General features: G+C 65.1%; 43 protein-coding genes, 1 tRNA gene and 10 pseudogenes. 43 read left to right on the forward strand and 11 right to left on the reverse strand.

Annotated elements, in window-relative coordinates; all coding sequences use genetic code 11:
• Nucleotides 1-1,703 (reverse strand): glycoside hydrolase family 3 protein (locus tag NW75_RS16095; protein WP_443024490.1); only part of this gene is annotated, 1,703 nt, incomplete at its 3' end.
• Nucleotides 1,704-1,939: 236 nt separating this feature from the next.
• Between NW75_RS16095 and NW75_RS16100 the strand changes: the two genes are divergently transcribed.
• The 12 genes and pseudogenes from NW75_RS16100 to NW75_RS16150 all read left to right on the forward strand — a co-directional run bounded on the left by NW75_RS16100 (nt 1,940) and on the right by NW75_RS16150 (nt 15,686).
• Nucleotides 1,940-4,993 carry a TonB-dependent receptor gene (locus NW75_RS16100; RefSeq protein WP_171010542.1) on the forward strand — a complete coding sequence of 1,018 codons (3,054 nt, stop codon included), beginning with the start codon at nt 1,940-1,942 and terminating at the stop codon, nt 4,991-4,993.
• A 111-nt stretch (nt 4,994-5,104) separates the two neighbouring features.
• The gene (locus tag NW75_RS16105; protein WP_033966180.1) at nt 5,105-6,628 is read left to right on the forward strand and encodes a tryptophan halogenase family protein; all 1,524 of its coding nucleotides are present in this window, start codon (nt 5,105-5,107) and stop codon (nt 6,626-6,628) included.
• A pseudogene (locus tag NW75_RS16110) lies at nt 6,628-7,350 on the forward strand (SapC family protein). Before NW75_RS16105 ends, NW75_RS16110 begins: the two are co-directional and overlap by 1 nt.
• Nucleotides 7,343-8,368: pseudogene (locus tag NW75_RS16115) on the forward strand (cupin-like domain-containing protein); the annotation flags it as partial. The pseudogenes NW75_RS16110 and NW75_RS16115, both read left to right, overlap by 8 nt.
• A gap of 1 nt (nt 8,369) precedes the next feature.
• Nucleotides 8,370-9,848 (forward strand): tryptophan halogenase family protein, encoded by a 1,479-nt coding sequence (locus NW75_RS16120; protein WP_033966181.1) that lies wholly within the window; start codon nt 8,370-8,372, stop codon nt 9,846-9,848.
• A 5-nt stretch (nt 9,849-9,853) separates the two neighbouring features.
• Nucleotides 9,854-10,900 carry a LacI family DNA-binding transcriptional regulator gene (locus NW75_RS16125; RefSeq protein WP_033966182.1) on the forward strand — a complete coding sequence of 349 codons (1,047 nt, stop codon included), beginning with the start codon at nt 9,854-9,856 and terminating at the stop codon, nt 10,898-10,900.
• Between the two features lie 52 nt (nt 10,901-10,952).
• Complete coding sequence (locus tag NW75_RS16130; protein ID WP_052192460.1) at nt 10,953-12,167, forward strand: MFS transporter; 1,215 nt, start codon at nt 10,953-10,955, stop codon at nt 12,165-12,167.
• 411 nt (nt 12,168-12,578) lie between these two features.
• A pseudogene (locus NW75_RS27470) lies at nt 12,579-12,854 on the forward strand (aldo/keto reductase); the annotation flags it as partial.
• A 67-nt stretch (nt 12,855-12,921) separates the two neighbouring features.
• Nucleotides 12,922-13,542, forward strand: coding sequence for an aldo/keto reductase (locus tag NW75_RS27475; RefSeq protein WP_269430345.1), 621 nt, complete (start codon nt 12,922-12,924; stop codon nt 13,540-13,542).
• A complete protein-coding gene (locus tag NW75_RS16140) occupies nt 13,539-14,510 on the forward strand; it encodes a 2-hydroxyacid dehydrogenase (RefSeq protein ID WP_033966183.1) in 972 nt (323 codons plus the stop codon). Before NW75_RS27475 ends, NW75_RS16140 begins: the two co-directional genes overlap by 4 nt.
• Nucleotides 14,500-15,294 (forward strand): kinase, encoded by a 795-nt coding sequence (locus NW75_RS16145; protein WP_033966208.1) that lies wholly within the window; start codon nt 14,500-14,502, stop codon nt 15,292-15,294. The genes NW75_RS16140 and NW75_RS16145 overlap by 11 nt, the downstream gene beginning before the upstream one ends.
• A gap of 46 nt (nt 15,295-15,340) precedes the next feature.
• Nucleotides 15,341-15,686 (forward strand): annotated as a pseudogene (locus NW75_RS16150) (L-rhamnose mutarotase).
• Between the two features lie 7 nt (nt 15,687-15,693).
• Here NW75_RS16150 and NW75_RS16155 read toward each other — a convergent pair.
• Nucleotides 15,694-16,410, reverse strand: a complete 717-nt coding sequence (locus NW75_RS16155) for a GntR family transcriptional regulator (RefSeq protein WP_033966184.1) — start codon at nt 16,408-16,410, stop codon at nt 15,694-15,696.
• 218 nt (nt 16,411-16,628) lie between these two features.
• Here NW75_RS16155 and NW75_RS25315 point away from each other — a divergent pair, with 218 nt between their 5' ends.
• The 11 genes and pseudogenes from NW75_RS25315 to NW75_RS16195 all read left to right on the forward strand — a co-directional run bounded on the left by NW75_RS25315 (nt 16,629) and on the right by NW75_RS16195 (nt 27,696).
• Nucleotides 16,629-17,984, forward strand: a complete 1,356-nt coding sequence (locus NW75_RS25315; RefSeq protein WP_197057856.1) for a TonB-dependent receptor plug domain-containing protein — start codon at nt 16,629-16,631, stop codon at nt 17,982-17,984.
• Nucleotides 17,870-19,504, forward strand: coding sequence for a TonB-dependent receptor (locus NW75_RS25320; RefSeq protein WP_231565261.1), 1,635 nt, complete (start codon nt 17,870-17,872; stop codon nt 19,502-19,504). Before NW75_RS25315 ends, NW75_RS25320 begins: the two co-directional genes overlap by 115 nt.
• A gap of 76 nt (nt 19,505-19,580) precedes the next feature.
• Complete coding sequence (locus tag NW75_RS16165) at nt 19,581-20,690, forward strand: mandelate racemase/muconate lactonizing enzyme family protein (protein WP_033966185.1); 1,110 nt, start codon at nt 19,581-19,583, stop codon at nt 20,688-20,690.
• Entirely contained in the window at nt 20,687-21,454 is a 768-nt protein-coding gene (locus tag NW75_RS26750; protein WP_231565255.1) for an MFS transporter, read from the forward strand. The genes NW75_RS16165 and NW75_RS26750 overlap by 4 nt, the downstream gene beginning before the upstream one ends.
• Nucleotides 21,433-21,969, forward strand: coding sequence for an MFS transporter (locus NW75_RS26755; protein WP_231565256.1), 537 nt, complete (start codon nt 21,433-21,435; stop codon nt 21,967-21,969). Before NW75_RS26750 ends, NW75_RS26755 begins: the two co-directional genes overlap by 22 nt.
• Nucleotides 21,969-22,809, forward strand: a pseudogene (locus tag NW75_RS16175) (amidohydrolase family protein). Before NW75_RS26755 ends, NW75_RS16175 begins: the two are co-directional and overlap by 1 nt.
• Nucleotides 22,799-24,502 carry a right-handed parallel beta-helix repeat-containing protein gene (locus tag NW75_RS16180; protein WP_231565258.1) on the forward strand — a complete coding sequence of 568 codons (1,704 nt, stop codon included), beginning with the start codon at nt 22,799-22,801 and terminating at the stop codon, nt 24,500-24,502. The pseudogene NW75_RS16175 and the gene NW75_RS16180 overlap by 11 nt, the downstream one beginning before the upstream one ends.
• The gene (locus NW75_RS26760) at nt 24,475-24,888 is read left to right on the forward strand and encodes a hypothetical protein (RefSeq protein WP_231565259.1); all 414 of its coding nucleotides are present in this window, start codon (nt 24,475-24,477) and stop codon (nt 24,886-24,888) included. The genes NW75_RS16180 and NW75_RS26760 overlap by 28 nt, the downstream gene beginning before the upstream one ends.
• Before the next feature lie 145 nt (nt 24,889-25,033).
• Nucleotides 25,034-25,669: an SDR family oxidoreductase gene (locus tag NW75_RS16185; protein WP_331386173.1), complete on the forward strand. Its 636-nt coding sequence runs from the start codon at nt 25,034-25,036 to the stop codon at nt 25,667-25,669.
• Nucleotides 25,670-25,673: 4 nt separating this feature from the next.
• Complete coding sequence (gene lldD, locus NW75_RS16190) at nt 25,674-26,843, forward strand: FMN-dependent L-lactate dehydrogenase LldD (protein ID WP_033966186.1); 1,170 nt, start codon at nt 25,674-25,676, stop codon at nt 26,841-26,843.
• A gap of 1 nt (nt 26,844) precedes the next feature.
• Entirely contained in the window at nt 26,845-27,696 is an 852-nt protein-coding gene (locus NW75_RS16195) for a fumarylacetoacetate hydrolase family protein (RefSeq protein ID WP_033966187.1), read from the forward strand.
• Between the two features lie 186 nt (nt 27,697-27,882).
• On the opposite strand, the gene NW75_RS16200 is transcribed toward NW75_RS16195, so the two are convergent.
• Nucleotides 27,883-27,957: transfer RNA gene (locus tag NW75_RS16200), tRNA-Thr, on the reverse strand.
• Between the two features lie 80 nt (nt 27,958-28,037).
• Between NW75_RS16200 and NW75_RS27480 the strand changes: the two genes are divergently transcribed.
• Entirely contained in the window at nt 28,038-28,172 is a 135-nt protein-coding gene (locus NW75_RS27480) for a hypothetical protein (protein ID WP_260591516.1), read from the forward strand.
• On the opposite strand, the gene NW75_RS16205 is transcribed toward NW75_RS27480, so the two are convergent.
• Nucleotides 28,162-29,955: an aminopeptidase P family protein gene (locus NW75_RS16205; RefSeq protein WP_033966188.1), complete on the reverse strand. Its 1,794-nt coding sequence runs from the start codon at nt 29,953-29,955 to the stop codon at nt 28,162-28,164. The genes NW75_RS27480 and NW75_RS16205 overlap by 11 nt on opposite strands.
• 861 nt (nt 29,956-30,816) lie before the next feature.
• Between NW75_RS16205 and NW75_RS27485 the strand changes: the two are divergent.
• The 5 genes and pseudogenes from NW75_RS27485 to NW75_RS16225 form a co-directional block, all read left to right on the forward strand.
• Nucleotides 30,817-31,446, forward strand: a pseudogene (locus NW75_RS27485) (HAMP domain-containing protein); the annotation flags it as partial.
• A 115-nt stretch (nt 31,447-31,561) separates the two neighbouring features.
• Nucleotides 31,562-32,017, forward strand: coding sequence for a hypothetical protein (locus tag NW75_RS27490; protein ID WP_269430344.1), 456 nt, complete (start codon nt 31,562-31,564; stop codon nt 32,015-32,017).
• A 45-nt stretch (nt 32,018-32,062) separates the two neighbouring features.
• Nucleotides 32,063-34,137, forward strand: a pseudogene (locus tag NW75_RS16215) (S9 family peptidase).
• 167 nt (nt 34,138-34,304) lie between these two features.
• On the forward strand, nt 34,305-34,838 hold the full coding sequence (locus tag NW75_RS16220) for a DedA family protein (RefSeq protein ID WP_231565260.1): 534 nt from the start codon (nt 34,305-34,307) through the stop codon (nt 34,836-34,838).
• 104 nt (nt 34,839-34,942) lie between these two features.
• On the forward strand, nt 34,943-35,554 hold the full coding sequence (locus NW75_RS16225; RefSeq protein WP_033966189.1) for a YbhB/YbcL family Raf kinase inhibitor-like protein: 612 nt from the start codon (nt 34,943-34,945) through the stop codon (nt 35,552-35,554).
• A 3-nt stretch (nt 35,555-35,557) separates the two neighbouring features.
• Here the strand turns inward: NW75_RS16225 and NW75_RS16230 are convergent, their stop codons facing one another.
• From NW75_RS16230 to NW75_RS16240, 3 genes are all read right to left on the reverse strand, one after another.
• Nucleotides 35,558-36,394 (reverse strand): alpha/beta fold hydrolase, encoded by an 837-nt coding sequence (locus NW75_RS16230; protein WP_052192461.1) that lies wholly within the window; start codon nt 36,392-36,394, stop codon nt 35,558-35,560.
• A gap of 58 nt (nt 36,395-36,452) precedes the next feature.
• Nucleotides 36,453-39,152 carry a phosphoenolpyruvate carboxylase gene (gene ppc, locus NW75_RS16235; protein WP_033966211.1) on the reverse strand — a complete coding sequence of 900 codons (2,700 nt, stop codon included), beginning with the start codon at nt 39,150-39,152 and terminating at the stop codon, nt 36,453-36,455.
• Between the two features lie 68 nt (nt 39,153-39,220).
• Nucleotides 39,221-39,787, reverse strand: coding sequence for an HNH endonuclease (locus tag NW75_RS16240; protein ID WP_033966190.1), 567 nt, complete (start codon nt 39,785-39,787; stop codon nt 39,221-39,223).
• A gap of 135 nt (nt 39,788-39,922) precedes the next feature.
• Between NW75_RS16240 and gluQRS the strand changes: the two are divergent.
• The 5 genes and pseudogenes from gluQRS (at nt 39,923) to egtD (ending at nt 43,957) form a co-directional block, all read left to right on the forward strand.
• A pseudogene (gene gluQRS / locus NW75_RS16245) lies at nt 39,923-40,793 on the forward strand (tRNA glutamyl-Q(34) synthetase GluQRS).
• Between the two features lie 9 nt (nt 40,794-40,802).
• Entirely contained in the window at nt 40,803-41,045 is a 243-nt protein-coding gene (locus NW75_RS16250; RefSeq protein WP_033966191.1) for a twin transmembrane helix small protein, read from the forward strand.
• Nucleotides 41,046-41,083: 38 nt separating this feature from the next.
• Nucleotides 41,084-41,683 carry a cob(I)yrinic acid a,c-diamide adenosyltransferase gene (locus tag NW75_RS16255; RefSeq protein WP_033966192.1) on the forward strand — a complete coding sequence of 200 codons (600 nt, stop codon included), beginning with the start codon at nt 41,084-41,086 and terminating at the stop codon, nt 41,681-41,683.
• Nucleotides 41,684-41,718: 35 nt separating this feature from the next.
• Nucleotides 41,719-42,978, forward strand: coding sequence for an ergothioneine biosynthesis protein EgtB (egtB, locus tag NW75_RS16260; protein ID WP_052192462.1), 1,260 nt, complete (start codon nt 41,719-41,721; stop codon nt 42,976-42,978).
• A gap of 1 nt (nt 42,979) precedes the next feature.
• A complete protein-coding gene (egtD, locus tag NW75_RS16265; protein ID WP_033966193.1) occupies nt 42,980-43,957 on the forward strand; it encodes an L-histidine N(alpha)-methyltransferase in 978 nt (325 codons plus the stop codon).
• 20 nt (nt 43,958-43,977) lie between these two features.
• Here the strand turns inward: egtD and NW75_RS16270 are convergent, their stop codons facing one another.
• Nucleotides 43,978-44,640: a hypothetical protein gene (locus NW75_RS16270; RefSeq protein WP_126846690.1), complete on the reverse strand. Its 663-nt coding sequence runs from the start codon at nt 44,638-44,640 to the stop codon at nt 43,978-43,980.
• A gap of 168 nt (nt 44,641-44,808) precedes the next feature.
• Here NW75_RS16270 and NW75_RS16275 point away from each other — a divergent pair, with 168 nt between their 5' ends.
• Nucleotides 44,809-45,678 (forward strand): 3-hydroxyacyl-CoA dehydrogenase NAD-binding domain-containing protein, encoded by an 870-nt coding sequence (locus NW75_RS16275; protein ID WP_033966195.1) that lies wholly within the window; start codon nt 44,809-44,811, stop codon nt 45,676-45,678.
• Nucleotides 45,679-45,684: 6 nt separating this feature from the next.
• On the opposite strand, the gene NW75_RS16280 is transcribed toward NW75_RS16275, so the two are convergent.
• Nucleotides 45,685-46,314: a flavin reductase family protein gene (locus NW75_RS16280; protein ID WP_033966196.1), complete on the reverse strand. Its 630-nt coding sequence runs from the start codon at nt 46,312-46,314 to the stop codon at nt 45,685-45,687.
• Nucleotides 46,315-46,606: 292 nt separating this feature from the next.
• Here NW75_RS16280 and NW75_RS16285 point away from each other — a divergent pair, with 292 nt between their 5' ends.
• From NW75_RS16285 to NW75_RS16315, 8 genes and pseudogenes are all read left to right on the forward strand, one after another.
• Complete coding sequence (locus NW75_RS16285) at nt 46,607-47,164, forward strand: cytochrome b/b6 domain-containing protein (protein WP_443024489.1); 558 nt, start codon at nt 46,607-46,609, stop codon at nt 47,162-47,164.
• Nucleotides 47,161-47,922 (forward strand): molybdopterin-dependent oxidoreductase, encoded by a 762-nt coding sequence (locus NW75_RS16290; protein WP_033966197.1) that lies wholly within the window; start codon nt 47,161-47,163, stop codon nt 47,920-47,922. The genes NW75_RS16285 and NW75_RS16290 overlap by 4 nt, the downstream gene beginning before the upstream one ends.
• Before the next feature lie 18 nt (nt 47,923-47,940).
• A complete protein-coding gene (locus tag NW75_RS16295; protein ID WP_033966198.1) occupies nt 47,941-49,167 on the forward strand; it encodes an SAM-dependent methyltransferase in 1,227 nt (408 codons plus the stop codon).
• Nucleotides 49,168-49,227: 60 nt separating this feature from the next.
• A complete protein-coding gene (locus NW75_RS16300) occupies nt 49,228-50,445 on the forward strand; it encodes an argininosuccinate synthase (protein ID WP_033966199.1) in 1,218 nt (405 codons plus the stop codon).
• Between the two features lie 46 nt (nt 50,446-50,491).
• On the forward strand, nt 50,492-51,001 hold the full coding sequence (locus tag NW75_RS16305) for a hypothetical protein (RefSeq protein WP_033966200.1): 510 nt from the start codon (nt 50,492-50,494) through the stop codon (nt 50,999-51,001).
• The gene (locus tag NW75_RS24585) at nt 50,953-52,044 is read left to right on the forward strand and encodes a hypothetical protein (protein ID WP_156143054.1); all 1,092 of its coding nucleotides are present in this window, start codon (nt 50,953-50,955) and stop codon (nt 52,042-52,044) included. The genes NW75_RS16305 and NW75_RS24585 overlap by 49 nt, the downstream gene beginning before the upstream one ends.
• A gap of 20 nt (nt 52,045-52,064) precedes the next feature.
• On the forward strand, nt 52,065-52,241 hold the full coding sequence (locus tag NW75_RS24590) for a hypothetical protein (protein ID WP_156143055.1): 177 nt from the start codon (nt 52,065-52,067) through the stop codon (nt 52,239-52,241).
• 9 nt (nt 52,242-52,250) lie between these two features.
• Nucleotides 52,251-53,868, forward strand: a pseudogene (locus NW75_RS16315) (hypothetical protein).
• Here the strand turns inward: NW75_RS16315 and NW75_RS16320 are convergent.
• Nucleotides 53,865-54,998, reverse strand: a complete 1,134-nt coding sequence (locus NW75_RS16320; protein ID WP_033966202.1) for a GNAT family N-acetyltransferase — start codon at nt 54,996-54,998, stop codon at nt 53,865-53,867. The pseudogene NW75_RS16315 and the gene NW75_RS16320 sit on opposite strands and share 4 nt — an antisense overlap.
• A gap of 9 nt (nt 54,999-55,007) precedes the next feature.
• Nucleotides 55,008-55,661 (reverse strand): annotated as a pseudogene (locus tag NW75_RS25325) (glycosyltransferase); the annotation flags it as partial.

A 55,661-nucleotide genomic window follows, 5' to 3' on the forward strand; every position in this document is an offset into this window, starting at 1 on the left:
CGGACCGGTGCGGGGCGCGGGGCCTGCGCCGCGCGCGCGGGGAAGGTGATCGGCAAGCGGCCCGACGGATTGACGCGCCCGGTCAGGATATTGGCGATCGCGGGACCGCCGCGCTGACCGGGATACCAGGCTTGCACGACCGCGGGCACGGCCGACAGCCACGGCATCAGCACCGGGCCGCCGGTCTCCATCACCGCGATCGTCTTGGGCTGCGCGGCAGCAACCGCAGCGATCAGCGCGTCCTGTTGATCGGGTAGCGACAGATCGGCCACGTCCTGTGCTTCGGTTGTCCACTGTGTCGCGAATATGATCGCCACGTCCGCAGTTCTGGCGGCGGCAGCGGCGGCGGCCGGGTCGCGGCCATCGATCCAGCTTACCTGCGCCTGCGGCATGGCGGCGCGGATCGCGAGCAGCGGCGATGACGCGTGCCAGGTAACGCGGGCGAAGGAGGATGCAGCGCCGCTCGTCAGCGGGATTTCGACCGGCGCCCCGCCGACCGAGCGGACCTGGCTCGACCCGCCGCCCGACAGCACGCCGACATCGGCGCGACCACCGATCAACACGACGCGTTTCGCGGTGCGCGTGAGCGGCAGGAGGCCCCCCTCGTTTTTGAGCAGCACGATCCCGGCTTCGGCCGCGCGCTGCGCGACCTCGGCATGGGCGTCATAGGGAATCGGCTGCGCGACTGTGGCGGGTGCGTCATAGGCACCGGTTTCGATCAACCCGGTCAGATAGCGCGTTACCATATCGTCGAGCCGCGCCATCGGCACGCGACCGGCGGCGATATCGGCCTTCAGCGCATCGGCGAAGTAGATGGCGTGATCGAGTTCCTGCCCCGATTCCTGATCGAGCCCGGCATTCGCGGCCTTGGCGGTCGAATGCACCGCACCCCAGTCGCTCATCACCCAGCCGCGATACCCCCAATCGCGTTTCAGCACGTCGGTGAGCAAATGCGCATTCTCGCACGCCCAGTCGCCATTGACCTTGTTGTAGGCGCACATCACCGAGCCGGGCTTGCCCGTCTCGATTGCGATCTGAAAAGCGAGCAGGTCGCTCATGCGAAGCGCGGCCTCGCCAATCTGCGCGTCGACGACGGCGCGGCCGGTTTCCTGCGCATTGAGCGCGTAATGCTTGATCGTCGAGACGATCTTGTTCGACTGCACACCCGCAATATGCGCGCCTGCCATCGTCCCGGCGAGCAGCGGATCCTCGCCGAGATATTCGAAGTTGCGCCCGTTCCACGGGTCGCGCGTCAAGTTGACGCCCCCGGCGAGTAATACAGTGAAGCGCTTGGCACGCGCCTCGGCACCGATCATCGCGCCGCCCGCGCGTGCGATTGCGGGGTCGAAGGTCGCGGCGGTAGCAAGGCTGGAGGGAAGCGCGGTCGCGACGTCGCCCTTGCGCTGCTCGACCTGATTGGCGACGCCGAGCGAGGCGTCGCTCTCGCGAATCAAGGGAACGCCCAAATGCGGGATTCCGTCGATATGGCCGGCCGAGGGAATCAGTTCGTTTGGCGTCTTGCCCTTCGCCATTGGCGGGAAAAGGCCGTGGACGAGCGCGATTTTTTCATCGAGTGTCATTTTGGCAACGATCGCCGCCGCCGCGCGCGGGCATCCTGCTTTGTGGCCGGCGCGCTCGCCTGGCGCGCTACAACGGGGGCTTGCGCCCCGATGCCGGAGAGCAGCGTTGCGCCCAGCAGCCAGCCATGAATCGTCTTTGCCATTTCGAAATCCTCCCAGATTTGTCTCGCGCGCGCTTTCGGTGCCGGGGCTTCCCCGGTCGGGCCGTGCCGCCGTTCCAATCCCTAGACAGCATATCCCGAGAACGTTCACAAGAACCCGTTTTCAACGCGCTGGCGACTTGACAATCGGCGCGTCGCGGAACAAGTGAACGTTCTCAAACAAGAAGGCGCAGGGGTAATGCGTCGCTATCAGGGAGGATGACGATGGGGGGCTTCAGCACCCGTTTGGCTACGCGACTGGCACTCGGCGGATCGATACTCGCGCTGGCGAGCTATCCGATGATCGCCGCAGCGCAGGACACGGCATCGACGATCCAGGACCAGCCGACCAACACCACCGCGCTCCCGGCACAGGGAACGGGGGCGTCGGATGCGGCGGACGCGGGCGGCGACATCGTCGTCACCGGCATCCGCGCCAGCCTTCGCAATTCGATCAATCTCAAGCGTGACGCGCAGGGCATCGTCGATGCGATCTCGGCCGAAGATATCGGCAAGTTTCCCGATACCAACCTCGCCGAATCGCTGCAGCGTATCACTGGCGTGTCGATCGACCGTTCGAACGGCGAAGGGCAGTTCGTCACGGTTCGCGGCTTCGGTCCCGAATATAACCTGGTGACGCTGAATGGTCGTCAGCTCGCGACCTCGACGATCGGCGACGGCAACAGCGCACCGGTGTCGCGTTCGTTCGATTTCGCCAACCTCGCCTCGGAAGGCGTTGCGGCGCTTGAAGTCTATAAGTCCGGGCGTGCCAGCGTGCCGTCGGGCGGCATTGGCTCCACCATCAACATCCGGACGCCGCGGCCGTTCGACAAGCCCGGCCTGCGCGGTTCGCTGTCGGCGCGCGGCGTGATCGACACGTCGCAAAATGGCGGCAAGGACGTGACCCCCGAAGTGTCGGGCATTTTCTCCGACACGTTCGCCGACGATCGCATCGGCGTGCTGATTCTGGGTTCGTTCCAGGAGCGGCATTTCAGCGCCAACCAAGCCAATGTCGGCTTCCGCGACGGCTATCTCGGCGCGGAAAACAACTGGGGTTCGCTCGCGCAGAAGGGCGATCCGCGCTACGCCAACATCACCAACCGGCCGGGCGCGACCGATGTCTATCAGGTGCCGCAGAATGCTGGCTATGATGTGGTCAATGGCAAGCGCCAGCGCATCAACGGGCAGGCGGTGCTGCAGTTCAAGCCGACCGATACGCTGACCGCGACGTTCGACTACACCTATTCGCGCAACACGGTCGACATTCGCGATAACAGTGTCGGCATCTGGTACAATCACAACGACACGTCGAGTGCGTGGACCAATGGTCCGGTCGCGGGACCTCTCTTCTACACCGAGCGCTTCCAGGCGGCGGAGACCAAGGATCTTGCCTATTCGGCGTCGCAGACCTCGGCGCGCAGCGAAAACAAGGCAATTGGCGGCAATCTGACGTGGAAGGGGCCGGGTGGTGTCACCATGGTACTCGACGTCAGCCACTCGACCGCAGAATCGAAGCCGAACAGTCCGTATGGCAACAGCAATTCGGTCGGTACGGCCATCTTCGGTATTCAGAGCCAGACGGTCAATTTCGAGAACAAGCTGCCGGTTATCTCGTTCAGCACGTATCCCGGCATCGATCCGCTCAACGCCGCGAACATTGTCCCGACCGGCAATGCGTTCCGCAATTCCTATTTCCGCGACGAGATCAACCAGGTCCAGTTGAAGGGCCATTACGACCATCACGATGGCTTCCTCGACAGCCTCGACTGGGGCGTGCAGTACACCGACAACAAGGTGCGGTCGGCCTATAGCGTGCTGCAGAACGATACCTGGGGCGGGACCGGCGGCGACAGTGCGGCGCAGCGTGCCGCAGCCGCGGCGCTTCTCCCCGACAGTCTGTTCAATCTGGTCAGCATTCCCGATAAATTCTCGGGAATCAGCGGTGCGAACAACGTCAACATCGTCAAGTCCTTCTACTCGTTCGACTTGGCGAGCGTCGTCAACCTGCTCGATCAGGCCTATAAGATCTGCGGCGGGAGCGGCCAGTGCCTGATCCCGTACACCACCGACTCGCGCGTCCGCGAAAAGACGATTGCGCCGTATTTCCAGGTCAACGGTAAGTTCAACGTGTTCTCGGTGCCGGGTCATATCATTGGCGGTCTGCGCTACGAGACGACCGACGTCAGCGCCTCGGCGCTGGTGCCGACCCCGTCGGGCGCACGGCAGAATTCGCAGAACGAATTCAATATCCTGTTCAACGGGAGCGGCTTCACGTCGTTCAAGGGCAGCTATCAGAACTGGCTGCCATCGGTCGACTTCGACATCGAACCGACCAACACCGTCAAACTGCGCGCATCGTACAGCCATACAATCACACGTGCGGATTATGGCAGCCTGCAAGGCGGCCGACGGCTCGACACGCTGTTCCGCGTCGGTGGCGGCACGGGTTCGGTGGGCAACCCAAATCTCATTCCCTATAAATCGAAGAATATCGATCTGTCAGCGGAGTGGTATTACAATAGAGAGAGCTACATCTCGGTTGGGTTTTTCCACAAAAATGTGGCGAATTACATCAGCAGCACCGTGGTCAACCAGACGATCCCCGGGATCACCTCGCCAACGACGACCTTCAACGGTGTAACGCAGAACGGCCCGCGTTATCAGGCGGCGCTCAATGCGTTGGGGGCAAATGCGACCTTCGGCCAGATCCGCGATTATATCGCGGCCAATTATCCGGGTGGTGTGGTCAACGGCACGATCGTGGCGCAGCCCAACGATCCGCTGGTGAATTTCGTTATTCAGACGCCGTATAACAGCGATCAGAAGGCCAATATCGACGGATTCGAGTTCGCGATCCAGCACGCGTTCTGGAACACCGGGTTCGGCACGATCCTCAACTACACGATCGTCAGAGGCAACCACAATTACGATAACACGCTGCCGGCCAGTGTGTCGCAATTTGCGGTGACGGGCTTGTCCGACAGCGCCAACGCGGTGCTGTTCTATGACAAGAACGGCCTGCAGGCGCGCGCTGCCTATAACTGGCGCAAGGGGTATCTGTCGGGCGCGGGCGTCAACCCGTACTATATCGACACCTATGGCCAGCTCGACGTCAGCGCGAGCTATGCGATCACGAAGAACATCTCGGTCTTCTTCGAGGGGATCAACGTGAACAGCGAGAATCGCAGCGGGCATCTGCGCTCGGACCGCAACATCGCGTTCGTGACGAAGCAGGGGCCGCGCTATTCGGGCGGTGCGCGGATCACCTTCTAGCAATGCGGGCGACGCCACCCTCGCGACGCGAGGGTGGCGTTCTTCGGGTCCGCAGGGCATAACCGGGGTCGAACGGGGCCTGAATACGGACCACACAACAGGACGGGCCAATTGCATACGGCCATTTCTAGAGTCGTTATCGTCGGCGGCGGCACCGCGGGCTGGCTTGCCGCTTGCCGTATTGCCGCAGCGGCAAGCCCGATCGCAGAGCATCCCATCACAGTCACGCTCGTCGAATCTCCCGACGTTCCGACGATCGGGGTGGGCGAGGGGACGTGGCCGACACTGCGCGCGACGCTGGAGCGGATCGGCATTGGCGAGGCCGAATTCCTGCTCGCCTGCGATGCGTCGTTCAAACACGGATCGCGTTTCCGGGGCTGGGCGAGCGGTGCGCCCGACGACGTCTATTTTCACCCCTTCACGCCGCCCGCCGAGGCGGATGCGCGCGCACTCGTCGCCGCATGGCAGACCGAGGCCGCGGGCGAGCCGTTCGCCGATGTCGTCACACCGCAACCGCGCGTGGCGCAGCAGCATCTGGCACCCCGCCAGCGGACGATGCCCGATTTCGCAGGCGCGCTGAACTATGGCTACCATCTCGATGCGGGCAAGCTCGCGGCGCTGCTGATGCGGCACGCGACCGAGCGGCTCGGTGTCCGGCACCTGCGCGACCATGTGACCCGGGTCGAGCGGGCCGAGCAGGGCGACGTAGTCGCGGTGTACACGCGCGCGCAGGGCGCGATCGAAGGCGATCTGTTCCTCGATTGCACCGGCCACGCCGCGCTGCTGATGGGGGATGTCCCGTTCATCGACCGTGGCGACGTGCTGTTCAACGACCGGGCGCTGGCGGTACAGGTGCCGGTCGCCGCCGACAGCCCGATCAAGGCACAGACCGATGCGACCGCGCATGCTGCGGGATGGATCTGGGACATCGGCCTGCCGACCCGACGCGGCGTCGGCTGCGTCTATTCGTCGGCGCACATGAGCGACGACGCGGCATTGGCGACGCTGGCGGCGTATCTCGGCACCGATGCGCCGATCACGCCGCGTCGGCTGACCTTCCGGTCGGGGCACCGCGCACACTTCTGGGTCGGCAACTGCCTCGCGATCGGTTTGTCGGCGGGGTTTCTCGAGCCGCTGGAAGCATCGGCGATCGTGACGGTCGAGCTGTCGCTCGACGCGCTGCTTGACGACTGGCCGACGCCAGCGACGATGCCGCTGGTGGCCGCGCGCTTCAACACGCTGTTCCGCTATCGCTGGGACCGGATCGTCGAATTCCTGAAACTGCATTATGTGCTGAGCCGACGCGACGGACGCTATTGGCGCGATCACCGCGACCCGGCATCGATCCCGCCGCGGCTCGCAGAATTGCTGGCGCTGTGGCAGCATCGACCGCCACTGCGCGCCGACCTGCCGATGGTCGATGAGCTGTTCCCTGCTGCCAGCTATCAATATATCCTCTACGGCATGGGCGCGCGCGTGCCGGAGCCCGGCCCGCTCCAAATGGGCAAGCCACCATCGCTGGCACCGATCGCGCAGCGTGCGCGGAGCATGGTCGCCACGCTGCCCCCGATCCGCGCCTATCTCGATGCCTGCCGGGCGGCGTATCAACCAAACGTTATGGAGCAGATTTCCTGATGGCCAACCACGTCCTGCTCAACAGCGAGGATCACCGCACGCTGCGCATTACGTCCGCGCACGGTGCGGACCTTGGCGACGCGGTGATGTCGTCCCTTGTCGTGCCGAGCGAGTTTCGCCGCGTGCAGAACGACTATCCGATCCTGTTCCGCCTTACCCCCCAGCGCGACCGGTTTCAGGCGCTGGCGATGTTCGGGTTCGAGCCCGGCGAGAATCTGTTCCTCGACGGGGGGGCAATGGGATGCACGGTATCGTCCGCTCGCACTGCAGATCCAGCCTTTCCTGATCGGCCACCCGGCGACGCCAGGCGGCGACAAGCAGATCCACCTCGACCTTGACAATCCGCGCGTCGCGACCGGCGGCGAGGGCGTGCGGGTGTTCGACGACCTTGGCCGTCCGACGCCGTATCTCGAAACAATCGCCGAACAGCTCGGTGAGCTCGATGCGGGCTGGCAGGCGAGCGAAGGATTCTTCGCCGCGCTGACGCGCCACGAACTGATCGAGCCGCTGACGCTCGAGATCACGCTCGACGATGGCACGACCAACCGGCTGGTCGGCTATCACGGCATCGCGAGGAGCGCTTGCAGCAGCTCGACGCCGCCACGCTTGGCGAGCTGCACGCCGAAGGGCACTTGATGCCCGTGTTCATGGCGCTCGCCTCGCTCGCCAACGTCGCCGAACTGATCGATCGCAAGAGCCGACGGAACGCGGCGCGTGGCTGAAGCCGAGTCCGGCATTTTCAAGGATCTGGCGGAAGTGGCCGAGGTCCGGATCGCCGATGCGGTCGAGCTCGACGCGCGGTTGCGGTCCGCCGACGCGCCGTTCGTCGTGCGCGGGTTGGTCCGGGATTGGCCGCTGGTCGCTGCGGGCCGCCGCTCGTCGCGCGATGCGCGGGCCTATTTGCTGCAGCACCACCGCGACACGGCGTTCACGGTTACGGTGGGCGAGCAGGGCGGCGACGGCCGGCTGTTCTACGACGCCGCCATGGCGATGAACTTCCGCACGCTGCGCGCGAAGCTACCCGATATTTTCCAGCGGATGGATTCGGTCGAAGGGCAAGCGGGAGCCCCGCCGGTCTATCTCGGCTCGATCGACATGCACCAGTTCTTCACCGGCTTGCATGAGGCCAATCATGTCGATCTGGCCGATCGAACGTGTCTGGCGAGCATCTGGATCGGGTCGAAGACGCGGATCGCCGCGCATAACGATTTGCCCCACAATCTCGCCTGCGTTGCTGTGGGGCGGCGGCGCTTCACGCTGTTTCCGCGCGAACAGTTCCGCAACCTCCATCTGGGGCCGATCGACAACACACCGGCTGGTCGTGCAATCAGCATGGTCGATTTCCACGCGCCGGACCTGCAGCGGCATCCGCGCTTTCCCGAAGCGCTGGCGCACGCCCAGGTGGCCGAGCTCGACGCCGGTGACGCGCTGTATATTCCGGCGATGTGGTGGCATCATGTCGAGGGGCTCGCCGATTTCAACGTGCTGGTGAACTATTGGTGGCGCGAAACGCCGCGCTGGCTGGGCTCGCCGCAGGATGCGCTGAACCACGCCTTGCTCGCGATCCGCGATTTGCCCGCCGATCAAAAACAGCATTGGCGCGACCTGTTCGATTATTATGTCTTCAACAATGGCGATGACGTGACCGCGCATATCCCCGAGCACGGCCGCAGCGTGCTCGCCCCGCTCACCCCCGAAAGCGCCGATCGCATCCGCGCTTTCCTGCTCAGGAACCTCAGCCATGATGTCCAGCCCACGCCGCATCGTTATTGCCGGGGGCGGCACAGCGGGCTGGATGGCGGCGGCCGCGATCGCGCGGACGATGGGCCGCACCGCCGAGGTGACGCTGGTGGAATCCGACGCGATCGGGACGATCGGAGTGGGGGAATCGACGATCCCGCCGCTCGTCACCTACAACCGGCTGCTCGGCATCGGCGAGGCCGATTTCATGCGCGCGACACAGGCGACCTTCAAGCTCGGCATCCTGTTCGATGGCTGGAAGGACGGTAGCGATCGCTATTTCCACTCGTTCGGGATTACCGGGCAGGACCATTGGTCGGCGGGCTTCCAGCATTTCTGGCTGAACGGTCGCGAGCGCGGTCACGACGCGGCGTATGACGCCTATTGCCTAGAGCTCGTCGCGGCGCTGGAGGGCAAGTTCGCGCATCTTCCCGACGAGCGGATGAATTATGCCTATCAGCTCGATTCGTCGCTCTACGCGCAATTCTTGCGGCGAATGGCGGAAGCCGACGGCACGCGCCGGATCGAAGGCCGCATCGCGCACGTCGCGCTCGATGGCGAGAGCGGAGACGTTGCGGGGCTCCACCTCGAATCCGGCGCGGTGGTCGAGGGCGACCTGTTCCTCGACTGTACCGGCTTTCGCGCGCTGCTGATCGAACAGGCGTTACATGCCGGGTATGACGACTGGACCCATTGGCTGCCGTGCGATTCCGCCATCGCGGTGCAGACCGAAAACGTCCGCCCGCCCGTGCCCTATACGCGCGCGATGGCGCATGATGCCGGGTGGCAGTGGCGTATCCCGTTGCAGCATCGCACCGGCAACGGCATCGTTTATTGCAGCCGCTATCTGGAGCGCGACGCCGCGCTCGAGCGGCTGCTCGGCAATATCGAGGGGACGGTGCTGACCGAGCCGAACCACATCCGCTTCGTCACAGGGGCGAGGCGGCGGCAATGGCATCGCAATGTCGTCGCGATCGGGCTGTCGGGCGGGTTCATGGAACCGCTCGAATCGACCAGCATCCATCTCATCCAGCGCGCGATCCTGCGGCTGATCCGGATGATGCCGGCGGGCGCGATCTCGCCGCGCGACATCGCCGAGTTCAACGACCAGCAATTTGCCGACATGGAGCAGATCCGCGACTTTCTGATCCTCCACTATAAGGCGACCAACCGGCGCGATTCGGCGTTCTGGCGGCAATGTGCGGGGATGGCGATTCCTGACAGTCTGGCGCAAAAGATTGCCTTGTTCCGCGAGACCGGTCGCGTGTTCCGCCGCAACGAGGAGTTGTTCGCCGAAAATAGCTGGGTGCAGGTGATGATGGGGCAGGGCATCGAGCCCGCCGCCTATCACCCGATCGCGGCCAAGCTGCGCGATGAGGAGCTGGCGAAGTTCCTGGCGACGCTGCGCGACAATGTCGTGCGTACCGTCGCCGGGTTGCCGGCGCATGCCGACTATGTCGCGCAATATTGCGGCGGCTGAAGACAATGGCGCGCAGGCGGCAGGCCGTCACGATCAAGCATGTCGCGGCGGATACGGGCGTGTCGTTGCAAACCGTCAGCCGTGTGATCAACAAGGAGCCGGGCGTCCGGCCCGAGACCGCTGCACGCGTGCAGGAGGCGATCGATCGGCTGGGCTATGTGCCGTCGATCGCGGCGCAGCGGATGGGCGGCTCGCGCTCCTATCTGATCGTCGCGCTCAACGATCGCGAACGCACGATCGCCGACTGGCGTGCGCGGCAGGGCACCGACTGGGTCGACCAGATGCTGCTCGGCGGGATGCTGACCTGCGCGACCTATGGCTATCGCATGATCGTCGAGCTGGTCGACACGCATAGCGACCATATCGAGCGCGAGCTGATGGCCGCGATCGCGGCGCTCCAGCCCGATGGCGTTATCCTGACGCCGCCGCATTCGGAGAACCCGCTGATCGCGGACTTGCTGGAGGCCCAGCGGATCAGTTTCGCGCGGATCGGCTCGCGGCGGGCAGGCGCGGGCTTTGCGCTGACGATGGACGATGAGCGCGCGGCGCGGATCGCGACCGAGCATCTCATCGCGCTCGGGCATACACGGATCGGCTTCATCGCGGGGCCTCCCGATTATGAGCTCAGCGCGTGGCGCACCGATGGCTGGCGTGCAGCAATGGCGGCGGCAGGGCTGGCGGACGATTTGCTGACGCGCGGCGATTTTGGATACGCGTCGGGGCGGGAGGCCGCGATCGCTTTGCTCGATGCGGCCGACCCGGCGACCGCGATCATCGCCAGCAACGATCAGATGGCGCTCGCGACGCTTGAGACGTGCCGGGAGCGCAGGATCGCGGTACCCCGCGACCTGTCGCTGATCAGCTTCGACAACACCCCGATCGTCCGCTTCACGCATCCGCCGCTGACCGCAGTGGACCAGCCGATCGCCGATCTGGCGGCCCGCGCGGTCGAGCTCATCATTGCCGAACTCGCAGGGCGTGATTCACCGGGGCAGCCGATCATTGTCCCGGCGAAGCTAGAGCTGCGCCAATCGACCGCACGACGCCGATAACCCTTTGCAATCCCCTGGCTGTGGCGATGCCGATGTCCTAAGCAGGCGTCACATGACCGCGCATTCCGACCGCTTCTTCGCTGTCCGCAAGGCGAAGCGATCGCCCGCACTGATTCCGGTGCTTGGTGCGCTTGGATACGCCGGATGCGTCGTTGCGTATCTGCCGTTGTTAACTTTGCTGTTGCCACTGCGGATCGAGTTGATTGCCGGGGAAGCGCGGTTCGGTGTGCTCGCGACGGCGATGATCGCAGGTGCCGCGATGGCCAGCATTGCGGGTATCCTATTCGGATGGCTTAGCGACCGTTCGCTCGAGCGCGGCACGGGACGGCGATACTGGATCGCCGCAGGCCTTGTCGCGACGATCGCGTCGTACGCGGGCATTGCCAGCGCACGGACGCCCGCGATGCTCGTCCTATCGGTGATGGCGTTTCAGGTCGCGCTCAACATCGCCCTGGCCCCGCTTATGGCGCTGCTCGCTGAGGAAAGCCCGGATCGACAGAATGGCCTGATGAGCGGCCTGCTCGCCGGGGCTCAGCCGCTTGGTGCGGCGATCGGGCCGCTATTGGTGAAATGGGGGCCCCCGACGTTGGGCCTGCGCCTAGCCGTGATCTCGGTCGTTGTCGTCATTTCCCTCGGGCCATTGCTGGCGACATCGCCCAAGCCGACGTTGCCGGTGGCGGATCGCACGGTTGCGGTATCGTCACCCGACCTCGTCATTGCGTGGATATCGCGCCTGATCGTCCAGATTCCCGGTAACGTGGTGTCCGCATATTTCCTGTTCTTCATGGAGCGGTTCGCGACACCCGCCGCACGCGGCGGTGTGTCGGCACAGGTGGGGGCGTTGATCTTTTTGGCGAACATCGTGCCATTGCCCTTCGCCGTTATGTTGGGCCGTTGGTCAGACAGGTTGGAGCGGCGCAAGCCGTTTATGATGATTGCCGTTATTCTCGATGCGGCCGGTCTCGTCATGATGGCCTGCGCGACCAACTGGACTTCGGCCGCGATAGGCCTTTGCATTTATTCGATCGGCTGGACTGTCTTCCTCACCTTGCAAATCGGTTTCGTCATGCAATTGCTTCCCAACCCGCGTCGGCGTGGGCGCGATCTCGGGCTGATCAATTTGGCGAATACCGCACCCGTGCTCATTGGCCCGGCATTGGCGTGGTGGCTCGCGACACCCCAGAATTTCAGCACGCTGTTTTTGACCCTGGCTATTCTGTCATTTGTTGGTGGGGCGACCATGCTTGGAGTAACCGGGCGGAAATAGTCCGTTTCGCGGGATGCCGCGCGTTTCCGGACCGGCGGCATGTTTTGCTTTTGCCAGCGGGGCCGGAGCGGCACCCGCAGTCGGTGTTTATCGACGAAGCCGGGGCGAAAGGCCTGCCGTACGAGCGCGATCGGCATCCTCTTTACTCTCCTCATTGCAGTCTTTCGCACTGTCGCAAGCGGGTCGGGGGAGGTCGCCCGCGCGTCGTCGGCTAACCGGCGCGGGGACGGATTTCGCTATACTCATCCTCATCCGTAACCAATCCTTGCGCCGTTCTGCATTTTGAAGCATAGCACAGGACAGTTCTGGAATATCACATTGGCGAATTGATGTTTGATTGTCGATCTCCGCGGGACGCCGGCGATAAGGTCGTGGGTTTGGGGTTCGGGTGCGCCGCGCTCGGCAATCTGTATGCGCCGATCAGCGACCAAGACGCGCGAGCGGCGATCGACGCGGCGCGCAGCGCCGGGATCGCGTTTTTTCGACACCGCGCCCTTTTACGGTTTCGGTCTGAGCGAACGGCGCCTGGGCGACGCGCTCCGCGGGGACAGCGGCCTGGTCGTGTCCAGCAAGGTCGGCCGTCTGCTGGTTCCGGATGAAGCGCAAACGGTCGAGCAGTCGCGCGACGGTTTCCTTTCGCCGCTGCCGTTTCGCGTCGCCTATGACTATAGCTATGATGGCATCCTGAGGTCGCATGAAGCGAGCTTGCAGCGCCTCGGTCTTGCCCGGATCAATATCCTGCTGGTCCATGACATTGGCCGCGCGAACCATGGCGACGACAATGCACGCTATTGGCAGCAACTCACGCACGGCGGGGGGTTTTCGCGCGCTGGAGGAACTGCGCGCGAGCAAGGCGATCGACGGCTTCGGGCTGGGCGTCAACGAGACTGCGATCTGCCTGCAGGCGATGCGCGAGACGCGGCTCGATATGGTATTGCTTGCGGGGCGCTACACGTTGCTCGAACAGGATGCGCTCAATGCGTTCCTGCCGACGTGCGTCGCGCAGAACGTCTCGGTGGTGATCGGCGGCCCCTATAATAGCGGTATCCTCGCCACGGGAACGCGGAGCGGTGCGCCGATGCATTACGACTATGCCATCGCGCCACCCGCAATCGTCGAGCGAGTCCGCCGGATCGAGCGGATCGCCGATGCGCATGCGGTCCCGCTCGCCGCGGCGGCCTTGCGCTTTCCGATCGCGCATCCTGCGGTGGCGCGCGTGCTACCGGGACTGGCCAGTGCCGCGCAGGTCGAGCGCACGCTGGAGGTCTACAACACTAAGATCCCCGACGATTTCTGGCGCGATTTGCGGCAGGCGGGCCTTATCCGCGCAGATGCACCGGTGCCATCGCCAGCCATGGCGGGGACGGAGCTGTGACCGCACGCCATCGTGTTCGCGTCACCCGCCGTTTGCCCGAGGCAGTCGAGGCGCGGCTCGCGGTGCAGTATGACGTCGTATTAAACCAACCGGACATCGCGCTGAGCGCGACCGAATTGCGCGGCGCGATGCGCGAATTCGACGCAATTTTGCCGACGATCACCGACCGGATCGATGCCGATGTGTTGGCGACCTCGGGCCGCCGCGCCGCGTTGATCGCCAATTATGGTGCTGGCGTCGACCATATCGATCTTGCCGCTGCGCGCGCGGCCGGGATCGCGGTGAGCAACACGCCCGGCGCGCTGACCGAAGCCACGGCTGAACTGGCGATCCTGTTGATGCTGATGGCCGCGCGGCGCGCCGGTGAAGGTGAACGCGAGCTGCGCGCGGGGGAATGGACCGGCTGGCGGCCGACGCATCTCGTCGGCCAGTCGCTCGATGGCTGTACGCTCGGGCTGATCGGCTTTGGCCGGATCGCGCAAGGCACCGCGGCGCGTGCTCGCGGGCTCGGCATGCGCATCCTCTATTTCTCGCGCAGCCCCGCCGCGACCGAGATCGAGGCGGCGCTGGGGGCGAGCCGAGTCGATACCGCCGAAGCATTGATGGCGGAGGCGGACGTCGTATCGCTCCACATCCCGGGCGGCCGGGCGACTCATCATTTTGTCGATGCGGTCTTACTGGCCAAGGCGAAGCCGGGCGCGATCCTCGTCAACACCGCGCGTGGCTCGGTGGTCGACGAGGCGGCTTTGGTGGCGGCTCTGGCGGAAGGGCGGATCGCGGCGGCCGGGCTCGACGTCTATGAGAACGAGCCGACTGTCAGCGCGGCGCTGCTGGCCAGCCCGCGCACCGTGCTGTTGCCGCACCTCGGCAGCGCAACGAAGGGCGCGCGCGAAGCGATGGGAATGCAGGCGGTCGACAATCTCGACGCCTTTTTTGCGGGCCGTGCCCTGCCCGACCGTGTCGCCTGAGGCGATCCTCGCCGACGCGATCGAACGCGCGCTTGTGCATCCGCGCCGGGTCCCGCTCGTGCTCGGCCTGTGTGGGGCTCAAGGGAGTGGGAAGTCGACCGTCGCCGCGGCGCTCGCCGCGCGCTTTCCGCATTCGGTGGTGCTGTCGCTCGACGATCTTTATCATATGCGGCGCGAGCGCGCACGGCTCGCTGCGGCGGTCCACCCGCTATTCGCAACGCGCGGCGTTCCGGGAACGCACGATATCGCGCTTGGGCTGGATACGTTTGCAGCGCTCGACGCGCGACAGGCGGCACCGCTACCGCGCTTTGACAAGGCGAGTGACGATCGTGTCGAGGCAGCGCTTTGGACGAGTGCACCCGTGCCCGCGCAATTGGTGATCTTCGAAGGCTGGTGCGTCGGTGCCCGGCCGCAGGACGCGGTGGCGCTGCTGGATCCGGTCAACGTGCTGGAGCGCGAGCGCGACCCGCATGGGGTGTGGCGGCGCTACGCCAATGCCGCGCTTGCGGGCGCGTATCAGCGGCTGTTCGCGCGGATCGACATGCTTGCACTGTTGCGCGCGCCGAGCTGGGGGCGGGTGCTGGACTGGCGGCTGGAGCAGGAACGGGCGCTGCGCCAGTCGGGTGCGCGCGGCGACGGGGTGATGGCCGACGCCGAGGTGCGGGTGTTCGTCAGCCATTACGAACGGCTGACGCGGCACGTCCTCGACACCATGCCTGCCTATGCCGATCTGGTGTTGCAGCTCGACGACGACCGAAACTGCGTCGCCGTACATCGGCGCTGACGGTTGCACCCAACTGACGCTACTCTACCCGATCCGGAGGATATCGATGCGCCACGTGCTTCTGCTCGATCTGCAGGATGATGCCGAGCTGATCGCTGCATACCGCCACTGGCACCGTCCCGGACGGCCGCCCGCCGCCGTGACGCGCGCGATCCGGGCGGGCGGTGTGGCCGCACTCGACATCTGGCATGTCGGGGACCGGCTGGTGATGGTGATGGAGACCACGCCCGATTTCGACCCCGTCGCCAACGCCGCGCGCGAGGCGGCCGATCCCGCGGTCGGGGCGTGGGATGTGTTGATGGACCGCTTCCAGCGCCGCTTGCCGTTTGCGGCGGATGGGGGAAAAATGGGTCGCGGCGGAGCGTATTTACAGCCTGGACGAGCAGCCGTAGCGGCGCGCTATTGCATCCCCAGGAGGCGCTGCAGCGCGAGCTGAAAATGCGTCACCAGCGCGGCCTCGGCGGCGTCCGCATCGCGCGCGACACACGCGGTCAGAATGTCGAGATGCTCTCGCAGGGTGCGGATCGCCAGCGGGCGGGTGGTCAGCCAATCGAGCCGTACCAGCGTCACGTAATTCTTAAGGCGGCGCGCAGTCACTTCGATCAACTGGTTGCGCAGCGCCGATATCAACGCGCCGTGCAATTGCTCTTCGAGACGGTCGAGCATGGCTTCATCGTCCGGCTCCCAAGAGCCCTCCTCCAGCCGGGCGAGCAGCGCGCTATGACCGTCGACCATCGCCTGGATTTCGCCGGCATCGCCGCTTTCCGCCAGCGCACGGGCACCCGCACGCTCGATCAACGAGCGAAACTGATATGTCGACCGGGAGAGCTCGAGGTCGGAGCGGATGAAACGGATACACGACCGGGCGTGAATCGTGACCAGTCCTTCGGTTTCCAGTCGGCGCAGCGCGTCGCGCAGTGGCTGCATCGTCATGCCGAACAGCCGCACCAGATCGGCCTGCGACAATTCCGCACCGAGCGGGATCGTGCGGTCGAACAGCCCCTTCAAGATTGCGTCATACGCTTTGTCTGACAGGCTGGGTTCGTTATCGCCCAACAGGTCGAGCTCGATCGCCTTGGCTGGCTCGGTTTTCGATTTTCCGGCTACGGCCCGCATCCGATTCAGTTTCCACAAAATTGGCCGGTCCGCCAATGCGGCGGCACGCTCATCTCCCCCACCGTAAGCGCGCCCTGGCGAAAACGCTAGCAGGAGTGCCGCGCCAGCCTCGCGAGCACGGGAGCCATCATCAGCAATGAAATTCTAATTACCGTGTTTGACATATCTAAAAGGCCTGATACTGATATCTCAAATCAAAAAACGAAGAGGAGGGGATTATGGGGAAACTGGCACGGTTGTACGGTGGCGTCGCAATCACGGCGACCGCCTTGGCGCTTGCATCGGCAGCACAGGCGCAATCTCAGGCGCAGGGCGGCAGCGGCAGCGCGTCCATGGGGGACACGAATGCGCCACGGCAAAATCTCGGCACGCCTGACGCCGGTCCGGACGGTGTCGCGCAGGATATCGTGGTGACGGGCATCCGCGCGAGCCAGCGGCAATCCATCGACATCAAACGCAACGCGATTAACTCGGTCGACGCGATCGCCAGCGAGGATTTGGGCAAATTACCCGACCAGAATGTCGCCGAATCGCTGCAGCGCGTGCCGGGCATCACGATCGATCGCAATCGCGGCGTCGGCAACGGCGTGACGGTTCGTGGGCTTGGCCCGCAGTTCAATACCGTGACGGTCAACAATCGTGTGATCGCGACCGATGGCGCTGGACGCGAATTCAACTTCGATATCTTGCCATCCGAGCTGATTTCGGGGGCGAACGTCTTCAAGAGCCCGCAGGCCAACATCAATGGCGCGAGCATCGGCGCGACGATCGATATCCATACGCTGCGCCCGCTTGAACAGCGCACCGGCCTCTATGGCGGTGGCTCGCTACGTGCGAACATCGATGAGCTGGGCAGCAAGACCACCCCGTCGGGCGCAGCCTATGTCACCTGGAAAAATCCCTCGGGGACCTTGGGTGTGTCGCTCGTCGGCTCGTATGACGAGCGCAACGAACGGACCGACAACTTCTTCGTGGGTGCAAGTTCCTATCCGCGCAGCTTCGACGACGGCTATTACGGCCAGGTGAGCAGCGGTGCAGGCGGATTGTGCGTCGGAGCGTCGGGTGCCGGTGGCTGCACGCCGCGGATCGACACCAGCAAGGTGGGGCTGTTCCGCAACGTCGACATGTACCACAATTTCATCAACCAGGTGGAATTCTCGAACCGCAAGCGGATCGGGCTGGACGGGACGGTCCAGTTCAAACCAACCAACAATCTGCTCTTCACGCTCGACGGGCTCTACTCCCACGACGACGAACATTATCACAGCTCCGGCATCGCACCCGATTTCAGCGGGGGGACGCTCGTGCGGCAGGTGGTGTCGGGCGGCACCGACACCACGGAGATCGTCGGCGGGCAGAGCCGCACCGTCCATGTCGGTGGCACCGCGACATCGGAGAGCTTTCACGACGCACGGTCGACGTCGTCGTCGAGGACCGGCCAGCCAAATCGACCACCTATCTGTTCGGCTTCAATGCGAGATGGGACAGCGGCCCGTTCAGCGTCGCGCTCGATCTCGATACCACCAAGGCCAAATATGACAATGCGCAGGCGCTGTTCACAACATCGCGGCTGAAGCATCTCGATTACACATATGACCGCAACACGGGGTCGCCGCTGGCGAGTTTCACGGTCAGCAGCCCGACATATCCGGATGCGGCGACCGACGTGAACCATCGCCTCGCACATTATATGCAGTCGGAGGGCCAGATCCTCGAAGACACGATCAACGAGGCGCATCTCGACGGGGCCTATAATGGTGCCCAGGTTACCGTTTACGGCGGCGTGGGCTATTCGGCCCGCACCAAGACGACCACCGGGTTCACCGAACCCAACGCGTGTGCCTATTGCGGCAGCGACGTGTTGGTGCCGTCGAGCGTGTTCAGCCCGACATCCTACAATTTCTTCGGCGGGGCCGCAGGCGGCAACACCGCAAATTGGGTCGACTATAACGCCCAAAATCTCTTCCAGACGATGATCGGCCTGAACAGCACCGCCGACCCGGCATTGCACAGCGGTAATCTTCTGCCGATCGTTCGGGACCCGGCCGCCAGCTCCTCGGTCAAGGAGAAGGTGGCGCTCGGTTATTTGATGTTCGAGTTCAAGGGCAATCTCGGCACGCTGCCATTCGCGGTCAACACCGGCGTGCGAATCGAAGATACCGACTTCACCTCAAATGGTGCCGGCCAGACCGTGCTGAGCGCAAAACCCAACGGCACGGGCCAGAACGTCATCGTGCTGTCCGGGCTGACCCCGCTCAGCTTCAAGGGGCATTATACCGACATTCTTCCGTCGCTGAACGCGCGGCTCACCATCACGCCGAAGCTGGTCTTCCGGACGGCGGCCTCACGCGTCATCTCGCGGCCGACGCTGACCGATCTTTCGCCGGCGCAGACGATCACCAGCAATCCGGGCAACGAGCGCATCACGCACGGCAACCCCAATTTGCAGCCGTTCCGCGCCTCGCAGGCGGAAGCCGGGCTCGAATGGTATTATGATCGCGATTCACTGCTGTCGGCGACCTTCTTCTACAAATCGATCGACTCGTTCATCACACGCGGGGTCACTCCCCAACAGGTTGATCAGGTAACCTTCATCGTCGATCAGCCGATCAACGGCAAAGGTGCGACGGTAAAGGGGGTCGAAGTCAGTTATCGCACGCTGTTCAAGTTCCTGCCGGGCCTGTTGAGCGGTTTCGGCACCCAACTCAGCTATACCTATACCGACAGCAACGCGAACTATACCAACGCGGCAAAGGCCTCGACCTCCTATTCGTTGGAGGGCTTGTCAAAGAATTCGTACGCCGCAGTGCTCTTTTATGAAAAGGGCCCGGTGCAGGCGCGGGCCTCCTATACCAGGCGCGACGGCTACCTCTTCGCGCCGCAGACGCAGACCGGCATTCCCGAGTTCGTCGACAGTTATGATCAGCTCGATGCAGGGCTGCAATTGTCGGTGACGAAGAATGTCATCCTGACCGCCGATGCCACCAACCTGACGGATTCGAGGGAATTTCACTACGCCAACGTAGTCGCGGATGCGCAGGAATATCGACGGGTCGGGCGGCGCTACACCGCCGGCGTGCGCGTGCGTTTTTAGGCGAGGCACCGGGGCGGTTGCGCTTGCCTCCGCCCCGGTAATAACTCAGACTAATATTTCAACAAGGAAACAAGAAATGTCTTCAGCGCGCATCGTCGAATATCGGCTGACTCGCCTGGCCTTCGCGCGGGACCGGACGATCGGCGATTCGCAGGTGCGGGCGACGACTGCCCAAATCATCGCGGTCGAACTTTTCGACACGGTCGGGAATGTCGGGCTTGGTTTCGCGCAGGCGTTGTTCACCAGCTTGCCGGACGCGGACGAGATCGAACGCGTGTTCGCGACGGAGGCCTGGCCCGGACTGGAAGGGCGGTATCCGGCGGCGCTCGCGCTGGCGGTGCATCGCGTGCGTGGCGGCAATGTGCGGCGGATGGGTTTGCCGTTCGAGGAGTCGCTCCAGCACGCCATCTGGGATCTGTTCGCCAAGCAATCGGGCCTGCCGCTGTGGCGCATGCTCGGGGCGGAGCGCAGCAAGGTCGGCGTCTATGCCAGCGGGCTCGATTATCACTTGTCCGACCACGACTTTACCGAATTGTTCGGCAAGGCGCGCGAGCGGGGCTTCCTCGGCTACAAGATCAAGGTCGGGCATCCCGATCTGGAGCGCGATGTTCACCGGCTCGATTTGCTGCGCGATGTGGTCGGCAGCGACCGACCGGTGATGATCGATGCCAACGAGGCCTGGACGGCACAGGAAACGATCCAGGCGGTCCGGCGCTTCGAGCGCGCCGGGCACCGCATCTACTGGCTCGAGGACCCGATCCCGCGTGAGGATTTCGACGGGCTGAAAATGCTGCGCCAGCTCGGCATCAGCCGGATCAATGCGGGCGAATATCTCGATCTCACCGGCAAGCGCAAACTGGTCGAGGCGCGGGCGTGCGACATGCTCAACGTGCATGGCCAGGTGTCCGACGTGATGCGCGCCGGCTGGCTTGCCAATGAAGCCAATGTCGAGGTCACGCTCGGCAACACCTTCCTGGAGCTTGGCGTCAACATGGCGCTGGCGCTGCCGGGCGTGCGCTGGCTCGAATACAGTTTCCAGAATTTCGATCATCTGGTCGACGAACCCTATGCGATGGCCGACGGTTATATCCATGGCCGCGACGCGCCCGGGCACGGTCTGGTGCTTAGCGCGGCGGCGCGGGCGAATGGCGGCGCGCTGCCCCAGGTGATTGGCGCGGTCGCGTGACCGTGAGCGCTGGGCTCGATGCGGTGCCGCCGGCCGCGCCCGTCGTTGAAGGCCGCAAATGGGGGCTTATCGTCAGCCTCGGCATCGTCCTCTTCGTGTTGCTGGCCCTCTACGCTTCGATTCTCGGTGTGCTGTTGCCCAACCAGATCGAGAATCTCGATCCGGTCGGCAAGCTTGGGACGTTGGGCGTGGTCTATGCCATCACGTCGGTGTTCAGCACGATCACCACGCCGGTGTCGGGCGCGCTCTCCGACCGGACGCGGTCGCGCTTCGGGCGGCGGACGCCCTGGATTGCCATCGGCGGCGTCGTCGGGGGTGCCGCGACGATTCTGATCCCGTTTGGCGGCGGCATCGTTGGCGTCACCGCGCTGTGGCTGGTGGCCACGGTCAGCCTCAATTCGATGCAGCCCGCGATCACGACGATCGTTGCCGACCGCTTCCTGCCCGGTGAGCGCGGGATGGTGTCTGGCGTGGTCGGCGCGGCGATGACCGCCGGGGTTTCGGCAGGCACCATTTTCGGGGGGCTGATGGCAGCCCACCTGTTTGTCGCTTATGCAATCGTCGGTGGCGGTATCATTGCCGCCTGCCTCCTGTTCGTGTTGCTCAATCGCGAGCCGCCGCTGCCCGCCGGATTGGCTGCGCCCGTGCCGTTTCGCCTGACCTCGTTCCTGCGCAGCTTCTGGATCGATCCGCGCGCCATCCCGATTTCGCCTGGGCGCTGTTCGGCCGTTTCTCGATCTATATGGGCTATCAGGCGATCCTGACCTATCTGCTCTACATCCTCGAGGGCTATATCGGCCTTACGCAGAGCGCCGCCAATCTGACGATCGCGCGGATGTCCTCGATTACCTTCGTCGCGTTGGTCATCTCGGCCTTGCTGTCGGGCTGGCTGTCGGATCGGCTCGGTCGCTTGAAGCCGCTGGTGTTCATCGCGGGCGTGGTGATGGCGCTGGCCGAGATCGCGCCGTTGCTGTCGCCCGACCTGCGCGGGATGTTCCTTTATGCCGGGCTGATCGGGATCGGCTACGGATCGTTTATGTCGGTCGACCTCGCGCTGATGACGCGCGTTCTGCCGCCCGCCGCGCCGGGCGAGGATTCGACCGGCAAGGATCTCGGGATCCTGACGACCGCGATCAATGTCCCGCAAATCCTCAGTCCGGTCATGGCGGCAGCGCTGCTGCACGCGACTGGCAACAATTATCCGCTGCTGTTCGTCGTTTGCGGTGTGTTCGTTGTGTTCGGCGCGTGCCTCGTGCTGCCGATTCGTTCGGTGCGATGATGCCGTTGATCGACGCCCATCAGCATTTCTGGTCGCTCGCCACCCCTGGCACCGCCTGGCCAACCGCCGCCGAAGCCGAGATCCATCGCGACTTCGGCCCGGAGGATCTGGTCAATGCGGCGGCGGGCGTGCAGCTCGACGGCACCGTGCTCGTCCAGTCGCAGCCGACCGACCGGGATACCGACTGGATGCTGGCGCTGGCGGAGCGTACGCCGTTGGTCCGCGCGGTCGTCGGCTGGGTCGATCTGGCTGCCCCCCATGCGGCCGATCGCATCATCGAGATCGCCCGCCAGCCCAAAATGCGCGGCGTGCGGCCGATGCTGCAATCGATCGCCGACACCGACTGGCTGCTGCAGGATGCGCTCACCCCGGCGCTGGAGGCGCTGCAGGCGACGGGCTTGCGCCTCGATGCGCTGGTCCAGCCGCGGCACCTGCCGATGCTCGCGCGCTTCGTCGAGCGCTGGCCCGATCTCCCGATCGTGATCGATCACGCGGCGAAGCCGCACGCGGCGCGCGCGATCCTCGATCCCTGGCGCGACGATATCGCGCGGCTCGGCGGTCTCGGGCTGTATTGCAAGCTGTCGGGCTTGCGCACCGAACAGGCAACGGGCCGGCCAGCCGCCGACCTAATCCCCTATGTCGAACACCTTGTGCACGTTTTTCGGCGAGCGGCTGATGTGGGGGAGCGACTGGCCAGTGCTGTTGCTCTCGGGGGATGGCTGGAGCGCGTGGCACGCCGACGCGCTGTCGCTCGCCGGTCGGGCGGGCGCGGACGTCGAGCGCCTGTTCGCGGACGCGGCCATGGAGTTTTACGCTTTGGAGACTGCGAATGCGCAATGACCGGCTTGTCCTCGCCGCGATTCTGACGATCGCCGCCCTTGCTCCGGCGGCGGCGCAGCAGACGTCCCCCTCCGACATCCCGGTCTATGCACCACCCACAGTCAGCAAGGAGCAGACTGCGGGCAACATCCATATCTCGAGCCGCCCCGCGCCAGTGCCGATCGTGCTGTCGGTGTCGCCGCAAGGGTCGGACGAGGGCGATGGCAGCGCGGCCCACCCGTTTGCCACGCTCGCACGCGCACAGGCGGCCGTGCGCGGGCTGAACGCCGATCACGACGTGACCGTGCAACTCGCCGACGGCGTCTACCGGCTGCGCACACCGCTGCGCTTTACCGCCTCCGATGGCGGACAGGATGGCTATACGGTGCGCTGGGAAGCGGCACCCGGCGCGCATCCGGTCCTGTCGGGCGGGACGCCGGTGACGGGCTGGACGCTCGCCGACCCGCAGCGCGGCATCTGGACGGCCGATATTCCTCGCGGGATCGATCCCCGGCAACTTTGGGTCGGTGGCCATATGGCACCGCGTGCCGCGGTCCGCGCGCCGCGCAGCGCCTTTACCTTCGACAAGACGGGGATCACGATCGTCGATCCGGCATGGCGTTCGCTCGCGAATCTCCCCGACCAGAGCCGCATCGAAGTCGAAGCGACCGGCTGGTTCACCGACCGCCACGCGATGGTCGCGCGGATCGATGGCGACCGCATCGCCATGCAGCAGCCGGGATGGCGCAACAACCTCGTCGGCTATGACACGTTCGCGCGCTCGGTATGGGGCGACAATGCCGGGCTGTTCTTTGTCAACGCGCTCGCCTTCCTGCGCGAGGGCGGTCAATGGTATGCCGATCCGGCCGCGGGCAAGCTCTATTACAAGCCTGTCGCGGGCGAAGACATGAAGCGGCTCGAAGTCGTGCTGCCACGCCTCGAATTTCTGATCTCGATCGCCGGCAGCTATGACGAGACGATCAAGGACCTTGAGTTTCGGGGCCTGAGCTTCCGCCATACCAGCTGGCTGCTGCCATCGGGGCCCGAGGGCTATGCCAGCCAGCAGAGCGGATCCTTCCTCGCGGGCGAATGGGGCGGCTATCCCGACGATCCGATCCGCGATTGCTCGTGGGGGTGCTGGCCGTTCGAAGCGATGCGCAACCGCTGGCGTCAGCAGCCGGCGGCGGTGCAGGTCGCCGCAGCGACCCGGATCGTGTTCGATCGCGACGAGTTCACGCAGCTCGGCCAGATCGCGCTCGGCATCGGCAACAATCCCGATGCCAATGACAGCGGCATCGGTCTTGGCACGAGCGCGATCGAGGTGCGCCGCTCGCGCTTCACCGATCTGGCCGGCGGCGCGATCATGGTCGGCGGCGTGCGACCCGATGCGCATCATCCGTCGCGGCCCGAAATGGGCGTGCGCGACATCGTCATCAGCAACAATCTGGTGCGCACCGTGTCGCAACACTATCGCGAGCAGGCGGCGATCCTCGTCACCTATGCCAGTGGCGCGGTGGTCTGGCACAATGACGTGTCCGGCGCGCGTATGACGGGATCGACATCGGCTGGGGCTGGGGCGCGAACGACCCCGGTGGCAACGCAGCCTATTTCACCCCCAGCCGCGGCTATTACAACCAGCCCGGCAATCTGGTCTACGACACGCCGACGACGCTGCGCGACACCGTCGTGGTCGGCAACCGCGTCCACGATGTGAAGCAATGGTTCCCCGACGGTGGCGCGATCTATCATCTGTCGGCCGACCCCGGCGCGCTGATCGCCGAAAATCACATTTACGACGTCGAGGACGGCATCGCGATGTATCTCGACGAGGGGTCGCGCTACGTCACGCTACGCAACAATGCGATCGGCAATGTCGGCGTGTGGCTCAATCTCAATTCGCAGAACAACCTCGCTCCGCGCCGCACCGCGATGGACAATCTCGCGATCGGCAATTGGCATGATTCCGGGCGGCGCACGGGCGCGTGGACACCGTATTTGAACAACCGCGAGGTCGATACCGTGCTGGTCGCCAAGGGCGCATGGCCGGATGCAGCGAAGGCCGTGATCGCGCACGCCGGGATCGAACCCGAAAAGCCCTGAGCGCCCCTGACTCGATCTGTCCCTGAGCATTACCGAAGGAAGCCGAAACCATGCCCCGTCTCGCCACAAAGCGCGTGCTCGTCACCGGAGCTGCCCAGGGCATTGGCGCGCGATTGCCGAACTGTTCGTCCGCGAAGGTGCGTCAGTGATTGCGCTTGATCTCAAGGCGGACGCGCTCGCGACGCTTTCGGGCTGCGAGCCGCTCGTCGTCGATTTGCTCGATCCGGCGGCGGTGGCGCGGGCCGGGGCGGGGGCGGGCACGCTCGACGTGCTGATCAATTGCGCGGGCTATGTCGATTCCGGCGATCTGCTGAGCGTTACCGAGCGCGGCCTCGATCTGTCGTTCGATCTCAACGTCCGCGCGACGATCCGCATGACGCAGGCCGTGCTGCCCGCGATGCTGGAGGCCGGGCGCGGCGTCATCGTCAATATCGGCTCGGTCGCGGGGGCGCTGATCGGTGTGCCCAACCGACTCGCTTATTGCGCGTCCAAGGCCGCGGTCGCGGGCCTGACGCGCTCGATCGCGCTCGATTATGTCGGCAAGGGCATTCGCTGTAACGCGATCTGTCCGGGCACGGTGCAGTCCCCTTCGCTCGACGAACGTCTGGAGGCGACCGGCGACGCCGATGCCGCGCGCGCCGCCTTCATCGCGCGGCAGCCGATGGGACGGATCGGCACGGCCGAGGAGATTGCCGCGCTCGCGCTCTATCTCGCCAGCGACGAAAGCGCCTATATCACCGGCAGTGCCATCGCGATCGATGGCGGCTGGACGATGGCCTGAGCGCATGAGCATTATCGCCGCGATCGACGATTTCCGAGAAGCCGCGCGTCGCCGCCTGCCGCGCTTTCTGTTCGATTATGCCGATGGCGGTGCGCAAGGCGAGCACACCATGCGCCGCAATGTCGCCGACCTCGCCGACATTGCGCTGCGTCAGCGCGTCCTGCAGGACGTCGCCGATATCGACCTTTCGACCCAGTGGTTCGGCGAGCGCATGCCCTTGCCGGTCGCGCTCGGGCCGATCGGCATTGGCGGCATGTTCCGCCGCCGCGGCGAAGTCCAGGCGGCGCGGGCGGCAACGCGGCATGGCATCCCGTTCACGCTCTCGACCGTGGCGATCTGTCCGCTGGCGGAACTGCGCGCGGGTGCGCCCGAGGTAAACCTGTGGTTCCAGCTCTACGTCGTGCGCGACCGGGGCTTCATGCGCGACCTGATCGCCGAGGCACGCGCGCAGGGGGCGACGACGCTGGTTTTTACGGTCGACATGCCAACTCCGGGAATCCGTCACCGCGATCTGCATTCGGGCATGTCGGGTCGCGGCGGTCCCGCCCGGCGCGCGCTTCAGGCGATGGGCAAGCCGCTTTGGGCGTGGGACGTGGGGCTGCGTGGACGGCCGCATCAGCTTGGCAATCTCGTGCCGGTGCTGGGCGCGGACAGTGGCATGAACGATTATATCGGCTGGCTCGCCGACAATTTCGATCCGGGTATCCGCTGGAAGGATCTCGACTGGCTGCGCGCCGCCTGGGACGGGCCGATCGTGATCAAGGGCATTCTCGATCCCGAGGATGCGCGCGAGGCCGCGGCGTATGGCGCGCAAGGGCTGGTCGTATCGAATCACGGCGGTCGCCAGCTCGACGGTGTGCTGTCGACCGCGCGCGCACTGCCCGCGATCGCCGATGCGGTCGGCGACCGGATGACGATCCTCGCCGATGGCGGCGTCCGCTCGGGGCTCGATGTCGTGCGCTTGCTTGCGCTCGGCGCGGACGGCGTGTTGCTCGGTCGCGCGTGGCTGTGGGCGCTCGCCGCCCAGGGCGAGGCGGGGGTCGATCGCATGCTGTCGCTGCTGGAAAAGGAGATGCGCGTGACGCTGACCCTGGCCGGCTGCAACCGGGTCGAGGCGCTTGACCGAACCATTCTCGCCGACGATCCGTTCGGCCCTTCCAGAAGGAATGCGTGACATGAAGCTTTGCCGATTTGGTGCGCCGGGTGAAGAGCGGCCGGGGATCGTCGACGTAGCCGGTCGCATCCGCGATCTGTCGGGCGTCGTCGCCGACATCGACGCCAGCGCGCTGTCTGCCAGCGGTCTCGCGCAGCTGCGTGCGGTCGATGTCGAAGCCTTGCCGTTTGCACCGGAAGGCGCACGCTATGGCGTGCCGGTCGCTGGTACGCGGAAGTTCATCGCGATCGGGCTGAACTATGCCGATCACGCCGCCGAATCGAACTTGCCGATCCCTTCCGAGCCGGTCGTGTTCAACAAATGGGTCAACTGCCTGCAGGGGGCCAACGATCCCGTCGTCATCCCGCGCGGGTCGATCAAGACCGACTGGGAAGTTGAGCTCGGCGTCGTCATCGGTTCGCGCGCCTACACTGTTTCGGAAAGCGACGCGCTGACGCATGTCGCTGGCTATTGCGTCGTCAACGATGTGTCGGAGCGCCAATGGCAGCTGGAACGCGGGCCAACCTGGGACAAGGGCAAGGGGTTCCCCACCTTCGGCCCGGTCGGGCCGTGGCTGGTCACCACCGACGAGGTCAGCGATCCGCAGGCGCTCGGGCTGTGGCTGGAGGTGAACGGCAAGCGGGTCCAGCATGGCACCACCGCGACGATGATCTTCTCGGTCGCCGAGATCGTCGCATATTGTTCGCAATTCATGGAGCTCGAACCCGGCGACATCATCACCACCGGCACGCCGCCGGGCGTCGGCCTGGGGCAGAAGCCCGTACCCTGGTACCTCAAGGCTGGCGATAGCATCCGCCTCGGCATCGATGGCCTGGGCGAACAGCGGCAGGATTGCGTTGCGGCCGATCGTTAGACGGCGCAGGTCTACGCACCGAAGTCGATTGAGGTGGCGAAGGGATTTAAGCCCTCGCCCCCAATCTTTGCGCGGAAAAGCCGTCGCGCGAAAAAAGCCGCACACGAACGGACCGCGCATCGCACCCGCAGGTGTCGCCCGAAGGCGAAATCTTATTTCTAACCGCGTGATTTCTCGAAAGAGAAATGGTGCTGCCGGTGAGGATTGAACTCACGACCTCAGCCTTACCAAGGATGCGCTCTACCACTGAGCTACGGCAGCATGTCCGAAGCGCCTTACGGCGCGAGCGGAAGCGGCCTAAGAGCCGCTGGAGCGGACATTGTCAAGGAGCGTGTGGCGAAGTGGCGACGAAAGATGCGGAAAAAGCCGAGCGGCTGGCGGCGGCGCTGCGCGAGAACCTGAAGCGCCGCAAGGGCCGCGCCCGCGCGTTGGACGCGGTTGACACCGTCACCGCCCCCGACGCGCCTAAGCAATAGGCGCGCATTTCGCCGCCAGCCAGGCGCGCTCGTCCGCATCCAGATACGACCCGATCACGTCAACGACTCGCGCGTGATATGCGTCGAGCCAGGCGCGTTCGCGCGGGCTCAGCATCTCGGCGACGATCAGCGAGCGTTCGATCGGGCAGAAAGTCAGCGTCTCGAAGCCGAGCATCGTCACGCCGTGCGCAAAGGGGCGTTCCTCGACCAGCAGCAGATTTTCGATGCGGATGCCGTATTCCCCGGCTTTGTAATAGCCCGGCTCGTTCGACAGGATCATGCCGGCGCGCAGCGGCTCGGCCGCGCCACCGCCGGGATAGGTCGGCGGCGCGATGCGCTGCGGGCCTTCATGCACCGACAGATAGGCACCGACGCCGTGACCGGTGCCATGCGCATAATCGAGCCCGATCTGCCACAAAGGCGCGCGCGCGAACGAATCGAGTTGCCCGCCGGTGGTGCCGACCGGGAAGACCGCAGTGGCGAGCGCGATATGGCCCTGCAGCACGCGCGTGAAGCGGTCGCGCATCTCGTCGGTCGGCGTGCCGATCGGCAGCACGCGCGTCAGGTCGGTCGTGCCATCGGCATATTGGCCGCCCGAATCGACCAGATAGAGCTGGCCCAGTTCGAGCGGTGCGTTCGATTCGGGGGTCGAATGGTAATGCGGGCTCGCGCCATGCGCGCCGGTCGCCGAGATCGTATCGAAGGAGGTGTCGAGCAACACGCCGGTTTCTTCGCGAAAGGCCTGCAAGCGGTCGACGCAGGAGAGTTCGGTGAGGCCGCCTTTGGGCGCTTCCGCCTCGACCCAGCGCAGGAAGCGCGCAACCGCCGCCCCGTCGCGCGCGGAGGCCGAGCGGTGGCCGCCAATCTCGACCGGGTTCTTGATCGCCTTGGCCAGCACCACCGGGTCGCGCAGCGGCAGCACAGTGGCGCCGCCTGCGCTCAGCGAATCGAAAATGGCGGACACGGCGCGCTCGGGGTCGGCGGCGATGCGCTTGCCGGCAAAGGCCTGCAAGGAGCCCGCAAAGGCGTCGCGCGGATGCAGGCGAATCGCATTGCCGAGATGCCGGCGCACCGCATCGGTCACTTTTTCCGGCGCGACGAACAGGTCGGCAGTGCCATCGGCATCGACGATCGCATAGGCCAGAGCGACGGGGGTGTGCGCCACGTCGCTGCCGCGCAGGTTGAGCGTCCAGGCGATCGAATCGAGCGCGGTCAGCACCACCGCATCGGCCTTGGTCTCTGTCAGCCAGTCGGCGATCTGCGCGCGCTTGGCGGCCGAGCCGAGGCCGCTCTGCACGTCATCCTGCACCGTCAGCACGGCAGTCGAGGGGGCAGGGCGGTCGGCCCACACCGCGTCGAGCGGGTTGCGCTCGACCGCGACCAATTCGGCCCCGCGTGCCGCCAGTGCGGCGCGGGCTTGCTCGACCCAGGCGCTGGTGTGCAGCCACGGATCATAGCCGATCCGCCCGCCCGTTGGTGCATGCTCGCCCAGCCAGCGCGCGACATTGCTCGCGGGCACCGCGATATACTGCCAGTCGTCCGCCGAGACTTGTTCGCGCACTTGCAGCGTATAGCGGCCATCGGTTAAGATCGCGGCGCTTTCGGCCAGCACGACCGCGCTGCCGGCCGAGCCCTGGAAGCCGGTCAACCAGGCCAGACGCTGGGCATAAGCCCCGACATATTCGGACATATATTCATCGGTCAGCGGCACGACGAAGCCGTCTAGCTGGTCTTGCGCCAATTGGGCGCGAAGGGCGACGAGACGGGCGGGATAAGCGGACATGGGTGGCTTTCGGGAATGGAAGGTTAGGCTAAGGTTAGGCGAAATGCGCTACGTTTGTCAGGGCAAAAGTCCGCGGCGGCGGTTCCCGGGCAATGCCGACGGCACCATGTCTCCGGTCATCCGCGAAGAATGCCAGATGTCGGCGTAGTAGGACATAGGCGCAGGCCCGACGCTTGGCGCGCGCGTCGTCTATAATGATGTCGCACCGCCTCTTCGCTGGAAAGTCGTCCCTTCATGTCCATTGCCAAGCGCCTTCGCATCGGCTCGGCCTTGATTACGGTTGCCATGTTGCTGGCGATCGTGATCGCCGCTTACGGCATCAACCTCGTGCGGATCGGGGGGCCGATCGGCGAACAGATCCAGGCGCAATCCGATTATGTCGCCGACATTCTGCCGCCGCCCGAATATGTGCTCGAGCCGTTTCTGGAGGCGACCTTGCTCGCCAGCCATCCCGAGGAGGTCGACATGCGCGCGACGCGGCTGGCGGCGCTGCGCAAGGCCTATGATGAGCGCCACGCCTATTGGAACAGTTCGACGCTCGATCCGGCGTTGGTGACCGCCTTGACGCGCGATGCCGATGCGCCTGCCCAGCGCTTCTGGGCAGAGGTCGACCAGATGATCGCCGCCGCACGCGCGCACGACGCGGCGCAGCTCGCCCGCAGCTATGCCAGCGTGTCCGAAGCCTATGCCGCGCATCGCACGCGGATCGACACCGCCGTCACGCTGGCGGGCAAGCAACAGGCCGAGCTCAAGGCGCATTCGGAGACCACGCTGACGATCACCGCGATCGCCTTGCTGGCGCTGGCGGTGACGATCCTCGCGCTGGCGATCGGATCGCGTCTGTACCTGACGCACCGGGTGATGGCCCCGCTCGGGCAATTGGTCGAGGCGACCGATGCGCTGGCCGACGGCGCGGAGCGCAGCGTGCCGCACCTCGATCGCGTCGATGAGCTTGGCCATATGGCGCGCGCGGTCGACACCTTCCGCCGCGCCGCCGACGAGCGTGCGGCGCAAGAGGCGCAGGCCAGTGCCGAGCAGAAGGAGGTCGCCGACGCGCTGGGCCAGGTGTTGCGGACGATGGCGGCGGGCGATTTGCGCGGCGGTGCGGCGCTGCGCTTCCCGGAGAGCTATGCTGCGGTCAATCGCGATCTCAACGATGCGGTCGATACCTTGCGGTCCATGGTGCAGGCGGTGGTGGAGACGACCACCGAGATTGGCGGGGCATCGGATTCGATCGCGCGCGCGACCGGCGATTTGGCGCAGCGCACCGAGAGCAGCGCCGCAGTCATCGAACAGACCTCCGCCGCAGTCGGGCGGATGGACGCGCGGTTGCGCAGCACGGTGCAGGCGGCGCACAAATCCTCCGACGGATCGCAAGCGACGCTGGCGGCGGCGGGCGAAGTGCGCGTGCGTGCCGATGGCGCGATGGAGGCGATGAACCGCGTTTCCAGCAGTGCCGCCGGCATCGACGATGTGATCGAGGGCCTCGACAAGATCGCCTTTCAGACGCGCGTTCTGGCGATGAATGCGGCGGTCGAGGCGGGGCGGGCCGGGGGAGGCCGGGCGCGGCTTTGCCGTCGTGGCCGATCTGGTCTCGACGCTGGCGATGCGCGCCGAGGAGGAAGCCAAGCGCGCGCGCACCCAACTGAGCGCAACGCAGCAGGAAGTGGCGGTCGCGGTCGACGCGGTCGGGCTGGTGCATGGCGCGCTCGAAACGATCGTGGCGAGTTGCACCGATGCGGTCGCGCTGACCCAGGCGATCGCCAGCGACAATGCCGCGCAGGCCGAAGCAATCGGCGAAATCACCAGTGCCGTGACGCAACTCGACCGGATCGCGCAACAGAATGCCGGGATGGTGACCGAAACCTCCGCCACGGCGGCGACGCTGGCGCAGGATATCGCCACGCTGGCGGCGCGCGCGGCGGCGTTTCGGTATGACAGCCGTGATGGCGATGCCCCGGTTGCGATCGAGCCGGGGCGTGTGACGGAACCGGCTCCGCGTCGGGCACCGACCGGACGCACGGTCCGGCTGGCACCGTCGCGGACGCTCCAGCGCACCTGACCGCGACACCTCGACTTGACCTGCGGCAAGCGGGTAGGAGAGGGGATGACCGAACCGCTCTCGCCCCCCGTCGCCGCCACGCGCCCGCACAGCTTCACCCTGCATGGGCACACGATCGAGGATCCCTATGCCTGGCTGAGGGACCCGAACTATCCCGAGGTCGATGACGCGGATGTGCTCGCCTATCTCGCGGCCGAAAAACGCCTATTTCGAGAGCGTGATGGAACCGCACCGGCCGTTGATCGACCGGCTGTATGAAGAGATGAAGGGCCGCATCAAGGAAGACGATAGCTCGGTTCCGCAAAAGGACGGCGACTGGGTCTATTGGACCGCGTTCGAAACCGGCGGGCAGTATCGCAAATGGTGGCGCAGGCCGGTCGCAGCGGGCGAGGACAAGAGCCAGGACGTTTTGATCCTCGACGAACCGGCTTTGGCCGAGGGCAAGGAATATTTCCGGCTGGGCGCGTTTTCGGTCAGCAATGATGGGCGGCTGCTGGCTTATGCGATCGACGACAATGGCTCGGAACGCTTCGAGGTGCGCGTCAAGGATCTGATCACGGGCGAGCATTTGCCCGATGTCATTCCGGGGATGCTGTCCGAAATCGTGTGGACCGCCGACGACACGGGCTTTCTCTATGGCCTCGCCAACGACCAATGGCGCACCGACAATGCGCGGCTGCACTGGCTGGGCACGCCGATCGCTGACGATATCGAACTGTTCAAGGAAGCCGATGAGGGTTTCCGCGTTGGCGTCAGCGAGACGAGCGACCGCAAGTGGATCGTGCTGTCGAGCGGCGACCATGTGACCAGCGAAATCTATCTGCTGCCCGCGACCGACCCGCTGGCGACGCCGCTCTGCGTATCGCCGCGCCAGGTCGGGCGTGAATATGATGTCGACATGCATGGCGACACGCTGTTCATCCACACCAACGACACCGACCCCAATTTTCGGCTGTGCACCGCGCATATCTCGCGCCGGGCGAATGGGTCGAGAAGATCGCGCCGTCGCCGCATTTCTACATGACCGGGGTGGATTGCTTCCGCGACTTCTTCATCGTCGACGGGCGCGAGGATGGCTTGGATCAGATCGAGATTCACCGCTATGAGGAGGGCATCGCGCCGCAGCGCATCCGCTTCCCCGAGGCGAGCTATGATGCGGGGCTCGGCAACAATCCCGAATATGCGATGCAGGTGCTGCGCGTCGGTTATGAGTCGATGGTCACGCCGGGCACCGAATATGATTATGACGTGGCGACGGGCGAGCTGACCACGCTCAAGGTGCAGGAAATCCCGAGCGGCTATCAGGCGGCGAAATACCGCACCGAGCGGCTTAAGATCACCGCGCGCGACGGCACGCAGGTGCCGGTGTCGATCGTCTATCCGGCGGACTTCCCGCGCGACGGGTCGCGTCCTTTGTTCCTCTATGCGTATGGCGCTTATGGCTATGCGATTCCGCCGGGCTTTTCGACCGGGCGGCTGTCGCTGCTCGATCGCGGCTTTGCCTATGCCATTGCGCATATTCGCGGCGGCGATGATCTGGGCCAGCAATGGTATCTCGACGGCAAGCTGGAAAAGCGCACCAACACCTTCAACGATTTCGTCGATGTCGCGAAGGGGCTGATCGCGGATGGCTGGACGTCGGCGGGGCGGATCGCAATTGCCGGGCGTCGGCCGGGGGCGAATTGATGGGCGCGGTGGTCAATTCCGACCCCGAATTGTGGGGCGCGGTGATTGCCGATGTGCCGTTCGTCGACGTGCTCAACACCATGCTCGATGCCGACTTGCCGCTGACGCCGGGCGAATGGCCCGAATGGGGCAATCCGATCGAGGACAAGGCCGCGTTCGAGCTGATCCGCAGCTATTCGCCCTATGACCAGGTGAAGGCGCAGGCCTATCCGCCGCTGTTCATTTCGGGCGGCCTCAACGATCCGCGCGTGACCTATTGGGAGCCGGCCAAATGGGCGGCCAAGCTGCGCGCCACCAAGACCGACGACAATGTGCTGCTGCTCAAGACCAATATGGGCGCTGGGCATGGCGGCAAATCGGGCCGCTTCGAAAGTTTGCGCGAGGGTGCGGAGGAGCATGCCTTCGTGCTGTGGCAGCTCGGCATTGAGGGGTGAGGCGCTATAGCATGTCGTCACCCCGGGCTTGTCCCGGGGTCCACCGTGCCGGATATCCCTTCGCCGCAGGATGCGCATCGCGGTGGACCCCGGGACGAGCCCGGGGTGACGATGGAAGGCGCGCGGTTGAGCATCGAAGCCTCATCGCCAAATACGGCCTGCTTGCCTTGTTCGCGGGTGCTGGCATCGAGGGCGAGACGGTGGTGATCGCCGGCGGGTTGCTGGCGCATAAGGGGCTGTTTTCCTTGCCGGGCGCGATGGCGGCGGCGGCGGCGGGGTCGTTCCTGGCCGACCAGATCTTCTTTGCGCTCGGCCGCTATTTCCGCGATCGGCCGTGGGTGAGGCGCGTGCGCCAGCGCGCGCTGTTCGAACGCGCGCTGGGGTTGCTCGAACGCTATCCGATCGGCTTCATCTTCGCCTTTCGCTTTCTGTATGGCTTCCGCACGATCAGCCCGGTGGCGATCGGCACGACCAGGGTGTCGGCGCGGCTGTTCGTGCTGGTGAACGGGGTCTCGGCCATTGTGTGGGGCGTGGTGTTTACCGGCGTCGGCTATCTGTTCGGCCACGGCTTTGAAAAAGCGATCGAGCGCTTGCTGCCCGATCGGCATGCCATTCTGATCTTAGCGGCGGGCGGGGTCGCGCTCGCCGCACTGGTCGGGGGGTGGCATTGGTGGCGCACGCGCACGCGCGCGGACGCATGAGGAGTGATACGTATTTCGGCGCGGCGCGGCTTTTATCAGGGTCGCGCGGAACCTGTTGCCTCGTCCAGGGCTTCAAGGCGTAAACCCACAAAAAGGTCGCAGCGATGCTCGAACATCTTCCCGAATGGCTTGGCGCTTCGCTCAGCGGGGTGCGTGCGGGCGCGGAGCATCTGGTCATCGTCAACCCGGCCCTGGGCAGCGGTTTCGCACCGATTGCGCTCAGCAGCCCTGCCTTTGCCGACTGGACGGAGATGCCGGTGCGCTTCACCGCCGACGGCGCGGGCGTATCGCCGCCGCTCGTATGGGACGCACTGCCGCCGGGCACGCAGAGCCTGGCGCTGATCGTCGAGGATGCCGATTCGCCCACGCCCGCGCCGCTGGTCCACGCAATTGTGTGGGGCCTGCCGGCGGGAATGCACGCGCTGGCAGAAGGAGCGATCGTTGCCGATGCCGCAACTGGCGACACCGGCAAGAATTCCTTCCTCTCGCAAAGCTGGCTCGCGCCCGATCCGCCCAAGGGGCATGGCGAGCATCGCTACGTCTTCCAACTGTTTGCGCTCGATTGCCCGGCCGCCGACTTGGGCGAGGCACCTGGGCGCGGCGCGGTGCTCAACGCGATTGCGGGCCATGTGATCGGTGCGGGGATGCTGACCGGGCTGTACGCGCGGGGTCAGGTGCTCTCCGCAACGCTCGATCCGGGCGTTGCGCCTGCTTGACCGTTAGCGTCCTGTCTTTTCGCCCCGCACCTGCGCGACCATTTGCGTGATTGCGGCGAGAACGACATCGGGGCGGTCTTTCATCACGGCGTGCGAACTGCCGTCGGCGAGCATCGCGCTGCGTCGCGGGTTCGCTGCGACGAAGGCCGCGTGCGCGGCCCGCATCCGGGCTGCCTCGTCCGGCGTCTCCGCCCAGGACCGTTCCGCCACGATGTCGATCACCGGCAAAGCAGGCGGCAGGGCGACCGCGCGCGCACGTCGCGCCGTCTTTGGATAGGCCTCGATGATCGGGATCAGCAGTTCAGCCAGCGCCGGAGCTTGGGCGCGAAGGGCAGCATATTGCGGGCGATAGCGCCCGACGATGGCTTCGGTTTCGGCCGGGTCGAAAAAGGCGGGGATATTGGCATCCACCAGCACCATTCCGGCGACGCGCCGGTCCTGCGCGGCCAGCAGATGGGCGATGAAGCCGCCATAAGAGTGCGCGACCAGGATTACCGGGCCTTGCACCGCGCAGCGATCCAGAGCGCCCCGTAGCGCGCGCACGTCCTTGTCGATCGAATAGGCACCTTGTCGCCGGTCGCTCTGGCCCAGCCCGGCGCGATCATACACGAAGGTCCGTACCCCAAGCGCCTGCGCTTTCGGCACCAAATTGGCCCAGACCCGCGAATCGTCGCCATTGCCCGCTTCGAACACCAGCGTCACCGGCCCGTTGCCGCCGAGATCGACGAAAAGGCGCTGGTGGCCGATCGCGATCTTGGTCGCGGAGCAGTTTGCCTGTGCTGCCGCCGCAAACGTCATGCTCGCGGCCAAAGCCAGCGTAAGCCTCGTTGCCATCCACATTGCGGCACCTCCCTTGTGTAGTATCAATATAATACACAAGGGAGGAAAGCGAGCAACCCTAGCCGCTGTTGCGCAGCGCGGTCGCGATCGCGTTGATCGACAGCAGGATGCCCTCGCCGATCCGCGGATCCTCGTCGCCCGCGCGGCGGCGCTTGATCAGTTCGATCTGGAGCAGGTTGAGCGGCTCGATATAGGGCAGGCGCAGGCGGATCGAGGCGTCGAGCGCGGGGTGCGCCTCCAGCAGGCGCGATTGGCCGGTGACTTGCAGCAGCCCGTCATGCGCTTGCTGCCAGCCGCTTTCGATGCGCGGGAAGATCGCATCGGCAAGCGCGCGATCCTCGACCAGCCCGGCATAGCGCGCGGCAATGCCCATGTCGGACTTCGCGATCACCTGTTCCATATTGGCGAGGCTGGCGGCGAAGAACGGCCAGCCCTGCGCCATTTCGGCGAGCAAACCCTTGTCCTCGAATGCCGACAGCGCATGGCCGACGCCGTACCAGCCCGGCAGCATCACGCGTGCCTGCGCCCAGCTGAACACCCAGGGGATGGCGCGCAGATCCTCGATCCGGTCGGATTTGGTGCGGCTGGCCGGGCGGCTGCCGATCTTGAGGCCGGAGATTTCGGCGAGCGGCGTCATCTGGCGGAAGAAGGTGCGGAAACCGCGATCGTCACCGTTGCTGCCGTACACCAGATCGCGATACGCCGCGAAGGCGGAGGCGGAGAGCGTGTCCATCGCCGCCGAGAAGCGCGCGGTGTCCGCCGCCGACAGCGCGTCTGGCTCCAGGCTGGCGAGCAAGGTGGCCGAGGCCATCGCTTCCAAATTGGTCATAGCGCTGTCGCGGGTGCCATATTTGCCCGCGATCACTTCGCCCTGTTCGGTGATGCGGATGCGGCCCTGCACCGTGCCGGGCGGTTGCGCGCGGATCGCGGCGAAGGACGATCCGCCGCCACGCCCGACCGCGCCGCCGCGGCCGTGGAACAATTGCATGCCGACGCCCGCATTGGCGAACACGCTTTTCAGCGCGGTCGAGGCCTTGGACAGGCTCCAGGTCGAGGTGAGGTAACCCCCGTCCTTGTTGCTGTCCGAATAGCCGATCATCACTTCCTGGAAGCTGCGCGCGGCGGTGATGCCGCGCACCTCGGGCAGCGCGAACCATTCGGTCATGATCGCGGGGGCGGCCTCCAGATCGCCGATCGTCTCGAACAGCGGCACCGCCATGATCGCGGCGCTCGACGGCTCGCCAGAGGCCCCGCCGGGGCGGTACAGGCCGACTTCCTTCAGCAGGATGTTGAGTTCGAGCAGATCCGAGACCGATTGCGCCATCGAGACGATGTGCTGCGCGATGCAGGCCGGGCCATAAGTGGCGTGCGCTTGTGCGGCGGCGCGCAGGATGGCGAGTTCGGACTGCGTTTCGTCCGAATAGGCGGCGAACGGGCTGGCGAGCGGGCGGGCGTTGGACAGTTCGTGGCGCAGCAGCGAGACGCGCTGCGATTCGCCGAGGCTGAGATAATCCCCCTCGACGCCGGCGACCTTGAGCAGTTCGGCGACGACGCGTTCGTGCACCGCGCTGTTCTGGCGCAAATCGAGCGTCGCCAGATGGAAGCCGAAGGTCTCGACCGCACGCACCAGCCGCCCGAGCGCGCCGCCCGAGGACAAGGCTCCGCCCCCCTGATGGTCTTCCTGCCGCAGCGCGCGCGCGATGATCACGAGATCGGCGCGGAAGGCCTGTGGATCGGGGTAACGTTCGCCCTTCAGCGCGCCGGGGCGCGGTGCGGGTTTGCCGGTCAGCGCGAGATGCGTCGCGGCGAGGCGCGCGTAAATGCCCGACAGCGCGCGGCGATAGGGCTCGTCGCTGCGGCTTTCGGCGGTGTCGCCGCTCGCCTCGGCCAGCGCCTGCACGCCGGCATCGGCGGGGGCGAGATCGGTCGAGATCGACAGTTCGGCACCCAGCGCATGAACCGCGTCGAGATAATAGACCAAAACCGCTTCGCTCGCCTTGGCGAGCGCGGTGGTCAGACTGTCGGCGGTGACGAAGGGGTTGCCGTCACGGTCGCCGCCGATCCAGCTGCCCGGCCGCACGAAGCTCGGCACGCGTTCGCCAAGCGCGCGGTCCCAGCGCTGATAGAGCGCGGGGAGGGCGGGGAGGAACACCTCGCGCAAATAGCTGAGCGCGGTCTCGACTTCGTCGGTGACGTACAGCCGCTCGCGCCGCAGCACGCGCGTCTGCCACAGCAAGGCGATCTGGCGCAGGATCGCCTCTTCGACATTGTCGCCATCGGGGGTTTCGGTGGCCCCGCCATCGCGCAGCAGCATCAGCGCGGCGATGCGGTTGCGGTGGTCGATCATCGATTTGCGGCGCACTTCGGTCGGGTGCGCGGTCAGCACGGGGGCGATCAGCGCGTGATCGAGCAGATGCATTACCTGGGCTTTGTCGATGCCCTCGCCCGCCAGCCGTTCGAGTGCTGCGGCAAGGTCGGCCCCGCGTTCGGCGGCGACGCCCTGGCGATCCTCGGCGAGATTGGCGAGCATTGAGAACAGCATGAAGCCGCGCACGAAATCGAGCGTTTCGTCCAGACTCAGCCGGTCGAGCCCGAGATCGCCCTCGGTGCCGCCGCGATGCCGGTCGACCGAGGCAGCGCGGATATGTTCGGTGCGCTCGTACAGCGTCTCGCCGCCATAAGCGCGGATGACATCGCCGAGCAATTTGCCCAGGAAACGGATGTCGGGATTGTTTGCGATGCCGGGGAGGGTTGCCATGGGTCCATGCTGCATTGCGGCAGCGCGGGGGTCAACGTTTCGGTTGCAAAAACCGTAGCGTCCGCAGCCTATGCTTCCAGCTCGACATCCCAATACAGCCAGTCATGCCAGGTATCGTGCAGGAAGTTGGGCGGGTAACGGCGGCCATGTTCCTGCAATTGCCAGCTGGTCGGGCGGATCGCGTCGATGTGCAGCGGCATGCCCGCCTGCTTGGGCGTGCGACCGCCTTTCTTGAGGTTGCATGGCGAGCAAGCGGTGGCGACGTTCTCCCAGGTGGTACGCCCGCCCTGCGCGCGCGGCACGATATGGTCGAAGGTCAGATCGTGACCGGCCCCGCAATATTGGCACATGAACTTGTCGCGCAAGAAGAGGTTGAAGCGCGTGAAGGCGGGAAAGGCCGAGGGTCGCACATAGGATTTCAGCGCGATCACCGAGGGCAGCTTGATCCGCTGCGTCGGGCTGCGCACTTCGCGTTCATATTCGGCGACGATGTCGACGCGGTCGAGGAACACCGCCTTGATCGCGGTCTGCCACGGCCATAGCGAAAGCGGATAATAGCTCAGCGGGGTATAGTCCGCATTGAGCACGAGTGCGGGACAGCCATCCGGATGGCGGATCAGATCGGGATGGTACATACGGACCCCCTTTTACCACTGAGTGGCGCTTCCTGCCGGGCTTCAAGCCCATTAGGATGACGCTGTGATGACACCGCACCCTGTCGTTAACGATTTCAGCACAGCGCGCGACTCGTGGTCAAGAGCGGTGTTGGGGTGATCGTGCGCGACGTCGTTACGCGCTTTGCGCCGAGTCCGACAGGGCGGCTGCATCTGGGGCACGCCTATTCGGCGGTGCTGGCGTACGATCTGGCGCGCGCGGGCGGCGGGCGCTTCCTCCTGCGGATCGAGGATATCGATGGCACGCGCAGCCGCGCCGATCATGTCGCTGCGATCCTGGCCGACCTTCAGTGGCTGGGGCTGGATTGGGACGGGGCGGTGCTGTTCCAGTCGACGCGCGGCGATGCCTATGCCGCGGCGCTGGCGCGCTTGCGGGACATGGGGCTGCTCTATCCCTGTTTCTGCACGCGCGCCGAAATCGCCGCGAGCCAGTCGGCCCCGCATGGTCCCGAAGCGGTCTATCCGGGAACGTGCCGGGGGTTGAGCGCGGCGGAACGCGCGACGCGGATCTCAGGCGGGGTGCCGCATGCCTGGCGGCTGGATATGCGCGCGCGGTGGCGCTGGCGGCAGGCGAGTGCCTGTGGTGGCGCGATGCGGATGCCGGGCGAGTGCGCGCCGATCCGCTGGCGCAAGGTGATGTCGTGCTGGCGCGCAAGGATGCGCTGGCCAGCTATCATCTCGCGGTGACGGTCGACGATGCGGCGCAAGGCGTAACCCATGTCATGCGCGGGGCCGATCTGTTCGCGGCGACGACGTGCATCGGTTGCTACAGGCGCTGCTGGGGCTGCCGACGCCACTCTATCACCATCATGCGCTGCTGGTCGGCCCCGACGGGCAGCGGCTGGCCAAGCGCAACGACGCGCCGACGCTCGAAAGCGTGCGGTTGCGCGGCGAAGATGGGCGGGCGCTGGCGGCGCGGTTGCGGGCCGGGGGAGCGGGCATTGGCATTGCCGGGCAAAGCGCCTAGGTTAGGGGCATGAGCACTTTCCTGACAATCCTGCTGGTCGCCGCGATGATCGCGGTGGTCGTCGTGCTGGTTCGCGGACTGGTCATTTTCCTGCTCGGCGCGAGCCAGGATTTGCGCGACGGGGCGAACCCGGGCGAGGCGCGGATCGCATCGTCGGTGCGGTCCAACCAGATGATGCAATATCGCGTGATGTTGCAGGCGGTCGCGATTTTCCTGGTTGTGTTGTTGATGTGGCTCGCGGGCAAGGGCTGAGCTTCGCTTTGGGCGCAGCCCGGCGGTTGGGATAAAATATGGTCAAGCTCAACCGCATCTACACGCGTACCGGCGATGACGGCACGACCGGGTTGGTCGACGGATCGCGCATTGCCAAGGACGCCGCGCGGCTGGCGGCGATGGGCGATGTCGACGAAGCCAATAGCGCGATTGGCGCGGCGATCGCCGCGCTGGCGCAAGAGGGGTTGCCCGCCGCCGAATTGTCGGCATGGCTCGAGCGTATCCAGAACGATTTGTTCGATCTTGGTGCCGATCTCGCGACACCGAAAGCCGAGAGCGACGGCGACGACTTCGCACCGTCTGAAAGGACGCTGCGGGTGGTGACGGCGCAAGTCGAACGGCTTGAGGCGGAGATCGACCGGATGAACGCTGGTCTGGCACCCTTGACCAGTTTCATCCTGCCGGGCGGAACAGCCGGGGCAGCGGCACTCCACATCGCCCGCGCGACGGTGCGTCGCGCCGAGCGTACTGCGGTCGCGGCGACGCGGACGGAGGCTTTCAATCCGCTCGCGCTCGCCTATCTCAACCGTCTGTCGGATTATCTGTTCGTCGCCGCGCGCATAGTGAACCAAATGGCGGGTGGCGACGTTTTGTGGCGACCGGGAGCGACGCGCTAGCACGGCTGGCGTTTCTGAGGGAAGGGGACATGACGATGCAAAGGCGACCAGTCCCCAAACGCCCGGCAAGCCCGCTGGTGGAGCGTTTTCGAGCCGTCCGCGCGCTGTCGGTCGCGTTGGTCGCACCGCTGTCGGATGCCGACGCCACCGTGCAGTCGATGGAAGACGCCTCGCCCGCGAAATGGCATCTGGCGCATACGAGCTGGTTTTTCGAAACGTTCGTGTTGCGCGATTTCGTCGGTGGGTATGCGCTTTATGACGCGCGCTTTCCGTTCCTGTTCAACAGCTATTACGAGGCCGAGGGCAAGCGCCACGCGCGCGCGCGGCGCGGCATGGTGACGCGGCCATCGCTTGAGGAGATCCTGGCCTATCGCGCGCATGTCGATGCGGCGCTGGCAGCGGCGCTGCCCGATCTTCCCAAGGCGGCACAAGACCTGGTGGCACTGGGCTGCCAGCATGAACAGCAGCACCAGGAATTGCTCGTCACCGATATTGTCCATCTGATGGCGCAGAACCCGGTCGAACCCGCCATATGGGCACCCCCACGCAAGGTGCCTGTGGCGATGCCGGGGCCGGTCGGCTGGATCGAGGGCGCACGCGGGATTGTCGAAATCGGGTACGACGGCGAAGGGTTCGCCTTCGATGCCGAGGGGCCGCGCCATGCGGTGTTGCTCGGCGCTCATGCGCTGGCCGATCGCACCGTCACCAATGGCGAATGGGCCGCGTTCGTCGCCGATGGCGGCTATGCCGAACCGCGCCATTGGCTGTCCGATGGCTGGGCATGGGTGCAGCGCGAACGCATTGCCGCGCCGCTCTATTGGGAGCGGGCCGATGGCGGCTGGACGCGCTTCGGGCTTGACGGGCGACGTGCGATCGATCCCGCCGCTCCGGTAACGCATGTCAGCTTCTACGAAGCCGACGCTTATGCCAGCTGGGCGGGCGCGCGCTTGCCGACCGAGGCCGAATGGGAAGCCGCGGCTGCGTCGCATGATCCCGCGGGTGGCAACCAGATGGACATGGCCGGCCCGGTCGAGCCGCGCCCGGCGACGGGTGGGCCTGCTTTCTTCGGGGATGTGTGGGAATGGACCGGCAGCGCGTTCCGGCCCTATCCCGGCTTTCGCGCGGTCGAAGGCGCGGTTGGCGAATATAACGGCAAGTTCATGAGCGGGCAGTGTGTGCTGCGCGGGGGATCGTGCGCGACACCGCGCGGCCATATGCGGGCAAGCTACCGCAATTTCTTTTATCCGCACCAGCGCTGGCAATTCACCGGCGTTCGGCTGGCGAAGGATCTTTGAGATGTTGAAGCCCGAAATCGAGGATGGCCAGGTCACGCTCGCCGATCCGGCGTTTCGCCACGACGTGCTGCGCGGCTTTGCCAGCCGCCCGCGCGCGATTCCGGCGCGCTGGTTCTATGACCGGCGCGGATCGGAATTGTTCGAAGCGATCACCGATCTGCCCGAATATTATCCGACGCGCACCGAAACCGCGATTCTGCGGGCCTGCTGCGCCGAGGTTGCGCGGATCGCGGGCGCTGGGCGCGCTGTCGTCGAGTTCGGATCGGGTTCCTCGACCAAAACGCCGATCCTGCTGCGTGCGGTCGAGCCGTCCGCTTATGTGCCGATCGATATTTCAGGCGATTTCCTGCGCGAATCCTCGGCCGGGCTCGCCTCCGCCTTTCCCGGCTTGCCGGTGTTGCCGGTGGAAGCCGACTTCCTCCATCCGATCGCGCTGCCCGCACAAGTTACGGAGACGCCCAAGCTCGGCTTCTTCCCGGGCTCCACCATCGGCAACATGATCCCGCATTCCAGTGTCGATTTGCTGCGCGCGATGAAGGCGTCGCTGGGCGAGGGCGCGATGCTGGTGATCGGGATGGACCGGATCAAGGATGCGGCCGTGCTGGAGGCGGCCTATGACGATGCGCAGGGCGTGACGGCGGCGTTCAACCTCAATTTGCTCGAACGCATCAACCGCGAACTGGATGGGACGATCCCGCTCGACGCTTTTCGCCACCGCGCGATCTGGAACGACGATCGCGCGCGGATCGAGATGCATCTGGAAGCGATCCGCGACGTCGCCTTCACGATCGAGCGGCGTCCGTTCGACATGGCGGCGGGCGAGACGATCCACACCGAGAACAGCCACAAATACGGCCCGCGCGATGCCCGCATCCTGCTGCGGGCGGGCGGATGGACGCCGGTTGCGGAGTGGACCGATCCGGACGGGCTGTTCGCGGTGATCCTGGCGGAGGCGCAGCCCGCGCGGCACGCACCGTGATAGTGGCAGGCACCAAACCTCTAGTTCTTGCGGGTAAGATCTGACGAGTCGACGCGGAACAATTCGGGTGTCTGGTCAACTTCAGGGGGCTTGTGTGCTACCCGAACCGGAATGGCCTCCTCGGTGAAGCCAATGATCGTACGATCCGTGTCGAGCAATGCGTCGCTGCCGCTGGTCAGCATTCCGCCCAGAGGTCCGGCCACTGCGACTGCGGTGCTCATCCTCTTCAAGTTGGTCGCACCATTTTGTTCGAGATGCCCCGAGATAGCGTAGCTGTGTCCGTTCAGGTCGAGAGAAACCATATCTAGCTTGATGAGCCCAGCCTTGCCGAACATGCCTTTGCCGCTGACAGCGGTGACACGGGCAAAGGCCGGTGTTCCGCGTGGTATAGCAACTGCTCCGTCGAGATTGACGTCGTAGGAGATTTTTAGCGTCACTTTCTGACCGACTGCCAAGGTGGAAGAGTTTAACGAAGTCGTTGTTTGAAGCAGCAACTCCGTCTTGGCCGGCAAAATGGCGTCGATAAATTGCTCGACGGGAAGTGGCTTGTTTTCCGGAGCAACGGGCGTGGCTGGTACCCCAATATTTACCTGTGCTGCGCAGGGAGCCGCAAAAGACACGATGTCTATGGAACATGCCGCAATCAAAATTCGGTAACAGTTAAACCTTGTTCGTGATTTCATGTTCTGCCCCCGCGCCGTCAATCCCCAGCTTAATTACTTTGCCCCAAGGCAACAAGGTCCAGAAGCCGTGGCGGGGGTGTTGGGGGATGCATCACGAGAATGTTTGTGCGTCGGAGGATGACAAATCAAAAAGGGGGATGCAAGGAGCAGAGAGGATTGGAGAGCGGCATGCAGACGGTAGGCGTAATCGGCGCGGGCCAGATGGGCGCGGGCATCGCGCAGGTTTCGGCGCAAGCGGGGTTTCATGTGCTGCTCAGCGACGTGTCGCTGGAACGCGCTGCAGCGGGCAAAGCGGGCATCGCCAAGGCGCTCGACCGGCTGGTGACCAAGGAAAAGATCACGCCGCAAGCCCGCGATGCAGCCCTCGCGCTGATCGAACCGGTGGCGAGCGTCGCCGAGATGGGCCCGGCCTTCCTCGTCATCGAAGCGGCGACCGAGCGCGAGGAAATCAAGCGCGCGATCTTCGCGGAGGTCGGCAAGGTGCTGTCCGACACCGCGATCCTCGCGTCCAACACTTCCTCGATCCCGATCACGCGGCTGGCGCAGGCCGCCCCCGATGCGGGCCGTTTCGTCGGCGTGCATTTCTTCAACCCCGTGCCGGTGATGGGCTTGATCGAGCTGATCCGCGGCCTCGCCACCTCGGACGCGACGGTGCAGGCGGTCGAGGCGTTTGGGCAGAAGCTCGGCAAGGCGATCGTCCACGCCAATGATGCGCCGGGCTTCATCGTAAACCGCATCCTAATGCCGATGCTCAACGAAGCCTGCTTCGCGCTGGGCGAGGGCGTGGCGACGATCCGCGACATCGATCTGGCGTGCCAGCTCGGGCTCAACCACCCGATGGGGCCGCTGACGCTTGCCGACTTTATCGGGCTCGACACGTGCCTGGAAATCACCCGCGTGCTGTTCGAAGGGACGGGCGACCCTAAATTCCGCCCGGCCCCGCTGCTGGTGAAATATGTCGAGGCGGGCTGGTTCGGCCGCAAGACCAAGCGCGGCTTTTACGATTATACCGGCGCGGAGCCGGTGCCGACACGGTAAGGGCGGCTAGTCCGGCCGCCGCATCGCGAAGCGCGCGGCCTCGCCTATCTCGAAATAGTCGGCTGCCCCGCCTCCCCGCAGGATCGGGTGCGCGGCGGCGGTGCGATAGGCACCGTCCGCGATCAGATGCGGCGCGATGTGGATGCCGACGACCTCGCCCAGCACCAGCCAGGTGTCGAGGGTCGTGCCATCTGCCGATGCCAGCCGCAGCGTCTGGGTATGACGGCATTCGAACGCGGCGGGGCTTGCCGCGACCCGTGGCGGCGCGACGATGCGGGAGGGTGCGATCGCCAGACCGGCGAGGTCGAATTCATCTATATCCGCCGCGACCGTCGCCGCGCTCGCATTCATCGCCTCTGCAAGATCGCGCGTGGCGAGGTTCCATACGAACTCGCCCGTGGCGGTGACGTTGGCGACGCTGTCCTTCCAGCCGGTGGAGGTGAAGCCGATGATGGGCGGGCGGTAATTGTACAGGCTGAAGAAGCTATATGGTGCCAGGTTGCGCACGCCCTCGGCGCTGAGCGTGCTGATCCAGCCGATCGGCCGGGGTGCCACGATCGCGTTCAGGGGATCGTGGGCCAGGCCGGGGACGGTCCTGTGGCCGTTGCGTGGTTCGTAGAAATGGTGCTCTGTCATCTTGAAGCAGGCCTTCCGTTCGAAATTCGAATATCGTGCGCGACCGATTTGGCGTAGCTGTAACCACGCCGCCCCTTGGCTCGAATAGGGTTCTGTATGACCGACACAAGCCCGCCGACCTCCGATAGTCCTCCGGCAGCCGCCACGGTGCTGTATCGCCACCGGCTGGTGACGCGCTGTGGCATTGGCTCAACGTGGTGACGATCTTCATCATGATCGGCAGCGGGCTGACGATCCTCAACGCGCATCCGCATCTTTACTGGGGGCAATATGGCGCGAATCCGGATCATGCGTGGTTCAACCCGCCCCATGCGCCATCGTTTCTCACGATCCGGCCGGGTACAATCTGGCAATCGCGCGGCGCTGGCATTTGCTGTTCGCGTTGGTGCTGGCGTTCGGTTTGCTGGCGTTCATGGTATCGAGCCTGGTCAACCGGCATTTTCAGAAGGACTTGCGGATTCGGCTGAAAGAGCTCGCTCCGGCGCATTTATGGTTCGATCTGAAGGAACATCTCGCCTTCCGTTTCCACGATCCCAAAAATCCCGGCGCATTCAATATTTTCCAGAAGCTGTCTTATGTGTTGGTGATTTTCGGCCTGATCCCGATGATGATCCTGTCGGGGCTGGTATTGTCGCCGACCATGGTCGCGGCGTGGCCGTGGATGCTGGATGTGCTCGGCGGCCGGGCTTCGGCGCGTTCGGTGCATTTCATCGCGGCGAGCGGACTGGTTTTGTTTATCATTGTCCATCTGGTGCTGGTGATCCTCGCCGGGGCGTGGCCCGAGGTGAAATCGATGGTGACGGGCTGGTGGACGATTCCCGCCGACCAAGATGCGGAGGAAGCGGCATGAGCGCGATCATCACGCGGCGCGCGCTGCTCACCACCGGAGCCTTGGGCGCGGGTGCGCTGCTCAGCGGGTGCGACCAGGTCGCGAACACGCCGTCGCTTCGCAAGATCCTGTTCTCCGGCGAAAAGATGAATTACGGCCTCGCGCGCGCGCTGACCGATCGCAACAGCCTGGCGAAAGAATATCGGCCCGACCAGATGTCGCCAATCTTCCGTGTCAACGGCACCAACAACCCCAATACCGACAGATATAACGCGATGGTCGCGGAGAATTTCGCGCATTGGCGGCTGGAAGTCGGCGGGCTTGTCAACCGCCCGCTTTCCATTTCGCACCAGGCGTTGATGGCGATGCCGGCGCGCACGCAGATCACGCGGCACGATTGTGTCGAGGGATGGAGCGCGATCGGCAAATGGCACGGGCCGATGCTGGGCACGATCCTGAATGCGGCGGATATTCGCAGGGCCGCACGCTATGTCGTGTTTACCTGCGCCGATCTCTATTCGGGCCAAGCCTATTACGAATCGCTCGACCTGATCGACGCTTTCCATCCCCAGACGATTCTGGCGTGGGCGATGAACGACCGGATGCTGAGCGTGGCGCACGGTGCGCCGATCCGGCTGCGGGTTGAACGGCAGCTTGGATATAAGCACGCCAAATATGTGATGCGGATCGACGCGGTCGCCTCGCTCGCCGGGATCGGGCTCGGAAAAGGCGGATATTGGGAAGATCGTGTCGATTACGATTGGTATGCAGGCATTTAACGCGTTAGTGGCCTGTGCATGGCACTGATTGATTTGTTTCTCGCCAAGCGCGTTCAGCGCGGCACGCTCACCGTCCACCACGCCGACGGCAAGACCTTGAACTTCGGGACGCCCGAACCCGGTTTCCCCGACGTGGCGATCCGCTTCACCGATGCCGGGGCTGCCGCTGCGATCGTGCGCGATCCGGGGCTTGGTGCGGGCGAGGCGTATATGAACGGGCGACTGGTGGTCGAGCAGGGCGATGTGCGCGATCTCGTCCGGCTGCTGACGATGAACGATCCGTGGGAGGCCGGACAGAACGGACTTGCCCCTTCGCCGATGCGCCGTGCGATCCAGGCCGTGACGCATCGCATCGGTCGAATCAACATGGCGCGCCGGTCCAAGCGCAACGTTGCGCACCATTATGATCTGTCGGGCCGCCTGTACGATCTCTTCCTCGACGCCGACCGCCAATATAGCTGCGCCTATTTCACCGACCCGTCCAACAGCCTGGAGCAGGCGCAGGACGACAAGAAGGCGCATATCGCCGCCAAGCTGGCGCTGAAGCCCGGCATGACCGTGCTCGACATCGGCTGCGGCTGGGGCGGGATGGCGCTGTACCTGCACCAGATGACCGGTGCCCGGGTGCTGGGGGTGACGCTGTCCGAAGAGCAGTTGAAAGTCGCGCGGGAGCGCGCGGCGGCCGCAGGCGTGTCGGACATGGTCACGTTCGAACTGATCGATTATCGCCATGTGCAGGGCAAATTCGACCGGATCGTGTCGGTCGGCATGTTCGAACATGTCGGCCCCGCACATTACAAGACCTTCTTCCGCCAGTGTCGCGACTTGCTGACCGAGGACGGCGTGATGCTGCTCCACACGATCGGGCGCGCGGGTGGCCCGGGCGTGACCGACAAATGGACGACGCAGTACATTTTCCCCGGCGGCTACAACCCCGCCCTGTCGGAGATCGTTTCCGCCAATGAAAGCCTGCGCTTCATGGTCACCGATGTCGAGGTGCTCCGGCTGCATTATGCCTATACGCTCGATGATTGGTACGATCGTACGGTTGCGGCGCGCGCGCAGATCGTGGCGCTCTATGACGAGCGCTTTTTCCGCATGTGGCAATTCTACCTCGCCGGCGCAGGGGCTGCGTTTCACTTTGGCGGGCTGGTCAATTACCAGGTGCAGTTCGCCAAGAATCGCCACGTCTTGCCGATCACGCGTGATTATATGATCGAGGGCGAGCGGCGTTTGCGGCGGTAACCCGGTTGCACGGCCGCGCCGCCTCGCATAGGGGGCACGCGACTACGAAGGATCCTGCCCGTGACCGATAAGATCAACCGCGTCGTCCTCGCCTATTCGGGCGGCCTCGACACCAGCGTCATCCTCAAATGGCTGCAGCAGACCTACCAATGCGAGGTCGTCACCTTCACCGCCGATCTCGGCCAGGGCGAGGAGCTGGAGCCCGCGCGCAAGAAGGCCGAGCTGGCCGGGGTCAAGCCCGAGCATATCTTCATCGACGATCTGCGCGAAGAGTTCGTCAAGGATTACGTCTTCCCGATGATGCGCGCCAATGCGCTGTATGAGGGGCTATACCTGCTCGGCACCTCGATCGCGCGGCCGCTGATCGCCAAGCGCCAGATCGAGATCGCGCGGATGGTGAATGCCGATGCGGTCAGCCACGGCGCGACCGGCAAGGGCAATGACCAGGTCCGCTTCGAGCTTGGTTATTATGCGCTGGCACCGGACATCAAGGTGATCGCGCCGTGGCGCGAATGGGATCTGACCAGCCGCACCAAGCTGATCGAGTTCGCCGAGCAGCATCAGATTGCGGTAAGCAAGGACAAGCGCGGCGAGGCCCCGTTCTCGACCGACGCCAACATGCTGCACACCTCGTCCGAGGGCAAAGTGCTTGAGGATCCGTGGGATGAAGTCCCCGATTACGTCTATTCGCGCACGGTGAACCCCGAGGACGCGCCCGACGCGCCCGAGACGATCACGATCGATTTCGAGCGTGGCGATGGCGTCGCGGTCAATGGCGTGGGCATGTCGCCGGCGACCTTGCTCGAAACGCTCAACGAAATGGGCCGTCGCCACGGCATCGGGCGGCTCGATCTGGTCGAGAATCGCTTCGTCGGCATGAAGTCGCGCGGCATGTATGAAACGCCGGGCGGCACGATCTATCATCTGGCGCATCGCGGGATCGAGCAGATCACGCTCGACCGGGGTGCCGCGCATTTGAAGGACGAGCTGATGCCGCGTTATGCGGAACTGCTCTATAATGGATTGTGGTTCAGCCCCGAGCGCGAGATGCTGCAGGCGGCGATCGACCATAGCCAGGAGAAGGTCGCGGGCACCGTGCGGCTGAAACTCTACAAGGGCTCGGTGATCGTGACGGGGCGCAAATCGCCCTTCTCGCTCTATTCCGAGAAGGTCGTCACCTTCGAGGACGATCAGGGCGCGTATGACCAGCGCGATGCGGCGGGCTTCATCAAGCTCAATGCGTTGCGGTTGCGGTTGCTCGGACGGCGCGACCGCTAACACGGGTCTACACGCTGTTTTAACGGCCTGCGTCTAAAGCGCGGGCATGGACTTGGTCGAATTTCGTCGGACGCGGTTGGGCGATGCGCTGTGTGCGTTCGCGCTCGCTACGATGTTGTGCGCGGGCTGGGCGTGGCGCGACTGGGCAGCGCTGTCCGCGCTGCAACTGACCGATACCGACGACATGATGCGCCTCCAGCAGATTCGCGACTGGATTGCGGGTCAGGGCTTTGCCGATCTCGCGCAACACCGTCTGGGTTGGGGGGCGGGGCTGGAAATGCACTGGTCGCGCCTTCCCGACCTCCTCCCCGCGACGTTCATCGTGTCGCTGACCCCGGTCGTCGGGCGCCACTGGGCTGAGCTTGTCGCGGTGATCGCATGGCCGACCTTGCTGTTCGCAGGCGCGCTTTGCCTGACGACGCGGATCGCGCGCGTGCTGGGCGGTCAGGCGATCGCGCGGACTGCGCCGTTGTCGCGGCGGTCGCCTTTCCTGCCACGACGATCTTCGTGCCCGGACGAGTCGACCATCACGGCCTTCAGGTGTTTTTGCTGCTGATCGTCGTGCGCGCGCTGGTCGCGCGTCCGGCGATGGAGCCGGGGCTGGTCGCCGGCCTCGCTGCTGCTGCCAGCGTGGTGATCGGGCTGGAAACCGCGCCGCTGATCGCGGCGGCGGGCGTCGCTATGACCATCGGATGGTTGCGGGCAAGCGCCGGGAGCGACGACCGGATGATGGGCTTCGGGATCGGCCTTGGTGCCGGGTTGCTGGCGGCGTCGATCGTTTTCCGGACCTCCTCCTGGGGCTATCCCGGGTGCGATGGCTTCACGATGGTCACTTGGCGCGCCGCCGTGATCGCGGCCTTTGCGCCGATGGGCATGGCACTGGCGGCCCGCGACATCGCGCGCCCCGCGACCCGAGCCATATTGGGGTCGATCATCGTCATCGTTGTCGGCGTCGGCATGGTGCTGGTCGCGCCGCAATGCTTGTCGCCTTATGGCATGGTGGATCCGATGCTGGCTCGCTTGTGGCTGGCCAAGGTGGGCGAGGCACAGCCGCTGTTTGCGACACCGTTGCCGATCGCCATTGGTTATGCCGGGGTGATGGTGGCGGGCGTGGCAGCGAGCGCTTGGCGGGTGTCGGTCACGCGCGATCCGCGCTGGGCCAGTATGCTGTTGGTGCAGGTCGCGGCCTTGCTGGTAACGTGCTTGCAATTGCGCGGGGCCTATGCCGGGGCAATTTTGGCGGCCCCCGCGCTGGCGGCGGTCATTGCGGCGGCGCGCGCGCGCGGTTCGCTGTCCTTGGCGGGGGCCTGGCTTGCCTCGGCCGGGATGCTGTATCCGATGGCCGCGCAAGCCGTGGCCGCACGGGCGAGCACGGCGCAACCCGGCGCACGTGCCGCCGATGCGGCAGCGCCTCCGGCGAAAAGGGGCTTCTCGACCTTGCCGCACTGCCGCCCGGGCGGTTGCTGGCTCCGCTCGATCTCGGGGCCTATGCCATCGGCGCGACGCGATTGCAGGTGGTGGGCGCGCCCTATCATCGGAACAATGTCGGGAATCTGGCGGTCTATCGCTTCTTCCTCGGGCAGCCCGATCAGGGCGTAACCGTCGCGAAAACATGGCAATTGCGCTATGTCGCGCTGCGCGCCGACGATTTCGGCGGGGCAGCGGCGGGAACGCTGGCGGAGGCGCTGAAACGGGGAGCGCCGCCGCCTTGGCTGCGGCGCATCCCCACGCGCGAGCGGGCGCTGTTTCTGTATCGCGTTCAAGGCGGCTTGTTTCCGAAGCAACCTGCGCGGTAAGAGCCGCAAATGCAGGGGGATCTCGAAAAGCTGCACTGGTGGCAGACACGCACGTTCGTCGCGCTGATGGCGCTGGTGGCGATCATCCCGTTATTGCGTCCGGAAATCCCGCCCTTGGTCGATTTGCCGGGACATATGGGCCGCTACCGCGTGCAATTGTCGCGCGATGCGTATCCGTGGCTGTCCGACTGGTATAATTTCAACTGGCAGTTGATCGGCAATCTCGGGATCGACATTCTGATCATCCCGCTGGCCAAGCTGTTCGGGCTGGAACTGGCGGTCAAGCTGATCATCATGACGATCCCGGCGCTGACCGTCACTGGCTTCCTGTGGATCGCGCGGGAAGTGCACGGGCGCATTCCGCCGACCGCGCTGTTCGCGCTGCCGCTTGCTTATAGTTACGCTTTCCAGTTCGGCTTCGTGAACTTTGCGCTGTCGATGGCGCTGGCGCTCAACGCCTTTGCCTTGTGGTTGCGGCTGGCGCGGACCGGGCATTTCCGGTTGCGCGCGGCGATCTTTGTGCCGCTGTCGTGCCTGATCTGGGTGTGCCACACCTTTGGCTGGGGCGTGCTCGGCGTGCTCGCCTGTTCGGCGGAGATGGTCCGCCAGCATGATGCGCGCACCGATCGCGGGCCGATGAGCTGGATCAAGGCGTGGGTTCGCGCCGGGCTCGGCTGCATCCCGCTTGCGTTGCCGATCATCCTGATGGTGGTGTGGCGCAGCGGCGAGCATGTCGGCGGGGAGACGGGCGACTGGTTCAACTGGCGCGCCAAAATCGGCTGGCTGACGATGGCGCTGCGCGATCGCTGGATGGCGTTCGATATCGCGTCGATCGCGGTGCTGTATTTGATTCTGTTCCGCGGCTTTCGCGATCCTAATGTCGAATATTCGCGCAATCTTGGGCTGTCCGCGCTGTTCCTGCTGGTGGTGTTCATCGTGTTGCCGCGCATCGTGTTCGGCTCGGCTTATGCCGACATGCGGCTTGCCCCGTTCATGCTCGGCATTGCGATCATCGCAGTGCGCCCCAAAAAGGGCTTGTCGATTCGCGGCAGTGCGACGCTGGCGGCGGCGGGGCTGGCGTTTTTTCCTGGTGCGGATCGCGGCGGGAACGGTCAGCTTCTGGATATTCGCCGATGATTATGATCGCGAATTGAAGGCGCTCGATCATCTGCCGGTCGGCGCCCGGTTGGTCACCTTCATCGGCACCGAGTGCGGCAGCCCGTGGACGATGACTCGGCTCGAACATCTGTCGGCGATCGCGCTTGAACGGAAGATGGCCTATACCAACGACCAATGGTCGATGGCGGGCGCGCAATTGCTGACGACGCGCTATCTGCCGGCCGGGCGCTTCTCGCACGACCCCTCGCAGATCGTGACCAGCGTGCAATGCCCGCGCGAATGGTGGCGGCCGATCAGCCGTGCGATGGCGCGCTTCCCGCGCAATGCCTTCGACTATGTCTGGCTGATCCGCCCGCCCGCTTATGATCCCAAGTTCAATGCCGGGCTGGTGCCGATCTGGCGCGACGGGACGAGCGTGCTCTACCGCGTCGACCACGGTGCGCCGGGCATCAAGATCAGCGACGAAGCGCTGCGCCCGCGCATCCGCCCGGTGCCGACGCCGTTCTAACCGCGCTTGAACGGCGTCATCGCGCCGAGGAATTCCTGGTCGGATTCGACCGACTCGCGCTCGCGGACCAGAAAATCGGCGATGGCGCGGCGGAAGCCCAAGTCGGGAATATAATGCGCTGACCATGTTGGCACGGGCACATAGCCGCGCGCGAGCTTGTGTTCGCCTTGCGCCCCCGCCTCGACCGTTTTCAGCCCGCGCGCGATGGCGGCGTCGATCGCTTGATAATAGCACAGCTCGAAATGGAGGAAGGGCACTTCCTCGGTACAGCCCCAATAGCGGCCGTACAGCGTGTCGGTGCCGATCAGGTTGAGCGCGCCCGCAATCGGTCGCCCGTCGCGTTCGGCGAAGATCAGCAGGACCTGGTCGGGCATGGCCTCGCCGAGTAGCGAGAAGAATTGGCGCGTCAGATAAGGCTGGCCCCATTTGCGCGCGCCCGTGTCCTGATAGAACACCCAAAAGGCGTCCCAATCGGCTTCGGTGATGTCGCTGCCGGACACGTGGCGGATCGTCAGCCCTTCGATCGCACCGCTGCGTTCCTTGCGGATCGCCTTGCGCTTGCGGCTGGCGAGCTCGCCCAGGAAATCGTCGAAGGCACCGTAGCCCTGATTCTGCCAGTGGAATTGCGTGCCTTCGCGGATCAGCCAGCCTGCCGCCTCAAAGGCGGGGAGTTGATCGGGACAGACGAAGGTCGCATGCGCGGAGGAAAGGCCATGCTGGTCGGTCACCGCCTCGATCGCCGCGATGAGCGCAGGGGCTTGTGCAGGATCGCGCAGCAACAGCCGCGGTCCCGGCGCTGGGGTGAAGGGCACCGCGACCTGCAGCTTGGGGTAATAGCTGCCACCCGCCCGCTCCCATGCGTCGGCCCAGGCATGGTCGAACACATACTCGCCCTGGCTGTGGCTCTTGGCATAAGCTGGCGCGATCGCGGCGGGTTGGCCATCGGCCCCGTCGACGAGGATCGGAATGGGTTGCCAGCCGGTGCGCGCCCGGGCGCTGCCCGAGCGTTCGAGGATCGACAGGAAGGCATGGCTGACAAACGGATTGTCGCGGCCGGCGCAGGCATCCCATGCCTCCGCCGGGATAGCGCAGACGCCATCGGCGATACGGGCGGTGACGGCGTTGCTCACGCGCTTAAGCTAGGGCTTCACGTCCAGCTTCTCAACCGTTCTGGCGGCGAACGAGCAACACAAGGCCAGCAGCAGGAAGGGCGTGGCGAAGTCGCGGTGGCGTTCGCCGAATTCGAACCAAACGCCAAACAGCACGCATTGCAACCCGCACGCCGCGATCAGCAGAACTAGCGTGAAGGGAATGCGCGCCAGCCGAAGCGCGGCGATGGCGAGCATCGCCAGATGCGCTCCCTGCGCCAGCGGCCATAGCGCCGCCGCGAGCACGCGCGGAAAGGGCGGCCCCATTGCGAGGAGGCGATTGATACCAAATTCGGCAATACCGCAGGCCCGCAGCAACTTGGTCACGGTCAGCCGGAGAAAGGCAGCCGGATGCGCTTCGATCCAGCCGAGCGCGATGGCACCGATCCGTTTGCCATAAGCGAGCTCGGGGATGCCTTTGAGAGTGGCGGGCGGGGGCTCCCAATTGCCGGTGGCGTCGGGGTTGTTGCCGATCCACAGGCTGGCACCGCTGGCGGTGGTCAGCGGTACGAAGGCATGGAAGACGATCCAGTTGCGAACCCACCACGGCAGCAGCACCGCCCCGGCAACGAGCGCGCCGCGCAGCCCCGCCGCGAGCATGGGCCACAGCCCGCTCCGGCGCACCAGCACCAAGCCGAACAGCGC

The organism is Sphingomonas sp. Ant H11 (assembly GCF_000797515.1).
Taxonomy (GTDB): domain Bacteria; phylum Pseudomonadota; class Alphaproteobacteria; order Sphingomonadales; family Sphingomonadaceae; genus Sphingomonas.

Excerpts from the sequence above, each read along its gene's own strand:
- NW75_RS16100 (WP_171010542.1), top strand. The coding sequence starts at position 1,940 with ATGACGATGGGGGGCTTCAGCACCCGTTTGGCTACGCGACTGGCACTC.
- NW75_RS16120 (WP_033966181.1), top strand. The coding sequence starts at position 8,370 with ATGATGTCCAGCCCACGCCGCATCGTTATTGCCGGGGGCGGCACAGCG.
- NW75_RS16125 (WP_033966182.1), top strand. The coding sequence starts at position 9,854 with ATGGCGCGCAGGCGGCAGGCCGTCACGATCAAGCATGTCGCGGCGGAT.
- NW75_RS16130 (WP_052192460.1), top strand. The coding sequence starts at position 10,953 with ATGACCGCGCATTCCGACCGCTTCTTCGCTGTCCGCAAGGCGAAGCGA.
- NW75_RS16155 (WP_033966184.1), bottom strand. The coding sequence starts at position 16,410 with ATGCGGGCCGTAGCCGGAAAATCGAAAACCGAGCCAGCCAAGGCGATC.
- NW75_RS25315 (WP_197057856.1), top strand. The coding sequence starts at position 16,629 with ATGGGGAAACTGGCACGGTTGTACGGTGGCGTCGCAATCACGGCGACC.
- NW75_RS16165 (WP_033966185.1), top strand. The coding sequence starts at position 19,581 with ATGTCTTCAGCGCGCATCGTCGAATATCGGCTGACTCGCCTGGCCTTC.
- NW75_RS26755 (WP_231565256.1), top strand. The coding sequence starts at position 21,433 with ATGGGCTATCAGGCGATCCTGACCTATCTGCTCTACATCCTCGAGGGC.
- NW75_RS16180 (WP_231565258.1), top strand. The coding sequence starts at position 22,799 with ATGCGCAATGACCGGCTTGTCCTCGCCGCGATTCTGACGATCGCCGCC.
- lldD (WP_033966186.1), top strand. The coding sequence starts at position 25,674 with ATGAGCATTATCGCCGCGATCGACGATTTCCGAGAAGCCGCGCGTCGC.
- NW75_RS16195 (WP_033966187.1), top strand. The coding sequence starts at position 26,845 with ATGAAGCTTTGCCGATTTGGTGCGCCGGGTGAAGAGCGGCCGGGGATC.
- NW75_RS16205 (WP_033966188.1), bottom strand. The coding sequence starts at position 29,955 with ATGTCCGCTTATCCCGCCCGTCTCGTCGCCCTTCGCGCCCAATTGGCG.
- NW75_RS27490 (WP_269430344.1), top strand. The coding sequence starts at position 31,562 with ATGCGCGCCGAGGAGGAAGCCAAGCGCGCGCGCACCCAACTGAGCGCA.
- NW75_RS16225 (WP_033966189.1), top strand. The coding sequence starts at position 34,943 with ATGCTCGAACATCTTCCCGAATGGCTTGGCGCTTCGCTCAGCGGGGTG.
- NW75_RS16230 (WP_052192461.1), bottom strand. The coding sequence starts at position 36,394 with ATGTGGATGGCAACGAGGCTTACGCTGGCTTTGGCCGCGAGCATGACG.
- ppc (WP_033966211.1), bottom strand. The coding sequence starts at position 39,152 with ATGGCAACCCTCCCCGGCATCGCAAACAATCCCGACATCCGTTTCCTG.
- NW75_RS16240 (WP_033966190.1), bottom strand. The coding sequence starts at position 39,787 with ATGTACCATCCCGATCTGATCCGCCATCCGGATGGCTGTCCCGCACTC.
- NW75_RS16250 (WP_033966191.1), top strand. The coding sequence starts at position 40,803 with ATGAGCACTTTCCTGACAATCCTGCTGGTCGCCGCGATGATCGCGGTG.
- NW75_RS16255 (WP_033966192.1), top strand. The coding sequence starts at position 41,084 with ATGGTCAAGCTCAACCGCATCTACACGCGTACCGGCGATGACGGCACG.
- egtB (WP_052192462.1), top strand. The coding sequence starts at position 41,719 with ATGCAAAGGCGACCAGTCCCCAAACGCCCGGCAAGCCCGCTGGTGGAG.
- egtD (WP_033966193.1), top strand. The coding sequence starts at position 42,980 with ATGTTGAAGCCCGAAATCGAGGATGGCCAGGTCACGCTCGCCGATCCG.
- NW75_RS16270 (WP_126846690.1), bottom strand. The coding sequence starts at position 44,640 with ATGAAATCACGAACAAGGTTTAACTGTTACCGAATTTTGATTGCGGCA.
- NW75_RS16275 (WP_033966195.1), top strand. The coding sequence starts at position 44,809 with ATGCAGACGGTAGGCGTAATCGGCGCGGGCCAGATGGGCGCGGGCATC.
- NW75_RS16280 (WP_033966196.1), bottom strand. The coding sequence starts at position 46,314 with ATGACAGAGCACCATTTCTACGAACCACGCAACGGCCACAGGACCGTC.
- NW75_RS16290 (WP_033966197.1), top strand. The coding sequence starts at position 47,161 with ATGAGCGCGATCATCACGCGGCGCGCGCTGCTCACCACCGGAGCCTTG.
- NW75_RS16295 (WP_033966198.1), top strand. The coding sequence starts at position 47,941 with ATGGCACTGATTGATTTGTTTCTCGCCAAGCGCGTTCAGCGCGGCACG.
- NW75_RS16305 (WP_033966200.1), top strand. The coding sequence starts at position 50,492 with ATGGACTTGGTCGAATTTCGTCGGACGCGGTTGGGCGATGCGCTGTGT.